The 57,671-nt window shown below is 34.8% G+C and carries 60 protein-coding genes and 5 pseudogenes (2 of these 65 cut by a window edge); 41 read left to right on the top strand and 24 right to left on the bottom strand.

The window, feature by feature from the left end:
• From holB to umoD, 10 genes are all read left to right on the top strand, one after another.
• Window positions 1-306, top strand: partial view of a DNA polymerase III subunit delta' gene (holB, locus tag GWI59_RS02365; RefSeq protein ID WP_006537240.1) — the end only. It extends 681 nt beyond the left edge of the window; 306 of the gene's 987 nt are visible here — the last part of the coding sequence; its start codon lies beyond the left edge, outside the window; its stop codon occupies window positions 304-306.
• A 71-nt stretch (window positions 307-377) separates the two neighbouring features.
• The gene (locus GWI59_RS02360; protein ID WP_006537239.1) at window positions 378-1,163 is read left to right on the top strand and encodes a metal-dependent hydrolase; all 786 of its coding nucleotides are present in this window, start codon (window positions 378-380) and stop codon (window positions 1,161-1,163) included.
• Window positions 1,164-1,204: 41 nt separating this feature from the next.
• On the top strand, window positions 1,205-1,555 hold the full coding sequence (hinT, locus tag GWI59_RS02355) for a purine nucleoside phosphoramidase (protein ID WP_036913377.1): 351 nt from the start codon (window positions 1,205-1,207) through the stop codon (window positions 1,553-1,555).
• Window positions 1,556-1,594: 39 nt separating this feature from the next.
• Window positions 1,595-1,996, top strand: a complete 402-nt coding sequence (locus GWI59_RS02350; protein ID WP_072062709.1) for a YcfL family protein — start codon at window positions 1,595-1,597, stop codon at window positions 1,994-1,996.
• A gap of 17 nt (window positions 1,997-2,013) precedes the next feature.
• Window positions 2,014-2,595, top strand: a complete 582-nt coding sequence (locus GWI59_RS02345) for a penicillin-binding protein activator LpoB (RefSeq protein WP_006537236.1) — start codon at window positions 2,014-2,016, stop codon at window positions 2,593-2,595.
• Window positions 2,573-3,472, top strand: coding sequence for a phosphotransferase (locus GWI59_RS02340; protein ID WP_006537235.1), 900 nt, complete (start codon window positions 2,573-2,575; stop codon window positions 3,470-3,472). Before GWI59_RS02345 ends, GWI59_RS02340 begins: the two co-directional genes overlap by 23 nt.
• A 38-nt stretch (window positions 3,473-3,510) precedes the next feature.
• Entirely contained in the window at window positions 3,511-4,530 is a 1,020-nt protein-coding gene (gene nagZ, locus GWI59_RS02335; protein WP_006537234.1) for a beta-N-acetylhexosaminidase, read from the top strand.
• The gene (gene ycfP / locus GWI59_RS02330; RefSeq protein WP_006537233.1) at window positions 4,527-5,066 is read left to right on the top strand and encodes an alpha/beta hydrolase YcfP; all 540 of its coding nucleotides are present in this window, start codon (window positions 4,527-4,529) and stop codon (window positions 5,064-5,066) included. The genes nagZ and ycfP overlap by 4 nt, the downstream gene beginning before the upstream one ends.
• Window positions 5,067-5,516: 450 nt before the next feature.
• On the top strand, window positions 5,517-6,824 hold the full coding sequence (locus GWI59_RS02325; RefSeq protein WP_161723892.1) for an NAD(P)/FAD-dependent oxidoreductase: 1,308 nt from the start codon (window positions 5,517-5,519) through the stop codon (window positions 6,822-6,824).
• Between the two features lie 848 nt (window positions 6,825-7,672).
• Window positions 7,673-8,173, top strand: a complete 501-nt coding sequence (gene umoD, locus GWI59_RS02320) for a flagellar biogenesis regulator UmoD (RefSeq protein WP_006537231.1) — start codon at window positions 7,673-7,675, stop codon at window positions 8,171-8,173.
• Between the two features lie 69 nt (window positions 8,174-8,242).
• Here umoD and mfd read toward each other — a convergent pair whose 3' ends face one another.
• On the bottom strand, window positions 8,243-11,692 hold the full coding sequence (mfd, locus tag GWI59_RS02315; protein WP_109847701.1) for a transcription-repair coupling factor: 3,450 nt from the start codon (window positions 11,690-11,692) through the stop codon (window positions 8,243-8,245).
• 193 nt (window positions 11,693-11,885) lie between these two features.
• Between mfd and lolC the strand changes: the two genes are divergently transcribed.
• The 6 genes from lolC (at window position 11,886) to GWI59_RS02285 (ending at window position 18,093) form a co-directional block, all read left to right on the top strand.
• Window positions 11,886-13,088 carry a lipoprotein-releasing ABC transporter permease subunit LolC gene (gene lolC, locus GWI59_RS02310; protein WP_161671335.1) on the top strand — a complete coding sequence of 401 codons (1,203 nt, stop codon included), beginning with the start codon at window positions 11,886-11,888 and terminating at the stop codon, window positions 13,086-13,088.
• Between the two features lie 40 nt (window positions 13,089-13,128).
• Window positions 13,129-13,839, top strand: coding sequence for a lipoprotein-releasing ABC transporter ATP-binding protein LolD (gene lolD, locus GWI59_RS02305; protein ID WP_202608118.1), 711 nt, complete (start codon window positions 13,129-13,131; stop codon window positions 13,837-13,839).
• Window positions 13,839-15,086 carry a lipoprotein-releasing ABC transporter permease subunit LolE gene (gene lolE / locus GWI59_RS02300; RefSeq protein ID WP_006537224.1) on the top strand — a complete coding sequence of 416 codons (1,248 nt, stop codon included), beginning with the start codon at window positions 13,839-13,841 and terminating at the stop codon, window positions 15,084-15,086. The genes lolD and lolE overlap by 1 nt, the downstream gene beginning before the upstream one ends.
• 88 nt (window positions 15,087-15,174) lie before the next feature.
• Entirely contained in the window at window positions 15,175-16,032 is an 858-nt protein-coding gene (cobB, locus tag GWI59_RS02295; protein ID WP_109400925.1) for a Sir2 family NAD+-dependent deacetylase, read from the top strand.
• Window positions 16,033-16,084: 52 nt separating this feature from the next.
• On the top strand, window positions 16,085-17,329 hold the full coding sequence (gene pepT, locus GWI59_RS02290) for a peptidase T (RefSeq protein ID WP_072062702.1): 1,245 nt from the start codon (window positions 16,085-16,087) through the stop codon (window positions 17,327-17,329).
• A gap of 485 nt (window positions 17,330-17,814) precedes the next feature.
• The gene (locus GWI59_RS02285; protein ID WP_109400926.1) at window positions 17,815-18,093 is read left to right on the top strand and encodes a hypothetical protein; all 279 of its coding nucleotides are present in this window, start codon (window positions 17,815-17,817) and stop codon (window positions 18,091-18,093) included.
• A 97-nt stretch (window positions 18,094-18,190) separates the two neighbouring features.
• Here GWI59_RS02285 and GWI59_RS02280 read toward each other — a convergent pair whose 3' ends face one another.
• The 8 genes from GWI59_RS02280 to rluE all read right to left on the bottom strand — a co-directional run bounded on the left by GWI59_RS02280 (window position 18,191) and on the right by rluE (window position 26,147).
• Window positions 18,191-19,312 carry a ribosomal protein uL16 3-hydroxylase gene (locus tag GWI59_RS02280; RefSeq protein WP_006537217.1) on the bottom strand — a complete coding sequence of 374 codons (1,122 nt, stop codon included), beginning with the start codon at window positions 19,310-19,312 and terminating at the stop codon, window positions 18,191-18,193.
• Window positions 19,313-19,478: 166 nt separating this feature from the next.
• Window positions 19,479-20,939 (bottom strand): two-component system sensor histidine kinase PhoQ, encoded by a 1,461-nt coding sequence (gene phoQ / locus GWI59_RS02275; protein WP_006537216.1) that lies wholly within the window; start codon window positions 20,937-20,939, stop codon window positions 19,479-19,481.
• A gap of 1 nt (window position 20,940) precedes the next feature.
• Window positions 20,941-21,615, bottom strand: a complete 675-nt coding sequence (gene phoP / locus GWI59_RS02270; protein ID WP_006537215.1) for a two-component system response regulator PhoP — start codon at window positions 21,613-21,615, stop codon at window positions 20,941-20,943.
• A gap of 213 nt (window positions 21,616-21,828) precedes the next feature.
• On the bottom strand, window positions 21,829-23,199 hold the full coding sequence (gene purB / locus GWI59_RS02265) for an adenylosuccinate lyase (protein WP_161723890.1): 1,371 nt from the start codon (window positions 23,197-23,199) through the stop codon (window positions 21,829-21,831).
• 31 nt (window positions 23,200-23,230) lie between these two features.
• Window positions 23,231-23,860, bottom strand: coding sequence for a high frequency lysogenization protein HflD (gene hflD, locus GWI59_RS02260; RefSeq protein ID WP_072062697.1), 630 nt, complete (start codon window positions 23,858-23,860; stop codon window positions 23,231-23,233).
• 2 nt (window positions 23,861-23,862) lie between these two features.
• Complete coding sequence (gene mnmA, locus GWI59_RS02255; RefSeq protein ID WP_109847697.1) at window positions 23,863-24,966, bottom strand: tRNA 2-thiouridine(34) synthase MnmA; 1,104 nt, start codon at window positions 24,964-24,966, stop codon at window positions 23,863-23,865.
• 109 nt (window positions 24,967-25,075) lie between these two features.
• On the bottom strand, window positions 25,076-25,525 hold the full coding sequence (locus GWI59_RS02250; protein WP_006537210.1) for an NUDIX hydrolase: 450 nt from the start codon (window positions 25,523-25,525) through the stop codon (window positions 25,076-25,078).
• Window positions 25,518-26,147: a 23S rRNA pseudouridine(2457) synthase RluE gene (gene rluE, locus GWI59_RS02245; protein ID WP_006537209.1), complete on the bottom strand. Its 630-nt coding sequence runs from the start codon at window positions 26,145-26,147 to the stop codon at window positions 25,518-25,520. Before rluE ends, GWI59_RS02250 begins: the two co-directional genes overlap by 8 nt.
• A 138-nt stretch (window positions 26,148-26,285) precedes the next feature.
• On the opposite strand from rluE, the gene icd reads away from it, so the two are divergent.
• Window positions 26,286-27,539, top strand: coding sequence for an NADP-dependent isocitrate dehydrogenase (icd, locus tag GWI59_RS02240; protein ID WP_006537208.1), 1,254 nt, complete (start codon window positions 26,286-26,288; stop codon window positions 27,537-27,539).
• Between the two features lie 109 nt (window positions 27,540-27,648).
• Here the strand turns inward: icd and GWI59_RS02235 are convergent.
• Both GWI59_RS02235 and GWI59_RS17500 read right to left on the bottom strand, forming a co-directional pair.
• Window positions 27,649-28,035, bottom strand: a pseudogene (locus tag GWI59_RS02235) (tyrosine-type recombinase/integrase); the annotation flags it as partial.
• Between the two features lie 2 nt (window positions 28,036-28,037).
• Window positions 28,038-28,355: pseudogene (locus tag GWI59_RS17500) on the bottom strand (HD family hydrolase); the annotation flags it as partial.
• Between the two features lies 1 nt (window position 28,356).
• Between GWI59_RS17500 and GWI59_RS02225 the strand changes: the two are divergent.
• From GWI59_RS02225 to GWI59_RS02210, 5 genes and pseudogenes are all read left to right on the top strand, one after another.
• Window positions 28,357-28,542, top strand: a pseudogene (locus GWI59_RS02225) (antiterminator Q family protein); the annotation flags it as partial.
• A 310-nt stretch (window positions 28,543-28,852) separates the two neighbouring features.
• The gene (locus GWI59_RS02220) at window positions 28,853-29,374 is read left to right on the top strand and encodes a YagU family protein (protein WP_072062621.1); all 522 of its coding nucleotides are present in this window, start codon (window positions 28,853-28,855) and stop codon (window positions 29,372-29,374) included.
• A gap of 324 nt (window positions 29,375-29,698) precedes the next feature.
• Window positions 29,699-29,911, top strand: a complete 213-nt coding sequence (gene cspE / locus GWI59_RS02215) for a transcription antiterminator/RNA stability regulator CspE (RefSeq protein ID WP_004244726.1) — start codon at window positions 29,699-29,701, stop codon at window positions 29,909-29,911.
• 7 nt (window positions 29,912-29,918) lie between these two features.
• The gene (ymcF, locus tag GWI59_RS17495) at window positions 29,919-30,059 is read left to right on the top strand and encodes a cold shock small protein YmcF (protein WP_374189502.1); all 141 of its coding nucleotides are present in this window, start codon (window positions 29,919-29,921) and stop codon (window positions 30,057-30,059) included.
• Between the two features lie 182 nt (window positions 30,060-30,241).
• Window positions 30,242-30,700: an Hsp20 family protein gene (locus tag GWI59_RS02210; RefSeq protein WP_161723888.1), complete on the top strand. Its 459-nt coding sequence runs from the start codon at window positions 30,242-30,244 to the stop codon at window positions 30,698-30,700.
• A 130-nt stretch (window positions 30,701-30,830) separates the two neighbouring features.
• On the opposite strand, the gene GWI59_RS02205 is transcribed toward GWI59_RS02210, so the two are convergent.
• Window positions 30,831-31,472, bottom strand: coding sequence for an IbrB-like domain-containing protein (locus GWI59_RS02205; protein WP_006537193.1), 642 nt, complete (start codon window positions 31,470-31,472; stop codon window positions 30,831-30,833).
• A 12-nt stretch (window positions 31,473-31,484) separates the two neighbouring features.
• Complete coding sequence (locus GWI59_RS02200) at window positions 31,485-32,711, bottom strand: phosphoadenosine phosphosulfate reductase (RefSeq protein ID WP_109847642.1); 1,227 nt, start codon at window positions 32,709-32,711, stop codon at window positions 31,485-31,487.
• Between the two features lie 300 nt (window positions 32,712-33,011).
• Here GWI59_RS02200 and GWI59_RS02195 point away from each other — a divergent pair, with 300 nt between their 5' ends.
• The 3 genes and pseudogenes from GWI59_RS02195 to GWI59_RS02185 all read left to right on the top strand — a co-directional run.
• Window positions 33,012-33,671: a class I SAM-dependent methyltransferase gene (locus tag GWI59_RS02195; protein WP_161723886.1), complete on the top strand. Its 660-nt coding sequence runs from the start codon at window positions 33,012-33,014 to the stop codon at window positions 33,669-33,671.
• Between the two features lie 62 nt (window positions 33,672-33,733).
• Window positions 33,734-34,129: a subtilase family AB5 toxin binding subunit gene (locus GWI59_RS02190; RefSeq protein ID WP_147280389.1), complete on the top strand. Its 396-nt coding sequence runs from the start codon at window positions 33,734-33,736 to the stop codon at window positions 34,127-34,129.
• A 125-nt stretch (window positions 34,130-34,254) separates the two neighbouring features.
• A pseudogene (locus GWI59_RS02185) lies at window positions 34,255-34,437 on the top strand (colicin E3-like toxin immunity protein); the annotation flags it as partial.
• A gap of 278 nt (window positions 34,438-34,715) precedes the next feature.
• Here the strand turns inward: GWI59_RS02185 and GWI59_RS17490 are convergent.
• Window positions 34,716-34,968: pseudogene (locus GWI59_RS17490) on the bottom strand (integrase); the annotation flags it as partial.
• 69 nt (window positions 34,969-35,037) lie between these two features.
• On the opposite strand from GWI59_RS17490, the gene GWI59_RS02175 reads away from it, so the two are divergent.
• The 3 genes from GWI59_RS02175 to GWI59_RS02165 all read left to right on the top strand — a co-directional run bounded on the left by GWI59_RS02175 (window position 35,038) and on the right by GWI59_RS02165 (window position 36,932).
• Window positions 35,038-36,033: a YbgA family protein gene (locus GWI59_RS02175; protein WP_161723884.1), complete on the top strand. Its 996-nt coding sequence runs from the start codon at window positions 35,038-35,040 to the stop codon at window positions 36,031-36,033.
• Between the two features lie 24 nt (window positions 36,034-36,057).
• Window positions 36,058-36,567, top strand: a complete 510-nt coding sequence (locus tag GWI59_RS02170; protein ID WP_161671587.1) for a lipocalin family protein — start codon at window positions 36,058-36,060, stop codon at window positions 36,565-36,567.
• Between the two features lie 215 nt (window positions 36,568-36,782).
• Window positions 36,783-36,932, top strand: a complete 150-nt coding sequence (locus GWI59_RS02165; RefSeq protein ID WP_006537186.1) for a bacteriocin immunity protein — start codon at window positions 36,783-36,785, stop codon at window positions 36,930-36,932.
• 184 nt (window positions 36,933-37,116) lie between these two features.
• Here the strand turns inward: GWI59_RS02165 and GWI59_RS02160 are convergent, their stop codons facing one another.
• Window positions 37,117-38,109 (bottom strand): acetyltransferase, encoded by a 993-nt coding sequence (locus GWI59_RS02160; RefSeq protein ID WP_174704108.1) that lies wholly within the window; start codon window positions 38,107-38,109, stop codon window positions 37,117-37,119.
• 622 nt (window positions 38,110-38,731) lie between these two features.
• Between GWI59_RS02160 and GWI59_RS02155 the strand changes: the two genes are divergently transcribed.
• The 5 genes from GWI59_RS02155 to GWI59_RS02145 all read left to right on the top strand — a co-directional run bounded on the left by GWI59_RS02155 (window position 38,732) and on the right by GWI59_RS02145 (window position 41,969).
• Window positions 38,732-39,067 carry a c-type lysozyme inhibitor gene (locus GWI59_RS02155; RefSeq protein WP_161723882.1) on the top strand — a complete coding sequence of 112 codons (336 nt, stop codon included), beginning with the start codon at window positions 38,732-38,734 and terminating at the stop codon, window positions 39,065-39,067.
• A gap of 523 nt (window positions 39,068-39,590) precedes the next feature.
• On the top strand, window positions 39,591-40,049 hold the full coding sequence (locus GWI59_RS02150) for an anti-virulence regulator CigR family protein (RefSeq protein ID WP_161723880.1): 459 nt from the start codon (window positions 39,591-39,593) through the stop codon (window positions 40,047-40,049).
• A 520-nt stretch (window positions 40,050-40,569) separates the two neighbouring features.
• Window positions 40,570-40,725 carry a hypothetical protein gene (locus GWI59_RS17365; protein ID WP_006537179.1) on the top strand — a complete coding sequence of 52 codons (156 nt, stop codon included), beginning with the start codon at window positions 40,570-40,572 and terminating at the stop codon, window positions 40,723-40,725.
• 665 nt (window positions 40,726-41,390) lie between these two features.
• Window positions 41,391-41,525: an immunity protein Imm33 domain-containing protein gene (locus GWI59_RS17650; RefSeq protein WP_420902342.1), complete on the top strand. Its 135-nt coding sequence runs from the start codon at window positions 41,391-41,393 to the stop codon at window positions 41,523-41,525.
• A 222-nt stretch (window positions 41,526-41,747) separates the two neighbouring features.
• Window positions 41,748-41,969, top strand: a complete 222-nt coding sequence (locus GWI59_RS02145) for a DUF465 domain-containing protein (protein ID WP_072062611.1) — start codon at window positions 41,748-41,750, stop codon at window positions 41,967-41,969.
• Window positions 41,970-42,133: 164 nt separating this feature from the next.
• Here GWI59_RS02145 and GWI59_RS02140 read toward each other — a convergent pair whose 3' ends face one another.
• A complete protein-coding gene (locus tag GWI59_RS02140; RefSeq protein ID WP_161707056.1) occupies window positions 42,134-42,673 on the bottom strand; it encodes an AAA family ATPase in 540 nt (179 codons plus the stop codon).
• A 396-nt stretch (window positions 42,674-43,069) separates the two neighbouring features.
• Here GWI59_RS02140 and GWI59_RS02135 point away from each other — a divergent pair, with 396 nt between their 5' ends.
• The 3 genes from GWI59_RS02135 (at window position 43,070) to GWI59_RS02125 (ending at window position 45,239) form a co-directional block, all read left to right on the top strand.
• Window positions 43,070-43,267, top strand: a complete 198-nt coding sequence (locus GWI59_RS02135; protein ID WP_036913277.1) for a ParD-like family protein — start codon at window positions 43,070-43,072, stop codon at window positions 43,265-43,267.
• Between the two features lie 13 nt (window positions 43,268-43,280).
• Window positions 43,281-44,057 (top strand): type I methionyl aminopeptidase, encoded by a 777-nt coding sequence (gene map, locus GWI59_RS02130; protein WP_109400290.1) that lies wholly within the window; start codon window positions 43,281-43,283, stop codon window positions 44,055-44,057.
• A 318-nt stretch (window positions 44,058-44,375) separates the two neighbouring features.
• Window positions 44,376-45,239 carry a lipase family alpha/beta hydrolase gene (locus GWI59_RS02125; RefSeq protein ID WP_109400289.1) on the top strand — a complete coding sequence of 288 codons (864 nt, stop codon included), beginning with the start codon at window positions 44,376-44,378 and terminating at the stop codon, window positions 45,237-45,239.
• A 76-nt stretch (window positions 45,240-45,315) separates the two neighbouring features.
• Here GWI59_RS02125 and GWI59_RS02120 read toward each other — a convergent pair whose 3' ends face one another.
• On the bottom strand, window positions 45,316-45,753 hold the full coding sequence (locus GWI59_RS02120) for a hypothetical protein (RefSeq protein ID WP_109400288.1): 438 nt from the start codon (window positions 45,751-45,753) through the stop codon (window positions 45,316-45,318).
• 314 nt (window positions 45,754-46,067) lie between these two features.
• On the opposite strand from GWI59_RS02120, the gene GWI59_RS02115 reads away from it, so the two are divergent.
• Window positions 46,068-46,805 (top strand): phosphatase, encoded by a 738-nt coding sequence (locus tag GWI59_RS02115; RefSeq protein ID WP_161723877.1) that lies wholly within the window; start codon window positions 46,068-46,070, stop codon window positions 46,803-46,805.
• A gap of 74 nt (window positions 46,806-46,879) precedes the next feature.
• Here the strand turns inward: GWI59_RS02115 and GWI59_RS02110 are convergent, their stop codons facing one another.
• The 4 genes from GWI59_RS02110 to GWI59_RS02095 all read right to left on the bottom strand — a co-directional run bounded on the left by GWI59_RS02110 (window position 46,880) and on the right by GWI59_RS02095 (window position 51,173).
• Entirely contained in the window at window positions 46,880-48,478 is a 1,599-nt protein-coding gene (locus GWI59_RS02110; RefSeq protein ID WP_115065303.1) for a methyl-accepting chemotaxis protein, read from the bottom strand.
• 781 nt (window positions 48,479-49,259) lie between these two features.
• The gene (locus GWI59_RS02105) at window positions 49,260-49,811 is read right to left on the bottom strand and encodes a class IV adenylate cyclase (RefSeq protein ID WP_109847635.1); all 552 of its coding nucleotides are present in this window, start codon (window positions 49,809-49,811) and stop codon (window positions 49,260-49,262) included.
• A 232-nt stretch (window positions 49,812-50,043) separates the two neighbouring features.
• Complete coding sequence (locus GWI59_RS02100; RefSeq protein ID WP_109400285.1) at window positions 50,044-50,424, bottom strand: DUF2628 domain-containing protein; 381 nt, start codon at window positions 50,422-50,424, stop codon at window positions 50,044-50,046.
• Between the two features lie 314 nt (window positions 50,425-50,738).
• On the bottom strand, window positions 50,739-51,173 hold the full coding sequence (locus GWI59_RS02095) for a universal stress protein (RefSeq protein WP_072062602.1): 435 nt from the start codon (window positions 51,171-51,173) through the stop codon (window positions 50,739-50,741).
• Between the two features lie 684 nt (window positions 51,174-51,857).
• On the opposite strand from GWI59_RS02095, the gene ftnA reads away from it, so the two are divergent.
• From ftnA to GWI59_RS02075, 4 genes are all read left to right on the top strand, one after another.
• Window positions 51,858-52,361, top strand: a complete 504-nt coding sequence (ftnA, locus tag GWI59_RS02090) for a non-heme ferritin (protein ID WP_006537159.1) — start codon at window positions 51,858-51,860, stop codon at window positions 52,359-52,361.
• A 437-nt stretch (window positions 52,362-52,798) separates the two neighbouring features.
• The gene (copC, locus tag GWI59_RS02085) at window positions 52,799-53,191 is read left to right on the top strand and encodes a copper homeostasis periplasmic binding protein CopC (RefSeq protein ID WP_006537158.1); all 393 of its coding nucleotides are present in this window, start codon (window positions 52,799-52,801) and stop codon (window positions 53,189-53,191) included.
• Window positions 53,191-54,087, top strand: a complete 897-nt coding sequence (copD, locus tag GWI59_RS02080; protein WP_072062601.1) for a copper homeostasis membrane protein CopD — start codon at window positions 53,191-53,193, stop codon at window positions 54,085-54,087. The genes copC and copD overlap by 1 nt, the downstream gene beginning before the upstream one ends.
• Before the next feature lie 47 nt (window positions 54,088-54,134).
• Window positions 54,135-54,479 (top strand): YebY family protein, encoded by a 345-nt coding sequence (locus GWI59_RS02075; protein ID WP_072062600.1) that lies wholly within the window; start codon window positions 54,135-54,137, stop codon window positions 54,477-54,479.
• 312 nt (window positions 54,480-54,791) lie between these two features.
• On the opposite strand, the gene GWI59_RS02070 is transcribed toward GWI59_RS02075, so the two are convergent.
• The 3 genes from GWI59_RS02070 to yebS all read right to left on the bottom strand — a co-directional run.
• Complete coding sequence (locus tag GWI59_RS02070; RefSeq protein ID WP_006537154.1) at window positions 54,792-55,034, bottom strand: DUF1480 family protein; 243 nt, start codon at window positions 55,032-55,034, stop codon at window positions 54,792-54,794.
• Window positions 55,035-55,240: 206 nt separating this feature from the next.
• The gene (locus GWI59_RS02065) at window positions 55,241-57,559 is read right to left on the bottom strand and encodes a PqiB family protein (protein WP_161671585.1); all 2,319 of its coding nucleotides are present in this window, start codon (window positions 57,557-57,559) and stop codon (window positions 55,241-55,243) included.
• Window positions 57,501-57,671 carry the end of a membrane integrity lipid transport subunit YebS gene (yebS, locus tag GWI59_RS02060; RefSeq protein ID WP_109847632.1) on the bottom strand. 1,086 nt of this gene lie beyond the right edge of the window, so the window shows 171 of its 1,257 coding nt (coding positions 1,087-1,257); its start codon lies beyond the right edge, outside the window; the stop codon is at window positions 57,501-57,503. The genes GWI59_RS02065 and yebS overlap by 59 nt, the downstream gene beginning before the upstream one ends.

The raw sequence follows: 57,671 nt of genomic DNA, 5'->3' as shown, positions 1-57,671 counted from the left end.
GATTTATATTCATTTTTACCACAATTAAATCAAGATAATGCCGAGCGTCGCTTATACTGGCTATTATCATTACTGCTTGATGCATTAAAATACCAAACCAATGCACAAGTGTATTGTGTTAATCAGGATCAGCAAGCATTGATTATGGCGTTATCACAATGGTCTTCGGATATTTTGTTATCCACTATTGATGGATGGAAACAGTGTCGTTATCAGTTAATGACCATCCCCGCGTTAAATAGAGAATTATTACTAGTAGAACAGCTACTAGATTGGGAAAATCAGCTAACCACAAAAATTAATTAACTATATATTAATTATAATTTAGCTGTAATAAAAAACACCTATAAGTCGTACCAGATAAATGAGAGTAAGTTATGTTTTTAGTTGATTCACACTGCCATCTCGACTGCTTAGATTATGAAAAATTACATGAAAATATTGATGATGTTGTCGAAAAAGCACAGCAGCGTGATGTTCAATATATGTTAGCAGTGGCAACCACATTACCGGGTTTTAATAGAATGCGTGAGCTAATCGGTAAACGTGACAACATCGCCTTTTCTTGTGGGATCCACCCTTTAAATTTAGATGAAGGTTATGATGTTGAAGAATTAGCACGTTTAGCTACCGCACCTGATGTTGTGGCTTTAGGTGAAACAGGGCTAGATTACTATTACCAACAAGAAAATGCGGCTCTGCAACGTGAAATTTTCCGTGAGCATATTCGAATTGGACGCCAAGTTAATAAACCCGTTATTGTGCATACACGCAGTGCTCGCGAAGATACCTTATCTATTTTAAAAGAAGAGAAAGTTCAAGATTGTGGCGGTGTTCTGCATTGCTTTACTGAAGATAAAGAGACAGCAACAACATTACTTGATCTTGGAATGTATATCTCTTTTTCTGGTATCGTGACATTTAGAAATGCGGAACAAATTAGAGAGGCTGCTCGTATTGTTCCTCTTGATCGAATTTTAATTGAAACAGACTCCCCTTATCTAGCGCCAGTACCTCATCGCGGAAAAGAAAACCAACCCGCTTATGTTCGTGATGTTGCAGAGTATATGGCTGTCTTAAAAGGGGTAAGTGTTGAAGAGTTAGCGCAACAAACAACGCGTAATTTTGCTAAGCTCTTTCATATTCAAAACTTGCCTGCTTAATAGATTAATCAGGAATTAAAATAAACAATAAGGTGATGGAAATGGCAGAAGAAACAATTTTCAGTAAAATTATTCGTGGTGAAATTCCAGCCAATATCGTTTTTCAAGATGATACAGTGACTGCATTTCGTGATATTTCACCTCAAGCACCCACTCATATTTTGATTATTCCTAATAAACTTATTCCTACTGTAAATGATGTTACTGCAGAAGATGAGCAAGTATTAGGACACCTTTTTGTTGTTGCGGCAAAAATAGCTCAACAAGAAGGTATTGCTGAAGACGGCTATCGCCTAGTGATGAACTGCAATAAACATGGTGGACAAGAAGTTTTCCATATTCATATGCATTTGCTTGGTGGAAAACCATTAGGGCCATTATTAAGTCAATGATCGGTATGATGCTAAAAGCGAGATAACAGGAAGTAATACATGATAAGACAAAGTAAGGCTATTTACTCATTACTTATCGCTATGTGTATGACGACATTGCTCTCTGGGTGTTTATCATCTCATTCAGATAATAAACTCTATTTTAATCGTCAGCAGGCTATTATTATGGAGCCATCGGTCTTAGCTGTGGGAATTGTGGCGGGACAACCCGCCCTTGAACACCATACTAACGGCACAAGAGCGACAGTTATGCTGTCAAATACACAATCTTACCCTGTTTCAATTCGCTATCGCTTTTATTGGTATAACGAGCAAGGGCTTGAAGTATCTCCTGCTGGACATGTAAATGATGTGACTATTCTTGGTGATGGTGATACCGAAATTAGCGGTGATATACCAGATAAAACCATTAGTTATGTCAGAGTTTATCTCTTTATTTAGGATAAGGTAACACGAGCATGAAAAGAGTTCTATTTGTGGCGATGTCTGTGTTTTTATTAGCAGGTTGTCCGTCTATGTTGCCACAACAACCGCCTGTACCTGTAGAGCCTGTGACACCTACAGAGCCAGTAGAGCCACCTAAACCGATAGAGCCACCAATTGAAGTTGTGCCGACACCACCTAAAATCACAAGTATTAATTGGAATGCAGCCGTCACTCCTTTAATTAGAGAAATGGCAGTTACTGGTGACTTAGAAGTGGGTAAGCTTATCGTTGTTGATAATGTTAAAAATAATTCAGGTGGGAACATCCAAGCAGTAAATGCAACCAATACAATTATTGAATCAGTTAATAGTATTAGTGCATTGCAAACTGTGCCTTATACGCAAATGATGTCTGCACGGAAGGCGCTTGGTTTATCTGGTGAAGATAGCCTAGGTCTTCGTAGTGCCGCTATTGGCTTAGCCCGCTATTTGAAAGCTGATTATATTTTATTCTCAACTGTTGATGGTAAAAAAGATAATCGTGTGATCAGTATGCAGTTAATGTCGGTTTCTTCTGGTGAAATTCTTTGGAATGGGCGCCATAAGGTTGAATGATCCGCATTACTCCAGTTTGCTTAATGCCTTGCAAGCACTTTTCCCTGCAACGGCATTAAGTAAATGGAAAATCATTGCATTAGAAGGATCTGGCGGTGGCGCTTTTCGTGTGCAATGTGCAGATATTGACTGGGTTGCCCGCTATTATGGTGATGAAAAAAAAGCGCTTTATGTACATGGAAGAAAAGAATACGCCATTTTAAAACAGCTATCAGGCTCTAATTTATCGCCAAAAGTTGCTACACGCTATAAAGAGTGGTTTTTTCTTTATTGGTTACAGGGTGAACATCTTACTCATCAATCACTTTTTAGTACTTATTTAAAGCCATTGGCTGAAAAAATAGCCATACTTCATCAATACACACCGTTAGGCTTCCCTCTTAACTTAAATCATGAATTATTAATTTATTGGCAGTGTATTGATAGAAAACGTTTATCTGCTAAATGGTTACGTTTACAACAACATTTTTTACGCCAACCGCGATGCAATCTCATAAAATACGCGCCTGCTCACATGGATTTACATGTTGAGAATATTCTTCTTAGTGATTCCGGTATAAAATTTATTGATTGGGAATATGCAGCCGATATTGATACAGCAGATTCGTTGATGACGTTTTTTGCGACAAATCAACTCAATGAAGTGCAACAAAATATGTTTTTGGATTATTACTGTTCGTATCATTGTCATTATACTCAATCCAAAGAAACAGACATTTATTCTGTGAAGGAGCTGAGAACGCGTATTTTTTCAAGAGAACCATTCATTTTTTATATGATGCTAATGTGGTATGAAGTCCGTTGGCAACAAACAAAAGATGAGTCATTTTTAATAATGTCTGAACCTTTACGTCGTTATTTTAGTCTGATGAATTAAAGACATTATCTTGTCACAATTACAAAGAGAGGAATGTTATGGGTCCAGTAATGCTTGATGTTGAAGGGTATGAACTCGATAGTGAAGAGCGTGAAATTTTAAAGCATCCTCTTGTCGGTGGATTAATCCTTTTTACCCGCAACTTCCACGATGCTGAACAATTAAATGAATTAGTCCGTCAAATTCGTGATGCATCTCATGAACGTCTAGTGATTGCAGTAGACCAAGAAGGGGGACGAGTACAACGTTTCCGTGATGGTTTTACTCGCATACCCGCGGCACAATCCTACGCAGCATTAAATGAAAGTTATCAAGCGAGTCATTTAGCACAAGAAGCAGGATGGTTAATGGCATCAGAAATGATTGCCATGGATATTGATATCAGTTTTGCTCCTGTGCTCGACTTAGGTCATAACTGTATTGCCATTGGTGAGCGTTCTTTCCATGATTCGCCTGAAATCGCCATGACAATGGCAGAGAGCTTTATTAAAGGTATGCGTTCTGCAGGTATGAAATCAACAGGTAAACATTTCCCAGGTCATGGTGCAGTCAGGGCTGATTCTCATAAAGAAACACCTCGTGATGACCGCTCTTTAAATGATATTCGCCAACGTGATATGTCTATTTTCAAAGACTTTATTCAACGCCAGCTATTAGATGCCATTATGCCGGCTCATGTTATTTATTCTCAGGTTGATGAGCGTCCTGCAAGCGGTTCATCATATTGGTTGAAATCGATTTTACGTGAACAACTAGGCTTCCAAGGCGTTATCTTTTCTGATGATTTATCGATGGAAGGTGCTGCCATTATGGGAAGTTATGCAGAAAGAGCACAACGTTCACTAGATGCTGGTTGTGATATGCTTTTAGTGTGTAATAACCGAAAAGGGGCAGTGAGTGTGTTAGATAACCTGTCCTCTGTCAAAGCAGAACGCATTGCCACATTGTACCATCACCGAGGTCGTTACACATTGAGTGAGCTACAAACCTCTGATCGTTGGAAAAAAGCGAATCAGTTGCTGACCCAATTACAGGAGCAATGGCAGGAGCGAGCATGATTATATATTTACATGGTTTTGATTCCACAAGTCCTGGAAATCATGAGAAAGTTTTACAGCTACAGTTTATTGATCCTGATGTCCGTTTTTTAAGCTACAGTACGTTGCATCCTCGTCATGACATGCAACACTTACTGAAAGAAACGGATAAAGTGATTAAATCCACAAAAGAGCCCGTATTAATTTGTGGCGTAGGATTAGGTGGATATTGGGCAGAGCGTATTGGTTTCTTATGTAATATTCGTCAGGTAATGATTAATCCTAATCTTTTTCCTTACGAAAACATGACTGACAAAATCGACAGACCTGAAGAATATTTAGATATTGCAACGAAATGTATTAAAGATTTTCGTTCTAAAAACAAAGATAGCGCTTTAGTGATTTTATCTCGTAATGATGAGATTTTAGATAACCAGCGTTCTGCTGATGAATTATCGCCTTATTACTCTGTCATTTGGGATGAAGTGCAAACGCATAAATTTAAGAGCCTTTCTGAGCATCTATTTAAAATTAAAGCGTTTTATAGTAAAAAGTAAGACTAAAGTAATGTGTTTAAAATGGATGGTGTTTGTTCCATCCATTTTTCTATCTAACATAGCTAAAATGTGCATACTCTTCTGCTATCTATCTCTTTTCAACATTTGTTTTGATCCTTTATTTTTATCATCTCAATATCGCGATTGATTTTAATGATCCTCTCTATGCTTATTTTCTAGTTGATTGTATTAATTGATTAAAAAATATCCTTATGTTTTTAATGGTGATTGATTTATCACTGAATAGCAAAAAATGACTCTTTTCTTCAAAAAAGAGATATGAATATTCAAATATTTTTGATATAAATCAACTTTGGTATGACCATCTTCCCAGCTAACTTATTTAAGAACAAAAATAACAGCCGAAACGATTTAACTGTCGTTATTTAAGTAGATTTCACTAAGGTTATTTAAATAACAACAGTAAATATCTTTATGGAGTGACGTTAAATGTCATTAAAAAAAATTGTTATTGTCGGTGGTGGCGCTGGTGGGTTAGAGCTGGCGACTAAATTAGGCAATAAATTAGGCCGCAGCAAAAAAGCAGAAATCACCTTAGTTGATCGTAATAATAGCCATTTATGGAAACCGTTATTACATGAAGTAGCGACAGGCTCTTTAGACGATGGAGTTGATGCACTAAGTTATTTAGCTCATGGTTATAATCATCACTTCAATTTCCAATTAGGCTCATTAATAGGGCTTGATCGTGAGCAAAAAAATATCACACTGTCTGCTATTTATAATGAAGAGCAAGAGCTACTCGTACCTGAACGCATATTAGACTACGATATTTTAGTGATGGCGTTAGGCAGTAAATCGAATGATTTTGGTACTCCAGGCATTAAAGAAAACTGCATTTTCTTAGATAGCCCACAGCAAGCCCATCGTTTCCATAACGAAATGTTGAATTTGTTTTTAAAATACTCAGCAGATGCCAATGCACAAGAAGAAAATCGTAAGGTAAATATTGCGATCGTGGGTGGTGGTGCAACGGGGGTTGAGCTTTCAGCTGAATTGCATAACGCAGTACGCCAATTAAATAGTTATGGATTAAAAAAATTAGCACCTTCAGCATTAAATATCACTTTGGTTGAAGCTGGAGAACGCATTTTACCTGCATTACCGGTACGTATTTCGAGTGCGGCACATCAAGAGTTAACAAAATTAGGTGTGCGAGTGATGACTAAAACTATGGTCACAAGTGCAGATGAAGGCGGATTAAACACCAAAGAAGGCGAGCATATCGATGCCGACTTAATGGTGTGGGCTGCAGGTATTAAAGCACCTGATTTTATGAAAGAGATTGCGGGTCTAGAGACTAACCGTATTAATCAGCTGGTTGTTAAACCGACCTTACAAACAACCTTAGATGAGTCTATCTTTGCTATTGGCGACTGTTCTTCTTGCCCAAGAAAAGATGGCGGTTTTGTTCCACCAAGAGCACAATCTGCACATCAAATGGCAAGTCGTTGTTATGGCAATATATTAGCAATGTTAAAAGACAAACCGCTCAAAGATTATGTGTTTACCGATCACGGCTCATTAGTTTCACTCTCAAAATTTAGTACTGTGGGGAGTTTGATGGGGAATTTAATGAAGGGTGATATGATGATAGAAGGGCGTATCGCGCGGATTGTTTATATCTCTTTATATCGAATGCATCAAATAGCTTTGCATGGTTATATCAAAACAGGGCTTATGATGTTAGTCGGATCAATCAACCGAGTGATTAGACCTAAACTAAAACTCCATTAATTTATCTTTTGCTTTACAGAGAAGACAAAAGTCACCTTTTAAAACCCTTATATTGTATGAGGGTTTTTTATCTATCTTTTCTTTTAAATTAAATAATTAAATGAGAATATCTAAATAAGATAAATAATCTCAGCATAAAGCACTAGAAGATTTATCTGTCGATACCAAAAATAACCAATAACTCTAAAACAAAATATAACAATGATAAATATAATTTTATTATCAAGATCAAACCGTAATATCAAAGATAACGTTAACTTTATTTATCATGTTAAATTATTTAAGACTTTTCTTAAATAAAAAATGATGTTTAATTCATTAATTCATCAAATAAAATGTTATGGTATTTCATAGGATTGTATTAGAAAGATAATAAGTGAAGATTATAAAGGTTAAGCTTAACTTGTTATTTTTATTCGTATTTAATTAGATGAAATGGTTTTACAAATCTTAAAATCAAACTTTATAATATAAGTTAAATATAGAAGACTCCCTATTTTTTGGCAACATTTGTTAATCTGGTGTTATCATAATGATGTATTATAAATAGCATAATGATTTCTATTTTTTCAGCTTAATAAATTAAGATCTATCTTAATATAATGTGTAAGTCTTGAGAATATAGTCAGTATTTAATTAAGTAATTAAAACAGAAATAAGTGGTGTATTTAACATGTCATAAATACGTAGTTTACTTATTATGTTAATCAGCATGGATGTTGAATTAAGCTATCAGATTAGAAAATTCATTTATTGAATACTAAATATATTAGCCAGTTAGAGTGAAACAGTGGCTTTTATTCTATATCTGTGGCAATTAAGGATAAAACAAATAAAAAGGGGTAAAAGTGGGTGTTAATGTCAGAAAGTACACACTAATAGGACTAATCATTGCATTAGCTATTCTTTCATTTATTGCATGGAGGTGGGTCTTTCCTCAACCTCAATATGCTCATGTCGTTTCGGCTACACCTATTAAATCAACCGTTTTTGTGACAGAAGAGTATTGTCATCGAATTGGCTTACCAACACCTTTTACACCAGAAAATTTGTCACGATTTCATCCCGCAGAGCAAGAGTGTCGAGTGTTCTATATGATTGAAGCACTCAATAACAGCAATATTGCTAATTTCCCTTATCCTCAATTTAAAGAGTGCATCCCGATTTATCGTCAAGAGCGTAGAATTGTTGGTTATGATGTGCTCTATACTATTGATGGAACACCCGGCAAAGTACGTACCACGTTTAAACCCGGTGAAGTTATTGCATTAGATTCTGATGGTAGGCTGATTTTAGAACAAGAACCTTATTGTTCTATGAATGAAAAAGTACCTTGTCGTAAAGAGTAAACCTAACAATATAAAAGAGAGGCGTAATGAAATTATTTCAATTACGCCTTTTTGTCGATTCGATAACCGCTAAAGTGAGGTTATTTTGTGTTCATTAAATGCACTTAACATATCATCAATAAAAGTGAGTCGTTTTTCACGCTCAGTTAAATCTGTAATAAACTTCAGTTTTGATGGGCCATCTAAACGGAAAATAGCAGGTTGCTCTTGAAGTAAGCTGATTAAATATCCCGGATCAACCTTGTTCTTTTCACCAAACTCAACAAATCCACCTTTATCATGGGCTTCAATTCGAGTAATCCCCAAGTTCACTGCACTTAAGCGAATAGCTGCATTACGTAGTAGATAACGCCCTGCATCAGGTAGTTTACCAAATCTATCGATTAACTCTGCTCTTAGATCATTAAGCTCTGTTAAGTTGATCGCACTGGCAATTCGTTTATAGAATGAAAGTCTGACATTTACATCAGGGATGTAATCATCAGGCAATAAAACAGGCATTCTTAATTCAATTTCAGTTTGTTGATTGGTGAGATCTTCAAGTGATGGTTCTCTCCCCTCTTTAAGCGCTTCTACTGCACTTTCTAGCAATTCCATATAAAGCGAGAAACCGACGGTATTCATTTGACCGCTCTGTTCTTCACCTAATAATTCACCGGCGCCTCGAATTTCTAGATCATGAGTTGCTAATGCAAAACCTGCACCTAGATCTTCCAGTGAAGCAATCGCTTCTAAACGCTTATGAGCATCCTTTGTCATCGCTTTAGGATGTGGTGTCAACAAATAAGCATAAGCTTGATGATGAGAACGGCCTACACGACCACGTAACTGATGTAATTGCGCTAAACCAAAGTGATCTGCACGTTCAATAATAATGGTGTTTGCGCTGGGTATATCGATACCTGTTTCAATAATTGTGGTGCAAAGTAACACATTAAAACGTTGATGGTGGAAATCATTCATCACACGCTCAAGTTCTCGTTCACGCATTTGTCCGTGACCAATACCAATACGCGCTTCAGGAACGAGCGCAGCCAATCTCTCTCGGGCTTTTTCGATATTCTCAACATCGTTATACAAGTAATAAACTTGTCCGCCACGCAATGTTTCACGCAAGATAGCTTCACGTACCACTAAGTCATCATATTCCCGTACAAAGGTTTTTACGGATAAGCGACGTGCTGGTGGTGTTGCAATGATAGAAAGATCACGCATACCACTCATTGCCATATTTAACGTACGAGGAATAGGTGTTGCTGTTAGCGTTAAAATATCGACATTTGCGCGCATGGCTTTTATTCGTTCTTTGTGACGAACACCAAAACGGTGTTCTTCATCGACAATTAATAGCCCTAAATCTTTCCATTGAATATTAGGCTGAAGGAGTTTATGTGTACCAATGACAATATCAATCGTTCCTTCAGCCAGTTTTTCTGTGATTTGCTGTTGCTCTTTTGCACTACGAAAGCGTGAGATCATCTCAATGTTAACGGGCCAATTAGCAAAACGATCACGGAAATTATCAAAATGTTGCTGAGCCAATAAGGTGGTCGGCACTAAAATGGCGACTTGTTTATTGTTGTTAACTGCAAGAAATGCAGCACGCATTGCCACTTCTGTTTTACCAAATCCGACATCGCCACAGACGAGTCTATCCATTGAAATAGCTTGGCACATATCGCTAAGGACAGCATTGATCGCCATTTCTTGATCAGGTGTTGTTTCAAAAGGAAAGCTTTGGCGGAATGTTTGGTACTGCTCTTTATCCATTTTAAAGGCAAAGCCTGTTTTTACTTCACGCTGAGCATAAACATCTAATAACTCTGCTGCGACATCACGCACTTTTTCAGCGGCTTTTTGGCGCGCTCTTACCCATGCATCGCCACCCAATTTGTGTAGTGGCGCATTTTCATCTGCGCCACCAGAATAACGACTGATTAAATGCAAGGATGAAACAGGGACATAAAGCTTGTCATTACCTGCGTAACTTAACATCAAGTATTCAGCTTTAACGCCACCGGCTTCTAGTGTTGTCATGCCTTGATAGCGACCAACACCATGCTGAAGATGAACAACCGGTTGACCTATGCTTAATTCAGCAAGGTTGCGAATTAAGGTATCAGTATTAATTGTTCGGCGATTGTCTTGACGACGACGATTAATTCGCTCGCCTAACATATCGCTTTCACAGATCATAGCTAATTGACGATGACTATCAATAAAACCGTGCTCAGCTGCACCAATAATAAAATAGGCTCCTTTTTCTTGGGCATCTGATAACTCAATGATCTGTTTAGGGGCAATTTTTATCCGTGATAACAGTTCTTGTACGGTTTCGCGTCGTCCTTCACTTTCAACAGAGAAAATAATACTGCCAGAAAATTGTTCTTGGAATCGACGTAGATTGTCTAAAGGGGATTTGCTTTGCGCGTTGATCGATAAATCAGGAAGTGGTTGATAACCTAAATTAGTTTGTCCTGCTTTTTCTGGCAATGTTTCTGTTTTAAGTTGAATTCGTGGCCACTGTTTAAGTTCTTTATTAAATTTATCAACACTGAGCCAAATATCATCAGGCGGTAACAGCGGTCGCATAGGATCAACGCGACGGCTTTCAAAACGCTGGTTGATGTCTTGCCAAAACTTTTCTGCAAAATCTTGTAGATCTTGCGTCACTATCAATGTGTTTTTAGGGAAATAAGCAAATAAGTTAGATAAAGGCTGTTCAAAAAACAGCGATTGCCAATATTCAATTCCCGTTGGCAATATGTGTTTACTGACTTGCTGATAAATATGTTCAGGATCACGTCTTACATCAAATCGTTCACGCCATTGGCTACGGAAAAGTTCTATCGCATTTGCATCTGTTGGGAATTCATGGGCAGGCAGTAAATTAATTTGATCAACTTCTGCTAATGTCCGCTGTGTATCGACATCAAAAGTGCGCAGGCTATCTATTTCGTCATCGAAAAAATCAATACGATAAGGAAATTCACTTCCCATAGGAAATAAGTCTAATAATGCACCGCGTGTTGCATATTCACCGTGTTCTAATACTTGCTCTACATGGCGATATCCTGCTTCATCTAATGTTTTACGTAAATTATCACGAGAAAGTATCTCTCCTTTTTGCATTATCAACGCATGACTTGCGAGATAATCTGTAGGGCAGACTTTCTGCATTAACGTATTGACGGGTAAGATTAAAATTCCCTTGAGAAGTGATGGAATACGGTATAGCGTAGAAAGGCGGTTTGAGATAATTTCTTGGTGAGGTGAAAAACTGTCGTATGGCAGCGTTTCCCAATCCGATAATGTCTCTACTGGAAAATCACAAAACTGACGGATTTCATCTTGTAAACGCAATGCATTTTGCATATCACGAGTAACAAGAACGACTAATCCAGAGTGACGTTTGATGATCTCTGCACATTCTAGAGCGCAAGCGGCACCAGTCAGTTGACCTAGCTGACGAGTATCCCCTTGTTTTATAGGAAGTTGATAACGATATTCTGAGGACATAAGCGTGTAATGTGAACTCTTTGTTGTAGTTAACTCCCAACACATCTTTAGCTTAATGGCTAAAGCTTAAACTGGCGGGCAGGTTAAGATAAAAGAAAAACCACAGTTTGGGAATAGAGTGGTTCCATTCAGTAAGACTACCCTTTATTATCCCTGAACACTTCGCATTAGCAACAGGAACAGCACAGATTTCATGTACAATTCTGTCTCATTTTATATAGGGCTCCGTTATATGCGGGGTCGTGCGGTCGATAAATTCGGTCGCTTCGTCTCATGGCTATCCGCTTTAGGGATTATGTTAGGTGTAGCTGCACTGATCACAGTAACTTCTGTCATGAATGGTTTCGAACGTTCATTGCAAGAAAGTATTCTTGCTTATATTCCACAAGCAATCGTGACATCACCTAACGGACAATTACCCCGAGATTCAAATATAGCTGAAAGATTACTGACGCGTGAAGGTATCATAAACGTTACCCCTTTAGTAGAAGGCGATGTCGTTTTACAGAGTAAAGACAATATCAGCGTTGGTGTCATGCTAGGTATAGAAAAAGAGCAAGATGAGCCTTTAACGAAATATATTCGTTATGGCGATTTTTCTATGCTGAAAGCAGGTGACTATGGCGTGATCTTAGGAAGTGGCCTTGCTAAACAGTTAAAAGTAAAAGAGGGGGATAACATTCGCCTTATTGTGCCAAGTGTAAGCCAATTAACACCAATGGGAAGATTACCTAGCCAACGTTTATTTACCGTTAAAGGTATTTTCCAAAGTGGTGGCGATGCAGATGTCTCACAAATCTTAGTTAATCAGCAAGATGCAGCACGTTTAATGCGTTATCAGCCGGGTAATATTACAGGATGGCGTCTTTTCTTTACTGATCCTCTCAATATTGAAAAATACAGTGCACAATCTTTAGATAAAAATCTTAGTTGGAGAGATTGGCGCGAACGTAAAGGTGAATTTTTCCAGGCTGTTAAAATGGAAAAAAACATGATGGGATTATTATTAAGCTTAATTATAGCTGTGGCGGCTTTTAATATCATTACCTCACTTTCTTTGTTGGTGATGGAAAAACAAGGTGAAGTTGCTATTTTGCAAACTATGGGTTTAAAACGCTCTCAGATTATGTCCATCTTTATGCTACAAGGTGCTGGTGCAGGTATTTTAGGTGCTGTTGCTGGTGGTCTGTTGGGGGCATTACTCTCAAGTCAATTAAACGTCATCATGCCAGCGGTAGGACTTATTCCTCAAGGTGTGGAATTGCCTGCAACACTTGATTGGGGACGCGTCTTTATGATCGGTTTCTCCGCTATTGTCATTTCACTTTTATCCACTTTATACCCGTCTTGGCGGGCCGCGGCTATTCAGCCAGCAGAGGCGCTACGTTATGAGTAATTCTTCTTTGAATAAACAATCAATGGCATCAGAAAAACAAATGCAAATTAACAAAGAGGGTTTATTGGATTGCCACGCCCTATGTAAACAATACCAAGATGGTTCGATTTCTACTCAAGTGCTGAAATCCGTCTCTTTTAAAATGGATAAGGGGGATTTTCTTGCCATAGTAGGCAGTTCCGGCTCAGGAAAAAGTACTTTATTACATTTACTGGGGGGATTGGATTCTCCAACATCAGGCGAAGTCTTTTTTAAAGGGCAATCACTTAATAAGTTATCTTCGTCTGAAAAGGCTGATTTACGTAATAGCCAATTGGGATTTATCTATCAATTTCACCATCTATTACCTGATTTTACAGCACTTGAAAATGTGGCTATGCCGCTGATGATTGGTGGGGCTAGTGTTGTAAAGGCGAAAGAAAAAGCGATGTCTTTACTTGAAGCGGTGGGGTTAAAAGATCGCGCTCATCATCGTCCTTCAGAGCTTTCTGGTGGTGAGAGACAACGTGTTGCGATTGCGAGAGCATTAGTGAACGATCCTTCATTAGTCCTTGCTGATGAGCCAACAGGTAATCTTGATCAGAAAAATGCTGAAGGGATTTTCGAATTGTTGATTAAGTTAAACAAAGAAAAACAAACTGCTTTTCTAGTGGTGACGCATGATTTGTCATTGGCTGCTCGTTTTCAGCGCCAACTTGAAATGAAAGATGGTCAACTACAGTCACAAAACGCAATTTCAGGAGTGAAATAATGGCACAATTGCCACTTGCATTAGTGACCGCTTTACGTTTTTCAAGAGGGCGAAAACGTGCGGGAATGGTTTCTTTAATTTCAGTTATTTCAACACTGGGCATTATGCTTGGTGTTGCTGTCTTGATTATTGGTCTAAGTGCCATGAATGGGTTTGAACGTGAATTAAAAAATCGCATTTTATCAGTGGTGCCTCACGGACAAATTTATTCAGTAGAACAGCCATTTGTACAATGGCAATCAGCATTACCTCGTATTGAAAATACCCAAGGTGTTGTCGCTGCTGCGCCATATATCTTATTAACAGGATTGTTAGAGAAAGGAACTGAACTAAAAGCAGTGCAAGTTATGGGTGTATCACCTGAAAAACAGAGTGATATCAGCTTATTACCTCGCTATGTACAAAATAATGCATGGCAAGATTTTCGGGCGGGTAAGCAACAAATTATTATTGGGCAAGGTGTTGCAGACGCATTGAAAATTAAACAAGGTGATTGGCTCACCGTATTAATTCCTAATAATGATGATCCAACTAAGCTTTTACAGCCTAAGCGTATTCGCTTACAAGTAAGTGGTATTTTTAAACTTAGTGGTATGCTTGATCATCAATTAGCGTTAATTCCTTTAGCCGATGCTCAACAATATATGGATTATGGACAAGGAATAACTGGGATTGAAGTGAAAACGGTAGATCCTTTTTTCGCGAATGAAATTATTCATGATGCCGGTTTAAACAGCAAAGAATATGTTTATGCCAAAAGTTGGATAAGCGATTATGGCTATATGTATAGTGATATTCAAATGATCCGTAGCATTATGTATTTATCGATGATCCTAGTGATTGGTGTCGCTTGTTTTAATATTGTCTCAACGCTGATTATGGCAGTAAGAGATAAAAGTAGTGATATTGCTATCTTACGAACATTAGGCGCACGAGATAGTCATATTCGTAATATCTTTTTATGGTACGGCTTATTATCAGGCATGATTGGCTGTGTTGCTGGTGTGATATTGGGTGTATTGATTGCTTATAATTTAACACCATTAGTGTCTGTTATTGAATCATTAACGGGACATAGTGTGTTGTCTGGTGATGTTTATTTCGTCGATTTTTTACCTTCAGAAGTTCATTTAATTGACGTTTTCTCTGTATTTATTACCACTGTAATTTTAAGCCTAGTTGCAAGTTGGTATCCTGCACGTCGAGCGACTAAACTAGATCCTGCTAGAATTTTAAGTGGACAATAAGGTTATTATTGACAGACAAAGAAGAAAAAACGCTTAAACTAGTAAAGATAAGAAACGCGCTATTTAAATTTGAAAACCAAGGATTGTCATGATGAAACTTAAACTTCGTCATCGTCGGCTTAGGAAGTTTCGTAAGATCAAAAGTTTACGCAGACAACATTCACGTTGTCGTTATTTTCATCTAACCCATAAAACGGAACATGAAATGAATTTACCCAAAGTTGTCGTATTAACAGGGGCTGGCATTTCGGCTGAATCAGGAATTAAAACATTCCGATCAGAAGATGGATTGTGGGAAGAACATCGTGTTGAAGATGTTGCTACACCTGAAGGTTATCAACGCAACCCACAATTGGTTCAGCAGTTTTATAATGAACGCCGTCGTCAATTGCAACATCCCTCTATTCAACCGAATGAAGCGCATTATGCATTAGCGAAACTTGAGCAACGCTTAGGTAAAGATAACTTCCTTCTTGTAACGCAAAATATTGATAATTTACATGAAAAAGCAGGTAGTAAACATATTTTGCATATGCATGGTGAATTGCTAAAAGTACGTTGCCCACAATCTCGCCAAGTTTTTGAATGGAAAGGGGACTTAGAAACAACCGATCGCTGTCATTGTTGCCAATTCCCATCGCCACTACGACCACATATTGTCTGGTTTGGTGAAATGCCCATTGGTATGGAAGAGATTTATCGCGCCTTGGCTGAGGCTGATATTTTTATCTCTATCGGTACATCTGGAAATGTCTACCCTGCTGCGGGTTTTGTCCATGAAGCTCGATTAACAGGTGCTCATACCGTTGAGTTAAATCTTGAACCCAGTTTGGTTGAAAGCCAGTTTGAAGAGAAACATTATGGTCAAGCAAGTCAGATAGTTGATGAATATGTTCATAAATTGTTTGAATTAATTAATGATCCTAAAGCTGATTTGACGCAATAATTATTTTATAGAGTTCCCTATTATTGTTCTTAGAGAGATCTTAGGGGGCAAAATGGATAAATTATTAGAACGTTTTTTTGAATATATTAATTTTGATACACAATCAAAACCATCTTCAAAAATGTCACCAAGCAGTGATGGACAATTAAAACTTGCCAAGGCATTGACTCACGAATTAAAAAAACTGGGTTTTTCCGATGTAACGCTCAGTGACAAGGGATGTGTGATGGCAAGTTTACCATCCAATGTCTCTTGGCCAGTGCCTGTGATTGGTTTTATTTCGCATCTTGATACAGCGCCGGATTTTTCTGGTAAGCATGTCAAACCACAAGTGCTTGAAGATTATCGTGGCGGTGATATTGCATTGGGTATTGGTGATGAAGTGTTATCACCAGTTATGTTTCCAATCTTACACTCCATGATTGGTAAAACATTAATTACCACAGACGGTAAAACCTTATTAGGTGCTGATGATAAAGCAGGCATTGCTGAAATTATTACCGCCATGGTACGTTTAAAAGAAACCAATCGACCTCATGGTGATATTCGTATTGCGTTCACACCTGACGAAGAAATTGGTCGTGGTGCGCATTATGTCGATTTAAATGCATTCGGTGCAAGTTGGGCTTATACCGTTGATGGTGGTGGTGTTGGCGAATTGGAATATGAAAACTTCAACGCAGCATCAGTGAATATCAAAATTGTTGGTAACAATGTTCACCCTGGTAGTGCAAAAGGGGTGATGGTAAACGCATTAGGATTAGCAACGCGCATTCATCAAGAGTTACCTATTGAAGAAACACCAGAAAATACCGATGGTTATGAAGGTTTCTACCATCTGCAAAGTATTAAAGGCACGGTAGAAAGGGCGGAAATGCATTATATTATCCGTGATTTTAATCGTAACTTATTTGAAAAACGCAAACAGAATATGATTGCGATTGCAGAAAAAGTAGGTAAAGGCTTACATCCAGATTGTTATATTGAACTGACTATTGATGATAGTTATTACAATATGCATGATAAAGTTGTTCAATTCCCGCACATTATTGAAATAGCAAAACAAGCAATGATTGATTGTGATATTGAGCCTAATATCAAGCCTATTCGTGGTGGTACAGATGGTGCTCAGCTTTCTTATCGTGGATTACCTTGCCCTAATATTTTTACTGGTGGTTATAATTTCCATGGTAAGCACGAATTTATCTCTTTAGAAGGTATGGAAGCGGCGGTGAGTGTAATTATGCGTATCGCTGAAATTACGGCTGAAAGAGAGAAAGCTAACGTGATTAGCTAATCACTAATTGAACCTTGAAAATAAAAATAATAGCCGATATTTCGGCTATTATTTTTTTAACCAGTTTAATTCTACTAAGTAATTAATGATTTCACTTTTTCTTGCTTTATTTAACATAAACTGATATCCGTTTGTGCTGGTGGAGTTTTCATATTTGCTATTTTATTATTTCTGCAAATATTATAGTTGGTAAAATAAAAGTAATGATTAACACAATAAATTTTTTATAGACGATTTTATTGTTGAAAAAAGAAGTAAAATCTAATTTTCTCCTAGGTAAAATAGGAGAAACAGCAAGGTATTGATAGGGTATTAATAGGGATGTTTACTTAATTAAAAATAGAATAATTTTATAATAATGGGCTTACATATTATTTACTATTAAACTTTTAATATAGGCACAATAGTCATCACTCTTTGCTAAATTGGGTTCAATAAATTTATCTTATAATTACAGAAAACTGAATGCAATATAAGGATATTGAATGGAAAACATGACAGGAAGATCATTAAAACCTGTAATAGAAGAGCAACTAAGCTTTCATAAAGAGAAAATAATTAAAAAATCTGAGCAGCAATCATTTTTTATTATTTTAAGCTATTTTTTGATAACTTATTTTATCTCCTTTTCTCTGTATGCAACAAATAGCAAACATACATTATTGCTTTTTTTCTTACAAAGTACTTTTTTTGTTGTTATTCCTTTTTTCTTTCATAATACGAGAGTACTTTTAAAAGAATCAATAAATTATTTAATTCGTTAGATTTTTAAATATAATATATTTATTAAATAGCTAATGATAAAAAGCCCTGCAATAATATGACAGGGCTTTATAACTTATAGTTGAAAATTAGTGATAATTAATCTTCAAAATACCAATAACCTTGGTTAACTAAGTGTGTTAATAAACGCACAAATTTCGGATCAGCTAACGCATCACCTAAGTGTTGTTTATCAATATAATCATATTGGCAAAGCGCATCCACAGCTTCTATATGATCAGTATCCATCAATTCACCATTTACGAAACAATTATCGCCAACACGTAGTGCACGAAGACCATTTAAACGATGAAGTTGCTCGCCTTGTTGCAGCAGATCATGAATTTCCGCATTTTCATATAAAGGTTCTGGAACCGCGAGATCAAGCTCATGACGAGATTGAGAAATAAATTCACCAAACCAATGCCGGAATACTTCTGGTTGAGCAAGTAAATCCTCCATCATGGCATGAAGTTTATTTAACTCTTGGTGTTGCACTAATGCTGGGTTTTCACGCTGTGTTAGATCAGGATCGCTATAACGATAGCTACCTAAATCATTTGCTAATACATAGTCAGCGAACCCACTGAAAAGTTCACGAGCATTAGGCGATCTGAAACCAACAGAGTAGTTTAGTGACTCTTCAATCGCATAGCCTTCATGCGGGAATCCAGGTGGGATATAAAGAATATCTCCCGGCTCTAATTCTTCATCAATAATTGCTTCAAAAGGATCTACTTGAAGTAGATCCGGGTGAGGGCAATGTTGTTTCATTGGGAATTTTTCACCCACCCGCCAACGGCGACGGCCTTGTCCCTGAATGATAAAGACATCATATTGATCAAGATGTGGGCCAACACCACCCCCAGGAACAGAATAAGAGATCATTAAATCATCAATGCGCCAATCGGGTAACACACGAAATGGTTTCATTAATGCCGCACTAGGAAAATGCCAGTGATCGACGGCTTGTACAAGTAAAGACCAATCTTTATCACCAAGTCCTTCAAAGTGCTCAAAAGGCCCGTGTTTGACTCCCCACTGTCCGTCTTGACAACTAACAAGACGGCTATCTACTTCATCTTCCATTGCAAGACCAGCAAGTTCATCAGGAGATAAAGGATCAACAAAACGAGAGAAGCCGTTTTTAATTAATAAAGGGCGTTTTTGCCAATGGCTTTCGAGGAATGATTGCCAATCTAAATTAAGTTTATAGTCCATTGTGTATATCCTGAGTTCGGGAAGCCTAGAGCCATAGTATAATGAATTCTAACTTCCTGCTAAACATTCCTTTGAGCAATGTGAGTAACACGATAATAAGTGAACAGATATCATACATAACGTCGTAGACTTAACGGTAATTTAAAAGTACCTTAATCAACAATGATTATTCACGCTCAGCCGTAAGTTGCTGCTCAGCAAAGATTACAGTAATACGAGCACCACCTAAAGGACTATCGGTAATAGTAATTTCACCACTGTATTGTTCAATAATATCTACTGCAATAGATAATCCTAAACCTTGCCCTGGACGAAGCGTGTCTGCTCTTGTTCCTCGCTGGAAAATAGCTTCTCTTTTTTCCGGGCTGACGCCTGGCCCGTCATCATCAATAATAATAATGACACTACTTTCATTATTGCTAACATTGATTTCAACAAATTCTAAGCAGTATTTACAAGCGTTATCCAGGATATTGCCCATCACTTCCATAAAATCATTTTTCTCACCTAACCACATGATTTCAGGTGAAATATTGAGTGTTAAATCAACGCCTTTTGACTGATAAACTTTACTTAATGCACTACAAAGATTATCTAATAACCCTGACAGTGAATGGAGTTTTCGTGTGGTAATATCGTGATCACCATGAATAGATGCTCGATGCAGATAATAACCGACTTGTTGTGAAATTCGTTCTATCTGATCGAGCATGATAGGTTCAGCTTGCTCTATCGTCATTTGCTTACCTGATCGTAAAGAGCGTAATGTTGATTGTAATACGGCAAGTGGCGTTTTTAAGCTATGAGTCAGATCTGATAAGCTTGTGCGATATTTACTATAACGGTTTCGTTCATTACGCAATAATACATTTAAGTTTCGGACTAAGCCTTTTAACTCGGTTGGTGGGTTTTCATCCAAATCATTGCGTGTCCCTTTTTCTAATGCACTGATTTGTTCTATCACTTGTTTTATAGGCCGTAAACTCCAGTGTGCAGCTAACCAAATTAAAGGCACAACTAAGAACAAATTAGCGAGAATGATATATAAGAACCAGTCCCAAACCTGACTGACTTTTTGCATTCGCTGAGGAATAGGATCGATAACTGCAATCGCCATATAAGGCATATTATCAGCCGCAGGATAATGATTAATTACCACTGAGTGAGTTAAAAATTCGTTACTTGAATATTCTTCGAGTCGCTTGAGATAAACACGGTATTGAGGTAACTGTTGTAGCATTAAACGCGTTGTTTTGACATCAACCGAAATTTCAAATAACCCTTCTTCATGGCGCCATTTATGCTTAATGCTATCTGGAATGGCTTTAGGTAAATCGGGAGTTGTCCATAATACACTGCCTTTATCATCAAAAATGATCACCAAAGAGGTGTTATTATTAAGGCTTGTAGGAAACTCAATATTCAGCTTGCCCTTATCCCACTGCGCTAAGCTGTAGTAAAGATTGCTTTGACTACGCATTAGCATAAAAGTGGTTTTATCCACACTGACAATCGAACCGACAATGGCAACTAATCCATAAGAAAGCACAAGAGCTAAAATTATGGCACTAGTTGCAAGTAAAAAACGAGTTCGTAATGAGAGTGGGGAGCGCTGTTTTTTTTGCATATTAAGGTTTCATATCAAAACGGTAGCCTTGTCCACGTACTGTCACGACAACATCATCAGGATATTTTTCTAAGATTTTTTTACGTAATCGCCCCATTAGTACATCAATAGTATGACTTTCTTTTAATTCAGCATCTGGATACAACTGGCGCATTAATGCATCTTTGCTAACAACTTTGTTTTGATTGCGCATCAAAGTTTCTAAAATTGTATATTCAAATGCAGTTAACTTAATTTGTTCACCCGAAATCATGAACTCTTTACGTGACAAATCCAATTCAAAAGGTTCGATAGCGAGGGTTTGTGATGCAATTCCCATGTTTCTTCGCATTAATGCCTGAATACGTGCAATAATTTCCTCAAAATGAAAGGGCTTTGTCACATAGTCATCAGCGCCTGCATTTAACGCTGACACTTTTTCTTGCCAACTTTCTCGTGCTGTTAAGACCATTATTGGTAGAGTAATATTATTTTCTCGCCATCTACGAATAAGGCTAATGCCATCTTCATCTGGTAATCCTAAGTCCACAATAGCTACATCAGGTGTACCTTCTGCAATAAAACTATCTGCTTCTTTGGCATCTTCAGCTGCATCAACCTGATGGCCAGCATCACGAAATTGCACAGATAAGTGATGGCGAAGTAAGATATTATCTTCAATAATTAAGATCCGCATTATTCCACCTTGAGTACAATCAGCAAAAATTTACTGTCATAAAATAAATATATGAATGATAGTTAATCTATCAGATAAAAATATGGGCTCATCATAGACAATCTATCGCTTAAAAAACACTGTATCTAGCAAAGTGTTTAAGTTATAGATAGTTTTCTTTGTGTTTTGGCTATAAAAAAAGGCAGAAATTATCTGCCTTTTTAGAGAGGTAAATTAGTTTAATTTATCAACGAGTTGAGTTGCAAAACCAATATAACTTTCAGGTTTCATTGCTTTTAAACGTGTTTTTTCATTTTCTGGTAATTCTAAACCATCGATGAAAACGACCATGTCTTGTTCTGTGATGCGTTTACCACGAGTAAGCTCTTTTAATTTTTCGTAAGGTTTTTCAATGCCATAACGACGCATTACAGTTTGAATTGGCTCGGCTAATACTTCCCAATTGCAGTCTAATTCTTCACGAAGGTGGTTTTCATTCACTTCAAGTTTATTAAGACCTTTCATGGTTGATTGGTAAGCAATTAATGCATAACCCATACCCACACCTAAATTACGCAGTACAGTTGAATCAGTTAAATCACGTTGCCAGCGAGAAACAGGTAATTTGCTAGCAAGATGTCCCATTACTGCATTTGCTAACCCTAAGTTTCCTTCAGAGTTTTCAAAATCAATTGGGTTTACTTTATGAGGCATGGTGGATGAACCAATTTCACCTGCAATGGTTTTTTGTTTAAAGTGGTTCAGTGCAATGTAACCCCAAATATCACGGTCGAAATCAATCAAGATAGTATTGAAGCGACTAATACAATCAAAAAGCTCCGCAATATAATCATGTGGTTCAATTTGAGTTGTGTATGGGTTCCATGTAATACCAAGTGAAGTGACAAATTCTTCACTAAATTGATGCCAGTTTACATCAGGGTATGCAGCTAAGTGAGCATTGTAGTTACCTACTGCACCATTGATTTTACCTAAGATCTCAACTTGTGTAAGTTGGCGATATTGGCGCTCCATGCGGTAAGCAACGTTAGCAAACTCTTTGCCAATTGTAGAGGGTGTCGCAGGTTGACCATGAGTGCGAGAAAGTAATGGTAAATCACGGTATTCTTGAGCCATTTTGCTAATGGTATCAATAAGTTCACGCCATGCAGGTAATAAGATCTCTTGGCGTGCCGTTTCCAGCATAATGGCATGAGACAGGTTATTAATATCTTCAGAAGTACAAGCAAAGTGAATAAATTCAGAAATCTGATGTAAAGCAGGGATGTTCGCCACTTTTTCTTTTAAGAAATATTCTACGGCTTTTACATCATGATTAGTGGTGCGTTCGATCGTTTTAATGCGAGCTGCATCTTCTTCATTGAAGTTAGCAACAATTGCATCAAGGTAATCGTTTGCGTTTTTTTCAAAGGCGGGAACTTCTTTAATGTCGGCGCAAGATGCCAGCTTTTGTAGCCAGCGAACTTCTACCTGTACACGGAATTTCAGAAGACCGAATTCACTAAAAATAGAACGTAACGACGAGGTTTTACTACCGTAACGACCGTCAATCGGTGAAATCGCTGTCAGCGAAGATAATTCCATTGTTGGCAACTCCCAGGTTGAATTTAAAGTATTAACATTGAGCGAGAAAATCATCAGCTTGTCGCAGGATAGTCTTTTGATGAAGTAAAAAATCAAAACGACGGCCACCTACTTGACGCCAGAGCACAGCACTACGAATGCCAGTTAATAACAACGCTCTAACTTTAGCTTGAATAATAGGGTTCTTTAACAGATCAATTGCGCCATGAACCTGAATGCGTGGGCCAACAGGGCTAACGGCATCAACATAAACGCCGGCAAGTGCATTAAATACACCTTCAGACATGGGTTCAAAGTAACTTTTTTGGCGATCTAATTGAGAAATTTTTTGCGATAAACGAGAACTGTAATCATCATTTCTATTGATAAGACGTTCTAGATTGATTAAGCCCTGTTGGTAAGTCATCAATTCAAGCGTTAATTTTTCTCTTCTTACCGCCTGATGAATAGCTTTCAGTGTTTGAAAGCCTAATTTTAAATGACTGATTTGATTGCCATAAACATCAAGTGTTGAGGTTGGATTGAGATTAAAAATACTGTTAACCATCACTTCAACATCATTCTCGTTCGCACTACCTTGGTAAGCAATTTGCTGAACAAGACGACTTGCTTGGCAGATGCCTGCCAATGCAAGTGTAATATCACGAAAATCTTTAGCCACGTCTACTCCTGAATACGGGTTTCAATGATACCGCCACCTAAACAGACTTCGTCTTGATAAAAGACGGCTGATTGTCCTGGCGTTACAGCAGCAACAGGATAATCAAAGCGGACTTCAATTTTATCTTCACTTAATGGCGTTACTGTACACGCAATATCAGGTTGGCGGTATCGTGTTTTAACAGTACAGCGGAAAGCTTCAGTAATTGGCTCTCTCGATACCCAATGCAATTGTTGAGCAATTAAGCCGACAGACATTAATCTTGGATGTTCATGACCTTGTGCCACAATAAGAATGTTGTTTTCAACATCTTTATCAACGACATACCAAGGGGAGTCTCCACCGTCTTTTGTTCCACCGATACCTAAACCTTTACGTTGACCTAATGTGTGATACATCAATCCTTGGTGTTCACCAATAGTTTCACCATCAACTGTGATGATAGGGCCAGGTTTAGCAGGGAGGTAACGTGATAAGAAATCGGTAAATTTACGCTCACCAATAAAACAAATACCTGTTGAGTCTTTTTTCTTTGCTGTTGCTAAATCAAGTTTTTCAGCGATTTTTCTAACTTCAGGCTTTTCCATTTCACCAACAGGAAAAAGGCTTTGTGCGATTTGCTCGTGACTTAACGTGTATAAGAAATAGCTCTGGTCTTTGTTATTATCGACGCCACGAAGTAATTGGCTTTTGCCATTGATATCACGACGGCGAACATAGTGACCTGTTGCGATGTAATCAGCACCTAAGTCTTCTGCCGCATATTCTAAAAATGCTTTAAATTTTATTTCTTTATTGCACAGAATATCGGGGTTTGGGGTGCGGCCTGCTTTATATTCAGATAAAAAATGTTCAAAAACATTATCCCAATATTCAGCGGCAAAATTGATAGTATAAAGCTCAATGCCAAGTTTATCGCACACGGCTTGCGCATCGGCAAGATCCGTTGAAGCTGAGCAATATTCTGTATCGTCGTCTTCTTCCCAGTTCTTCATAAACAGACCAACGACCTGATATCCCTGTTCCTTAAGAAGATAGGCTGAGACGGATGAATCTACGCCACCGGACATTCCTACGATGACTTTTTTTTGGCTGTTATCTGACATGACTGGATCTCACTGCGGAAAAATAAGCGCCATACTTTACCATATCACTGACACAGGTGCATCAAGTGTTGCTCTGTTTTTGATGCTTTGTTTTTCTATTCTCTACCATTTAGTTAAAGGGCGCACCAAAGCTAGTTAAAATAGAAAGAGGGTAGCGTTCACCTTGTTGATAACATAATAGGCTTTCTCTTACCAACGGTGAGCGCAATTGCTGGCTATGAATAATTTCATCAGCGCTAACCCAGTGACAACAATCAATATCACTATCTTGGGGCTGAGTTTTAAATTGTTCTTGTGCTTCAATAAGAAAAAGAAAACGTAGAAAAGGCGTTTTATCTGGGGCAATCCATTGATGTAACTTAAGAAAATGTTGAACGGGAAGTGTTAAGCCCGTTTCTTCCCATAATTCACGTTGAACAGCCTGAATAAGAGTTTCATTGGCTTCAAGGTGCCCTGCAGGTTGATTCCACGTTGCTTTTCCATTGACAGTTTCTTCAACAACGAGAAACTTATTTTGCGCATGAACGATACACGCGACAGTCACATGAGGTTTAAACAAAATTAATCTCCTTCCATTCACCGGGTAATAAATTATCCAATGTAATATTTCCCATACTAAAGCGGATCAAACGCAATGTAGGATAACCAATATGAGCCGTCATTCGTCTCACTTGACGGTTTTTGCCTTCAAATAAGGTGATTCTTAACCAAGTGGTCGGGATAGTTTGGCGTTCTCTAATCGGCGGGTTTCTCTCCCATAACCATTCGGGTTGCTCAACTATTTCGACTTGTGCTGGCAATGTTTTGCCATCTTTAAGCGCTAATCCATCTCGAAATTGTTGTAATGCGGCTGTACAAGGAACACCCTCTACTTGAGCATAGTAGATTTTTCCTGTGTTTTTACTCGGTTGTGTTAATTTTGCTTGTAGCTTCCCATCATTTGTTAAGACTAAAAGTCCTTCACTGTCTCTATCTAAACGTCCTGCTGCATAAATATCACGAATAGGAATAAAATCTTTTAGTGTTTTTCTGCCATTCTCGTCTGTAAATTGTACAAGAACATCGAAGGGCTTGTTGAAGATAACGACTTTACGCTCACCTCTTGGGCGCACTGGTTTTCTTTGTGCTAATGAAGTGTGGTGTTTTCTCGGTTTAGCGCTATTTTTAAGTTGATTTGCCATAGTTAATTTTTGTAAAAAATGGGAGATTGATTATACCTTAAAAGAGAAGCGATTGGCGTTAGCTGAATAATCAAGTAGTATTGACAGGTCTCTTACAAAAAATTAACAAAGCGTGCGCTTACATGAAAGGAGAGGTAAATGGAAAGCAAAGTAGTTGTTCCGGCTAATGGCGCTAAAATTACACTAGATGCTAAAGGTAAGCTTGTTGTTCCAAATAATCCGGTTATCCCTTATATCGAAGGGGACGGTATCGGTATCGATGTTACGCCAGCAATGTTAAAAGTTGTTGATGCTGCAGTTGAGAAAGCTTACGGCAAAGAACGTAAAATTGAGTGGATGGAAGTCTATACTGGTGAGAAATCAACGCAGGTATATGGCAAAGATGTTTGGTTACCAGAAGAAACATTAGATCTTATCCGTGAATATCGTGTTTCTATCAAAGGACCTCTTACTACCCCAGTTGGCGGTGGTATCCGTTCATTAAACGTTGCACTACGCCAACAACTTGACCTCTATATTTGCCTACGTCCAGTACGTTACTACAAAGGCACACCAAGCCCAGTTAAACAACCTGAACTAACTGATATGGTTATCTTCCGTGAAAATTCAGAAGATATCTATGCAGGTATTGAATGGAAAGCGGGCTCAGCAGAAGCCGATAAAGTCATTAAATTCCTGCAAAATGAAATGGGTGTTACCAAAATCCGCTTCCCACAAGATTGCGGTATTGGCATCAAACCTTGTTCAGAAGAAGGAACTAAGCGCTTAGTTCGTGCGGCAATTGAATACGCTATCGATAACGACCGTGATTCAGTTACATTGGTACATAAAGGTAATATTATGAAATTTACCGAAGGTGCCTTTAAAGACTGGGGTTATGAATTAGCTCGCGAAGAGTTTGGTGGTGAATTATTAGATGGTGGTCCTTGGGTTAAAATCAAAAATCCAAAATCGGGTAAAGAGATCATCGTTAAAGACGTCATCGCTGACGCATTCTTGCAACAGATTCTGTTACGTCCAGCAGAGTACGATGTTATCGCATGTATGAACCTAAATGGTGACTACATTTCTGATGCATTAGCGGCTCAAGTAGGTGGTATTGGCATCGCACCTGGCGCAAATATTGGTGATGAATGTGCTTTATTTGAAGCAACACACGGTACTGCACCAAAATATGCAGGCCAAGATAAAGTTAACCCTGGTTCTATTATTCTTTCCGCAGAGATGATGCTACGCCACATGGGTTGGACAGAGGCCGCTGACTTAATCATTAAAGGTATGGAAGGTGCGATTGCCGCTAAGACTGTCACTTATGATTTCGAACGTCAGTTAGAAGGTGCTAAACTGCTGAAATGTAGCGAGTTTGGTGACGCGATTATCAAACATATGTAATTGTTGATTTGATAAATAGTTAACGGGAGCTTATTAGTTCCCGTTTATTTTTTGTACTATAAAATTCTTCCCCAAAATATCCCCAAAACTCTTCCCCAAAACTGTTCAATTAAACAGCAATAATTTGCCATTCTTTGCCTCTATCATCGTGGTATTTATCAGTCATATTTTGTGTTTTATGACCCAATAATTTTTGTGTATTAATTCCTTGTTCTCGATAAAGTCGCTCAGATAAAGATCGCTGTTCATGGAAAGTAGGTGCCGTACCTTTTTCCCAAGTTAACCCACATTTATCTCGCGCTTTTTTAAATGTTGTGGTTAACGTATTTGGCGTGACTTGCTCACCGCGTTTCGCTTGTGCGGTGGTATGTCGATAATGCACGAGGTATTTACTCACAACCGCGTCACGACATTGAGCAACGACATCCCTTAAGGAGAGATTGATAGCTTCACATTTTAGCGAGAGAGGGATGGCTAACTTACTGCCTGTCTTCTCTTATCAATTTCTAAATCTCGTTTTTCGGTTGCTAACATCATTAAGTCGGCTAAATGAACGGCGGCCGATATAACGGGTGGCAAGTTATATTTTTGACGAATAACAGCATCAATTCTTTTTTCTATTTCCTTATATTCAGGTAATAGCTTTTTAAGTGATGATGGCAGATCTTTTACATAAGCTTCACTGGCATCATGAAGTAAGGCTTCTAAAGCATATTCAGGAACAACTAAATAGCTGACATATACCGAGTGTTGAGCAACAGAATAGAAATTATCAATCTGCCCATTAAATCGGCATTCATTAGCTAAACCTGTCGCATTAAATAAAAAGAATAGTGATATGCATGACCTATTGCTTGATTACTATTTATTCGGAATGACATTTATGCAACTTACTAACAAGCACAATTGCTCTGATGGGCATATAGGTAAAAAATTACAAAAGGCAGAAGGAATAATAGAAGATATGTTAAAGATGCCAAATGTTCCATTAGAGATGGTTTGATATGTGGAAAAAATCATATAAAAACTTTACGTACGTAAAAATAATGAGGTTGAGATAAGAGTGGCATCAAGGTCAATTAGCTTATTAGCTTGGCTTTTTGCAGGGTTTTATTTTTAGATATATGATTATTAATCAAAAAATTTGTTGAGAGTTTTTTGTTTTCATTGATTATTTGTTTATATTTAAGATGAAATTTATTGTTATGCTATAAGAATAAATCTGTAGTGTTTAACTAATAATTAAAATAATAAACAGGTATTCTTATCTCTACTATACTCATAATATTCAATTTATAGAGCGAGTATATATAATGATTGATTTGTTTAAATTAACGAAAAAAAGTTCTAGGCATATTGGTATAGCAATATACGTAGGTATTATAGCGGGTATCTTTTCAGCTTTAGTAAAGTCTGGTTTTGAAGACCTAATTCCACCGAGAACACTTGAAACGACACCTCCTCCAGTTGTCTTATTAGAAAAGCTAGGATTAAATATAGATACTATGACTTATCATTGGATGGGATATAGTATTAATTGGGGCGGTAATGGTGTTCATATATTATTCTCAATAGTTATCGCTGTGATATATTGTGTTATTGCTGAATACTTACCAAAGGTTAAATTATTACACGGTATTTGTTTTGGTATTGGTGTTTCTGTTTTTGCTCATGGTTTAGTTGTACCATTATTAGGGCTATCTAGCTGGCTTTGGACAGCAGGTTATCAAGCATTAGTTTCTGAGTTTGTCGGAACCGCTTTTTGGATCTGGTCAATTGAAGCGATTAGACAAAATTTGCGTTATTGTTTAACTAAAGAAAAAGATGCTGAGTAGATAAGAAAGTTCAGCCTTAATCTGTTATAAATCTCTTAAAGATCGCCTAGGCGGTCTTTTTTATTAAGCTTTTATTTTTGATAGTACACACAGGTGATTTACCGCTAAAAATAAAGTTTGCTATCTGAATTTTTCTATGGCTTAATAGCGTCACTGGTTTGGAAGTACAGACCTATTTATGTTAGTAAGTTTAAAGTTGTTCCCGTTTAGCGTTATCCTCGATACCTCTTCATTGTGAATTCCTTCTAATTAATTCCCATAAGTAAAAATACAAAACAAACCACATATGCCTTATGGCAAATTAAATAAATTAAAGGAAATTCTATGTCTAATACAATGACTGGTACAGTAAAATGGTTCGATGAAGGTAAAGGTTTTGGTTTTATTACTCCAGCTGATGGTAGCAAAGATGTCTTCGTACATTTCTCTGCAATCCAAAGTGATAGCTTCAAAACATTAGCTGAAGGCCAACAAGTTTCATTCACCATGGAAAATGGTATGAAAGGCCCCGCAGCAGGCAACGTGGTGGCTCTCTAAAGGCGCTATTACTATTCGCCTCTATTTTAAATGCCCAAGTTGTTGCGGTTCACAATATAGAACATCACAATTTGATGTCACAGTGAACAATCCACACGGCGCAAAATGTATCTTTTGCAAAAGTGTGATGACAGCTCAAATGAGTTAAGCATTAAATAGTTGAATATATAAAACCTCGCTTCGGCGGGGTTTTTGCTATCTGCAATCCCATATTAATTAAAGATAAAAAATTTAGGTTTTAGGGCTTGAAAAATGTTTATTAGTTCATATTTATATTTTGGGTAAATAAGATACCGCCCATAATTCACGAAATACTGAAGGAGGAGTTATATGCCTAACATTAAACCTTTTTCATTATTCCCAACATTATCTGACAACTTACTTTCAAACCGTTTTGATCAGATAGATCGCCTGTTTAGTCAGTTAACAGGCAGTAAGCCCATTGCATCACCAATTCAGACTTATAACCTGAAACAGATTGATGATAACCATTATGAACTGACAGTGAGTGTGCCTGGATATCAAGAAGATGACTTATCAGTTTCATTGAAAGGAAGCCGTTTATTGATTGAAGGGAAAAAAGAAGAAAAATCAGAAGAAGACAATGATAAATGGATCCACCGGGGCATATCTCAAGGACAATTTACGTTGCAGTTTGACCTCGGTAAAAATGTTAAAATAGAAAAAGCCGATTTATCAAGTGGGCTTCTGACCATCGCTATTGAGTATGAGTTACCTGAAGAAGAAAAACGGCAAACAATAGCGATAGAAAATAAAGATAAAAGCTAATTGAGTTAGATAATGTGAATAAGATTAAGGCTACACATAATGTGTAGCCTTAATTGTTTTTGTCAGGGCTTTAAATTGGATTAATTCAAACTTGAGTTGATTAGTTTTATAGATAGAAAATAATTATTTCTTATTTTACTGTCCAAGCCTCTGAGAAAAGGCGCTTTGAAAATAATTCAGCTAACCCACAGATTTGTTTTAAGCGTAATACTTCATCTTGTGACATACCTAGTTCATCACCAATCCGTTTATCGCTCCATCCTAATCGGGATAGATCTCTAACTATATCTGACATAGCTGCGACTTGATGTTGTCCTCTTGCTCGATTATGACGAATAGTTGTTGCTATTTGATCTGACATTGTGTTGTTTTTAACATCAAGGATGGTGACTGGTAAATAATTATTAATTCGTTTTTTTAAGGCGTTTTCTTTACTTAATAAATAACGATGATAGCCATCAACGATTTGCCATTGCAATTGTTTAGTTTTATTTTGTGGTGCAGATACTACAACAACGGGTTGAGTATAACCGTCTTTTATCAATGAGGTTTTGAGTAATCTCTTTTCTGTAGGAGACATGACATTAGGATTGTAGTCATTTGCTATGACTTGATTTTGCTTTATCCAAAGAACACAGTCTATAGGTTCATTTTTGAATGGACTAATTTGATGAACAAATAGTTTGATTTTATTGATAGCTTCGATTTTTTGCTCATCATTTAGTTTTAGTAGATAATCTTTTAGCGAAGAAAACACTGTTTCAATAGTCATATTTACCTCTTGTTAAATCAACTGCCAATTTTTACGTTTTTCCTGTATCCGTTTGCAATATCGGTCATAACAGTGTGATTTAGTAGGACTAAATGCTAATGTTCTACACCAAAAATCATTACGTAAAATAGTTTTACAGATCCGTCGCCAAGACGGGATTTGTTTACTGCTAGTATCACCATCTTGTTCATCGGGTATACCATTTGGGTAATCTCGCTCAACATACCAATGAAGGTAAACTGCGATTTTATTTCGGTAATGTTCGGCTGTTTGTTCCGGTAAGCTCGCTAGTAAAAAGTGGGCGTAAGATTTCCATGTATGATGGGCTGGTTTACTAATTTTACGTTGCCCAAAAAAACCTGATTTATTATGAGGGTGAGTGTATAACATACCTGCATCAGCACCACTCACTCGTTCACAGGCGAGACTCCACGTCTCAGGTTCTAAAACATGGTATAACCATAGCCCTTTACGTTGTTCAGGGCCAAATGGCTCACAAATACGCATTTGACTTAAACTAACCCCAGCTTGGTGCATTAGATCATAAATAGAATTATAGGGTAGGTTAAAACGTGAAATGTATGTCCAAATATCTTTTACATGCCAGTCATAAATAGGATAGGCCATATAATAAAAACCTTCGGGTGATGCCGTTGTCCATGGGATATCATCGGCATAACGTAGTTTTTGGTTGTTATTGATAGCAATAAAGCGATTTAATGATTCATCGGCTCTGATCCCTAATAAAATAACTGAACTACGATGATTTCCCGTGATCCACTGATTAAATGCAGGTGTGAAGTCTTCAAAAATCATATTTGGATGATAAAAAGGGAAAAAGTCTGGATCAATTATTGCGTCTTCTGGCGGTTGCCTTACCCATTTTTTTCCTGGTTCCCAAGCTGTCCAAGTCGGTTCATATTGTGAGATACCGCTTTCCGTCGTTATAGGTAATGCTATCCAGTAAAATCGCTCCGTACAGTCTTCATACAAAAATTTCATTTTTGCAACATGGTTAATGGTAGCGGAATATTGCACTTCCCAGTCAAGAAACATGACATTGAGTTTTCGATGCCGCTTTTTTGCTTCTGCAGCAACAAGATGAAACAGAACAGTAGAATCTTTACCTCCAGAAAAGGAGAGAGAGATTTGTTCAAAAGTATCAAACAACCATTCAATTCGTGTTCGAGTAGCATCTAGCACATTTATTCCAAGAGGAATTTTGTGTTTGCAAGACATAACTATCACCAGAATAAGTTAGTTAATAGTATTATTACTTAATCATATTTAGACCATAAGGGTAAGTGATGGTTACTGATTGTTACTGAGATTTACTTGAAAAATAGAATAATAAATCATATGTCATTGTTATTATTGATAGTCTCTAGTAATGAAAGATTTTTATAATGAAGGGAAATAAAGAAAGTGATTTAGTTAGTAGATAATATTTTAAAGATATTTCCTGATTTATTATTCGGTATTTTCAACTATTCATACAATAAATAAAAAATAAAATAGTCATTTTATGATAGGTATTGTATGACATTAAGTACACATGATGGAGTTAAAGTATATACACCAGTGTCATTGAAGCTATATGATTGGTGGGTGCTTAATATTTCTAATAGCTATGCATGGCAGTGTGATACGAATAAATATTTAATTCCACATTTTAAAAATCATCTCGGTGATCGCCATATGGATATTGGTGTTGGAACGGGATTTTATTTGAAAAAATCAATAAGTTATATAAAAGAAATCTCATTAACTGATCTTAATTTGCACAGTCTGGAACATACTAAAAAGTATTTATCTGATGATAAATTAATAAATTGCCTCCAGCATGATGTTTTTCAGCCTTTTTCTAATAAATTAAATGGATCTTATAATTCTATCTCCTTGTTTTATTTACTACATTGCTTACCAGGAACAATGGATGATAAGAAAAAAGCAATAGAAAATATAAGCTATTTACTGACAGAAAAAGGGGTTTTATATGGCGCAACGATTTTAGGGCAGGGAGTTAAACATAATTTCTTTGGTAAAAAATTAATGTCTATTTATAACAAAAAAGGTATTTTTTGTAATTATTCTGATTCGGTAGGCTCTTTGGAAGAAATGCTTTCCTCTTTATTTCATGACATCTCTATACATGTACAAGGTACTGTAGCTTTGTTCATAGCGAAGAATAAAAAATAATAAGAAATATTATTCTGGATTAGAGGTCTTTTATCTTTATTTTCTTAAGGAATGATATGTTAATGCGTAGCCTGTTTTTTGCCTTTTTATTCTTAACACCAGCGGCATTTGCCACAGATACATTAAGTCATAATATTGAATATTATTCTAATGTTACGTTAACGGATTTTAATTCGGGCAAAATTGAAGATGGTCGGTATTTTTGTGTTAAGGCCATGAATCATGGTGGTCAATTTATCGCCTGTGCTGTATCTAATAAGTCAGATTGGGCTTCTTCTTATGAGCACTTTTTTCAGCAAGCACATTATTACTACACAACAGGTAAAAGCTTTAGGTTATATGTTCAACCTAATGTTTGGACTCATCCCAAATTTACTCGAGTATATTCAAATAAAGCGATAGCAGGGTTCGCTAGTTGTCATAATAGTCGTTGCATGGGACCAACAAAAGATAACTAATTGAATAATAGTATATTTTATAACTTGCATTATCCTTTCCTAATACGCAGACCACAGTACTCATCATACCCTAATCACTTTACACAAGAGCTGTGTGTCTGCTCCTATAACTAAAATATTCGGTCGATCTGGGAGATGACGACACGGTTATTGAACAGACTGTTAATCCGACAGAAAATATCATAAATGCAGGTAGCTTCGATGTTATTTCCGCATGGGTTCCTTACCTACAGAAATATATCAAACATAAAATTGAACTAAATAAATACGATTATCAGGTAGCTTTTGATTATCGTGATAAGTGGTAATGAACAAACGTATATAATATTTATTCGTATCGTTTTAAAAGCCTCTTAACGAAGGCTTTTTTGTTCCAAATGACGATCTAGAAAAAATCAGTAAGTTAATCAATCTTAACACACTCACCTTCAATAAAGTCCTCTCCGTCATTTTCGCATTTTACAATATGGCACCTCCCAGGCAGACCATACCGACTAACGACACAGCGAACATCAGGAGAACTACTTAAGCCTTCGGGTTTGTTTTATCGTCTCTCATAGCTAGATACCTTTTCTAATAATCCATCATCACCGATCCGTTGACCTGTGGTTAAGGCCAATAACATGCCACATTGCAGGTAAGGAGGGGGATTTTTAGCTTGCTGATAAATAGTGCGCCATTTTTGAATATCCTAATACTTTGACAGAATCGATTATTTCAGCGATATCTAATGCGGTTATCTCTTTTTATATTTTCGTACCACAATACTGACGGAATAAATTAATAGGTTTCATTTTTTTTCGATAAGAATTAATTTTTAATTCACTGATATCTAATCTTACTAATATGAATACAGTTATGATCTACTATAATCAGATTATATGAATGTTTCATATGAGGTAGTAAGAATGCTTAACTCTGTTACAGATATTCACAAAAATAAATTTGTTAGTAAAAAAATTATTGTAGGGATTAGCACTTGTTTATTAGGCAATAATGTTAGATTTGATGGTGGTCATAAGTGCTTTCATCTTGCCGTAGATGAATTATCTAATTATTTTGAATATCAATCGGCTTGTCCTGAGATGGCTATTGGTTTACCTACACCAAGACCCGCACTAAGATTAGTTAAATCAAATTCAGGAGAAATTGCATTAAAATTTAGTAACGGGAGTGAAGGTGATTTAACTGAAAAGATGAATCGGTATTCTGTTGAGTATTTAGAGAAATTTAATCAGTTTAGTGGGTATATTGTTTGTGCAAAATCACCAAGTTGTGGATTAGAGCGTGTTCGTGTATACGATCCTATTGGTAATGGTAATCGGAAGGCAGGGACGGGTATTTTTACAGAAAATCTGAAAAAAAAGATGCCTTGGTTACCAGTAGAAGAAGATGGACGATTGAATGATCCTCATATAAGAGAAAATTTTGTTATACGTGTATTTGCACTGGATGAGTTGAATGAATTGAGAATGAACGCATTTACTCGTCAGTCTTTAATCGATTTCCATACAAGATATAAATTGCTCTTATTGGCTCATTCACAACCTCTTTATAGAGAGTTAGGTCGCTTTGTTGCTAATAATAAAGAATGGCATTCATTGGAAGCTTTTTTTGATGAATATCGAAATAGATTTATGACATTATTACAGCACCAAGCAACACGACGTAATCATACTAATGTTCTTATGCATGTACAGGGGTATTTTAAGCGTTATTTAACACCAAATCAGCGACAAACATTAAGTCAATTAATTTTAGAATATCGTCAAGGAATACAGCCTTTATTAGCACCTTTAACATTAATTAATTATTATCTATCAGAGTATCCTGATAATTATTTGAGTAAACAGAGATATTTTCATCCTTATCCCCAATCCTTAAGATTACGTTATGGATTATAATAAACTTATTGATAGGAGGAAAATATGATACGTTCTTTTGTCACTTTTTTAAGCTCATTGATTCTTACTGGATGTAATGTTATTCCTCCGAGTGACATTGAGCCTGTTAATAATTTTGATCTATCACGTTATCTTGGGCTGTGGTATGAGGTCGCTAGAATAGATAATCGTTTTGAAAAAGGCTTAACGAAAGTTACCGCAAATTATTCATTACGAAATGATGGTGGTGTTAAGGTTATTAATCGAGGTTGGAGTCAAAATAAACATCGCTGGAAAGAAAGTATCGGTAAGGCTTATTTTGTTGATTCATCTAATAAAGGTGCATTAAAAGTATCATTTTTTGGTCCATTCTATGGTGGATATAATATCATCAAATTGGATAAGTATTATCAATATTCTTTGGTTGTAGGGCCAGATAAAGATTATTTATGGATTTTATCACGTACACCGACCATGCCATCAAATTTGTTGAATGAATATATTAATTTTGCAACATCATATGGATTTGATAGTAGCAGGATCATAATATTTTAACAAAAGGTATATAGCTGAATTTAAATACTATCTAATTTGGTAGTATTTAATTATGACTTGAAGGTGTCTATTCGTAATATGAATGGGGATTTGTTATCGGGATGGCGTTAACATGCTCGGGCTTAAAAAGCTATTGCAGTGTCCGTAAACGGTGACTTTATGCAGGTTCTGAGCAATCCTAAGCGGCTCATTGATATTCATAGAGAGAAATAATAATGAGTCAAAAGCAAAATATTAGTGATTATACGGAAGCTGAATTTTTATCATTTGTTAAACAAATTTTTAATGTAGAAAACACTACAAAAGAAGATGTTAAGCATATTTTAGAGTTCAAGAATGTAGATAAAGTGTTGCTCATCTTCTAGTAACAAAAGTGTTTCACTCCACACATTAAGTGATCCCCATTTTTTCTTAAAAAATCATATCTGTCATAATGCTTTTGAAAAACACCAAGTCTTTTATGGTTTGCACAGAAGTTACCGATTTAATCATTAAAGATATGGAGAGGCAATTGCTGCTAAGACCGTTACTTATGATTTTTAAGCAGTTTTAATGTGGCGACTTGTTAAAGTTTAATTTAGGCTCAATAAACCAGTGAATAGTTGAGTTAAAAGCTAATAAAAGAGAGAGGCTAATCGTTGATAGTGTTAGTAATATTATGACTAAAAAAGTATATTCCACATGGAAATAAGTTAATATTTGTAAGAAAATAAAACAAATAATAGGATGGATTAAATAAACACCTAAAGCATTGTTTGATACTCTAGCATATTTATCAGTTGATAAAGCGAAATAAATTATACTGGAACCTAAAACAACACTTATCAAGAACTTTAAAATATACATAACAAAAAAAGATGATAAAAAATCAGTTTTAGTAAAGTTTATAATTACGCTATTGATACTGTCCTCATGATAGAGTGTAGCTATAGCTAAAGTTGTAGTGATTACAATTATCAAAAAAGGTTTTTTTCTTAATGAGGATATATTTTCATTATTAATAAAATAAGCCATTATAAAGAATGGGAAATATATAATAATAGAGAAGAATTGGGATGAATTAATTAAATAATTTTTGGCTAAATAAGAAAGCACCAATGATGCTATCAAAATAGAAAATAATATTAATTTATTAGATTTTAATTTTTTTGGTAATAATAAAAAAAAAGTTTGCCAAACAGGTGTAGCTAAAAAAAACCATACTCCATTTTGAGGTTCAAAGATATAAGTATTTAAACTTAATTCGCCTGAGAAGTATAGTGGGATTGCATCAACTGTTTGAAATGTTAAGTAAATGATAATAGATGAAAGTAAACTAAGCTTTAAAGACTTCCACGTGATATTTTTCGTTACAAATGCAACTATAAATACAAACATAGGAATTAGTGTTAAGTTAAAAATATCAATAAGAAGTAAGATCTTGTTTTTATCAGCTAAATTTAAGTAGAAATTAAAAACAATAAAAGAACTCAATATGAGTTTCAAGGTAGGCCAATATGGTTGGGCCATATTATTTGACTCAGGCTTAATTTGTTGTTTCATATGAGCGCCCTATATAGAAATTACTTTATTGTACTGTATTGATACACTTATTTGAAATAAATTTATTAGTCAAGGTAGAGCGGTTTATGATATAGATAATATTTGAGTCGCTACCCCGAAACGTAACATCGATATTCACAATGAAAAAGCTGAATTTGAAAAGCTAACTACTGTCCTTGTTAAATTAATAAAGGCCTCTTAACGGAAGTTTTTTATGTGTTCAAAGCTCATTATATTGGGTATAGATAAAATGTTACAAATCTTTAAGTGAGAATGGCTTTTTACTCTATTTATTAGGCGAACTTCGCTTTTTCTTAAAAAATTATATTTGTCATAATATTTTTGAGGAACTCCTAGTTTTTTGTGATTTTGTACAATATGCCTTAATTCAGAGCTAACTTTCATTTCGAAAGCTAATGTTTTGAATGCTTACCTAATCATGTTTATATCTCTAATAATAAATTAAGAAAAGATTAAAATAAGCTCCTTATTATTCAATAAGTCAATGTTACCTTTTTATAATTAGATAAATCTCATAGAAAATAATATAGGATTCGATTAACTATAAGGAATTAGTTAGTGATGTATTAGAAGTGTGTGTCAAATAGTATTAGGAGATTATATGAAACTATTATTAAAAAGTATTGCTTTTACGGTTAGCTTTTTATCTGCAGGTTTTGCTATGGCAGATAATGCAGATGATATAACGAAAGTATCTTATACATGTGAAAACAATCAAACAATGGAAGTTATTTATATAAATACGGAAAAGGATAGCTATGCAATTATTAATCAAATGAACGAAATGATACCAATGAAGATTATGAAAATGGCTTCAGGAGCAAACTATGAGGCAATAAATAAAAATTACACCTATAAGCTTTATACTAAAGGTGATAATGCCGATTTAGTTGAAGGAAAAGATAAACCAGTATTAAGTGGTTGCAAAGCTAGCTAATAATCACGAGTTTTGGTGAAAATTATTTGGCATTTTTATAAAGGTCACTTTGGTGGCCTTTATTGTATTCTCAAGAGAAATTTACGTTGCAATTTGAGCTTGGCAAAACTGTTAACTAAATAAATAACTTAGAACCTATAACTCTACGGCGTTAATGACATTATTAATAAACAAAATAAAATAAAAACTCAATAGCTATATCGTAATAAAGATTTTTTGTAATATAAAAATATCAATATATTTTATCTTAAGTGTTGTGAATCAGTTTATTACTCATTCAACATGCTTGGAATAATCTAACAGCAGAATATATCGCTTAAAAGTTCTGGTAGTGTAGAGCAATCAAGTTTAATTAAATCAATTACTTATTATAATAAGTTATTTAGTGAGACTTTTTTGTCTGCGCTGACTACGGAATCAACACCCATTATATTGTCAATTATTTTTTTTCTAGGAGTATTACTTATGGTAGTTGTGTAGCTTGAAGGATACTCTGTAAAAATTAATTTTTGAGGTCATAGATATGAGAATTCTTTCTAGAATAAGTAACTTGTTATTGATAATTATAGGATTGTCGGTGATATCAGTCTCTTCTTATGCTGATCCAAATAATGGGCACGGAAGAGGTCAAAATAAAGGATATCAAGGAGAAAAACCAAATAAATGGCATAATAAATCACAAAATAACCACTTTGATAATGAAACATCTTTCTCAATTTCGTTATCTTATAATGAGGCTAGAGCAATTGCGCTAAATGGTGGATTTACTGGATACTCATCGTTACCACCTGGTATTGCTAAAAATTTAGTAAGAGGAAAACCATTGCCGCCTGGTATTGCGAAGAAAATGGTTCCTGAAAAAATGCTTAACCAATTGCCTTACTATCCTGGCTATGAATGGCGTATTGTCGGAAATGATTTGGTGTTAATTGCATTAAGCACAGCAATAGTGACTTCAATCATTAATAATGTTTTTGATTAAAATATAACGAATTAAATATATTTGATACAGTGGCTGAGATTTATAATCTATAACACATAGTCTTGTGAGTTTAGCAACCTTCAGAGCTTTAGGCCTGTTGAGACTTCCTTTTTTCTTACGAGAAAGGACTTTCTGCTTCCGGAGCAGATTGGTTGCGGACATTGATTAAATATCTAGTGTGATTTGATGTTGGTGCTGGTTTCGTTGGTGTTTCCATTCTATCGTCATAGATCATATTTGCTGGTCACGCAACGACTTAACGTAATATTTTTCAGCATATTAGCAATTTCTTTTAACTTTTTTACCTTTATTTATATTTGTATGGATCTCATTATGAAGATGAGCAATCTTAAATAAAGCGTTTACATAAAAAATAGAATGATTAAGCCAAGTTAAATAAATACCACACATAATGTATTGCTAGTCATCGTTAAATGATCATTTTGTAAAACCGTGTAAGTCAGACCGTTCTGTTACTATTTTGTGTCAATATTTTCTTTTTTACAAATGGGGAAATATTATGTCTACAATGAAAACAGAAGTTATTGTTATTCGTTTAACAAAAAAAGAACGTGCTTTATTGGATTCAATAAAAACAGTACCATTACTTGCAGATTGGATGAAAGAATTAGCTCTTTCTAAATTACAAGAGCAAGATATTTTATCTAATAAATAATTACTAATGCCGACAAGAGGGAATTGAGTCGGCATTGCTATTTTATGGTTTTTGTTGCTGGAGTTTATCGTTTTATCTGTTTTTATTTTTGTAGGATTACTATCTAAATATTGTTATTTAGATGACGAAAGTTGTACTGTTACTGTCAGTTATTTATTATATTCTTATATCTTAAAAAAGAGAGAGTAAGATATATAAATGAAATCAAAAAATTGCTTAATGCAGTAGTTGATATTGATTAAGCTACATAAAATCAAATGATTTAATTGTTTAAAAAAGTATTAGAGTAAAGTGAAAGAGATATAAGCTAGTTATAATGAGGCATGATATTAATAAACATTGCTAATAAAAAAGCCCAATGTGGCGGCATTGGGCTTAGTGACTCGAATAGATGGGTATAAAAAACTATTAGAGATCAATATAAATGTAGTGAATTTTCATTTTATAAATTAACAATAAATGCTTTTTTTAGTAAAAAAGTGTTTTTATGCTTTATCTTGTCTAGTTTTAAGGCAAATTGATGTTTTTTCATTCCCTGTGGGCATATGATGTTACGTGGATTTACTTATTTTTATTTTTTTGCTATGTGAATAGATGGCTCTATGTTCTCTTTTGGCAATACTTAGTAGATAACGATAAGTTGATTTTCCTATTGTGAGGAATATCTGGAAAAATGGCTACTTGAAGTAATAAATTATCTTTATTTAACAGAGGGATATCATTTTATTATTAATAGAGACGGATATGATGATGTTTGGCTTGAAGAGATAAATAAACACGTGTTTTTCATTATGTTATAATTTTTAGCTTAGTTATATTTATATTTTTTATGTGCTTTTATGCGTTGAATTTTATAACTATGTTTAAAAATGTAAAATATAAGAATAATGAGTTATTTCAAAAAATAAAAATATTAATTGATGTTGGTCTTATTTTTAACATAAAGCCAATGACAGCCTAATCAGTTTGAGTAAATATTATAAGAGTATTTAATTCACAATTAATAAGGAAGGTAACTTTTTATGTTTCCAGAATATCGTGATTTAATTTCAAAACTTCGTCAGACTGATCCTGATTTTCGTGCTCTATTTGAACAACATAACGAACTTGACCATAGAATTGTTAGATTAGAGCATAAAGATAGAAGAGGTTATGGTGAAGAAGTTGTTGAGCTAAAAAAACAAAAATTGAAACTGAAAGAAAAAATTCATCAGATCCTCAAAAATCCACCAAAAGAAGAGTAAGTAGTAAAAATAATTTATTCTTGATTAAGAAATCATATAAATTACACAATTTATTTATAAAGAAAAGGCTACTGATGTAGCCTTTTTACTACCTAGGATCTAAAAATGATTAATTAGTTATGTACTATGTCAAAATTCACCTTTCCAAAGTACATCGAGATAAATTATATTTTATTAATAATAAAATTAGCTCTATCAGTTATACCTATTTTAGGTAGCTCTATTAAATTATAATTATATCTTTTATAAACAGCTATCATAGCTAAATAGGTTTCTTCTGCTTCTTTTTTTGTTTGTTTTCTTTCTTGATCTTGAGTATAAATTTCGGCCCATGGTGGTGCTATAAACACATTTGTGGAATAACGAAATAAGTTAATTGCCTTATTAAGGTGTTTTGGGATAGCTAAACCACATAGTAGTAAATACCCTGCAATATCTGGGAGGCCTCTATCATAGAAATAAAGCCTTTTATTGTTGTTTGCTTCATGCCATGACCGTAACTCCCAAATTAACATTGCTTGTGCAAAAGCGTTCGGATCTTCCCATGGTAATGCATTTCCTTCAATTACAATTTGGTCTTGAATGATGGCTCTTCCTGCTTCTAAAGAACAAAGATAACCTCTATTTTCAAGTTCATTTATTAGTGTGGTTTTTCCAGAGCCGGGGCCTCCAGTTAATATAATACGATGTGATTTTACAGGCATGATAACTCCTATAAGTTTATATAATTAATTAAGAGAATGGTGATGATGTATAGAAGGCGTTAAGATGGAGTTGTTAGAGATTAAGTATACTTAAAAAGGGAATTAGAAAAAGTGTGCTAGCATTAAATGCTAATATAAATTTTAAGTAACTTTTATTTTGATAAGAACCGATAGTTTGAAGTCAAATATTATGAACTTATGAGCATAGATAATTAATTATATGGAAATAAAAAAGACAATATTATCATTTTGGGTTCTATTTTTTCCTGTTTCTCCTTTTTTCTTAATTTAGGCATTTTATGCCTATGATGGTATCGAATAGCAATTGAAAGAAGAAGAATTTGATTTTATTATAGAACGCATATGTTTTATTATGATCTGTATATAAGGATTGGTGTGGGTATTGTAAAAATTTCTGATGAGTTACATGAGTACTTGCGAAAAGCAAGTAATGTGATGTCACGCTCTGTTAATGCTCAAGCCGAGTTTTGGATAAAAATTGGCATTCAAGCAGAATTAAATCCAGATAAAACGTTTCCAATGATTATCAATGAAATGCTAGAAAAAGAAGCCATCAAGCAAGAAGTAGAATAAAGAGGGAAGAAGAGTGGAAAAAATAACGATTAAAACAGCTGACGAAATTGAATTAATGCGTGAGTCAGGACGTTTATTGGCAAAAGTTTTTACAATGCTTGATGATTTTATTGTACCTGGTGTTTCTACACTAGAGATTAACGATAAAGTTGATGATTTTATTGTCAATGAACTCCAATCGAGACCAGCAAGTAAAGGTCAATATGGTTATGAGTATGTGCTAAATACATCTATCAATGAAGTTGTTTGCCATGGTGTGCCAAAAGCAGATGAACGCCTTAAAAGCAAAGATATTGTTAATGTTGATATTACACTAGAAAAAAATGGATTTATTGCTGACTCTAGTAAAATGTATATTATGCCAGATGCATCCCCTATTGCGCGCAAATTAGCAAAAATAACGTATCAAGCAATGTGGGAAGGTATTAAGGAAGTAAAACCAGGTGCGACATTAGGCGATATTGGTCATGCTATTCAAAGTTTTGCGCAGAGTCATGGATATAGTGTAGTGAGAGAATACTGTGGGCATGGAATAGGAAGAGAGATGCATGAAGCACCACAAGTACTACATTATGGTATTAAAGGACAAGGTGTTGAATTAAAAGAAGGTATGACTTTTACTATTGAGCCAATGATAAATCAAGGCGGTGCTAAAATAAAAACCAAAAAAGATGGTTGGACAGTTGTGACAAGAGATAAAAAATTATCTGCTCAATCAGAACATACTATTTTAGTAACAGCAACAGGGTATGAAGTACTCACTTTGCGTCCTGAAGAAGTATTACCATAATTGTTACTCTTTTATATTTATAGCCATTTTAAGAGAAAATATTCTTTATAGTTTCAAAATGATTTAGTTTTTAATTAAAGTGGCTACTAATAAATAATAAATAATAAATAATAAATTAAAATAGTGCGTTACAACCGTAAAATAGAGATTATACTAATAATACTTAAAACAATTAAGGCATTAAAAATCGATATTTACTATAATCTTGCACTTCAAATATTATGTTTTAAATTTTGTACTCTGAATATTGTTCTAGAAATTGCTAATAGGATGTTTAGCAAATTAAATAAATTAATTTAAGCCCAAGGAATGGAAAATATGTCAACTACATATCCAATTGTTTTAGTTCATGGTTTATCTGGTTTTGATGATGTCGTCGGTTATCCTTATTTTTATGGTATTGCGGATGCCTTAGAAAAGAATGGCCATAAAGTTTTCACTGCATCTCTTTCGGCATTTAACGCAAATGAAGTTCGTGGTGAACAACTTTGGGAATTTGTGCAAAAAGTTCTCAAAGAAACGAAAGCAAAAAAAGTAAATTTAATTGGCCATAGCCAAGGTCCATTAGCTTGCCGTTATGTTGCTGCAAAACATGCAAAGAGTATTGCTTCTGTTACTTCTATTAATGGTGTAAACCATGGGTCAGAGATTGCAGATTTGGTACGACGTATTGTGCGTAAGGATAGCGTGCCAGAATATATTGCTGATGCAGTAATGAAAGCCATTGGTACTATAATCTCTACCTTTTCAGGTAATCGCAGTAACCCACAAGATGCCGTTGCCGCATTGGAAGCATTAACAACTGAAAATGTAACTGAGTTTAATAAAAAGTACCCACAAGGATTACCTGCCGTTCGTGGTGGTGAAGGGAAAGAAGTTGTAAATGGCGTCTACTATTATTCATTTGGTAGTTATATCCAAGGTTCGATTGTTGGTGAAAAAGGCAATTTACTGGATCCTACTCATGCAGCAATGCGAATATTAAATGCATTCTTTACTGAGCGTGAAAATGATGGTTTGGTAGGTCGTACAAGTATGCGGTTAGGTAAATTGGTTAAAGATGATTACGCCGAAGATCATCTAGATATGGTAAATCAGGTTGCTGGGTTAGTGGGGCGTGGTGAAGATATTGTTGCTATTTATACAAACCATGCAGAGTTTTTGGCAAGTAAAAGGCTTTAATATCCTGCATACTTGTTGTGAAATAATCTAGCACGAATGGCTCTAATCGATTTAGAGCCATTTTTATTTTTAATTACTATTGTTTAATATCTTTGTTAACGCTGATTGAAATAGCATAACCTAATAAATAAAGTGCTTGCTCCAAGCTATCTACTTTTGAGGTTTGATTAATTTCAAGTAAACGTTCTATTTGTGCGCTCGTTAAATTCATTTTTCTTGCAAGATCGGATTTTTTTGTTTTTGTTTCTAACATCGCATTATGTAATGCAATTTTTAAACAGCTGATAAGAGGTAAGTAGACAATAAAATCACCAGATTGCGCTTTAGATGGAGCAGGAATAGGCAATTTACTCGCAATAAATTCTTCAAGACCTACATGTAAAATATCAGAGGCTTCTAGTTCAATATCATCTTCTGTATAAGCAACAGCGTGTATATTATCAAAATCACGGTAGGTAATTTCGTAAGTTTCACTTTCTTCATCAAAATGAGCGATTGCTGGATAGTTGAACATAAATAACCTTTTATATAGTTGAAAGTCGGATTTAAAACGAAATTACATAATATAATGTGCTTTCAAAATTCTTGTGTATAGTACTAAAGTGAAATTTATCTATTTGATATTAAATAGTATGTTAAAGATTAAAGCATATTTATCAAAATTTATCTTCATTTCTTTCTAATGTGAGAAAGAATGAAGTAGATAGTATCTTGTTTGTTGGTTATTACATACTTTACTGGAATTGATAATTAATTTTAGGTAGATCTTATAGTTAAGAAAAACTATCTTATTGATATTCATAAGGTGTTTTTAGGAAGGAGTTGTTTATGTATCCCGTTGATTTACATGCTCATACTATTGCTAGTACACATGCTTACAGTACAGTTAGTGAATATTTCCAACAAGCTAAAAAACAGGGAATTCAATTATTTGCAATTACTGATCATGGCCCAGATATGGATGATGCTCCTCATGAATGGCATTTTTCTAACTTACCGGTGATCCCTCGTATTATTGATGGTGTGGGTATTCTTTACGGTATAGAAGCGAATATTAAAAATATTAAAGGTGAAACAGATTGTAGTGAGAAAATGAGCAAGAAATTAGATATTGTGCTTGCTGGTTTTCACGATCCTGTCATGGGTTCATTAGGGCTAGTTGATAATACAAATGCATTAATTGCAACAATAGCAAGTGGTTGTGTTCAAATGATTACGCATCCTGGAAATCCAAAATATCCAATAGAAATTGCTGAAGTTGCAAAAGCCGCTGCCACTTACAACGTTGCTTTAGAAATGAATAATTCATCATTTATTCATTCTAGAGTAGGAAGTGAGAAAAACTGTATAGAAATTGCGAAAGCAGTACGTGATGCGGGAGGATTAATTGCATTAGGCTCTGACTCACACATAGCTTCTTCGTTGGGAAAATTTGATCGAGTATTAAAAGTATTAGCTCAAATAGACTTTCCACAAGAGCGCATATTAAATGTAACCCCAAGAAGAGTGTTAGATTTTCTAAAATCACACGGTAAAAAAGAGATCCCTGAATTTAGCCATTTTTAATGTTGGGTTAAATAAGTAATAAGAAAGCTATCCTAAGATTAAGATAGCTTTTATGATGTGGGTTGACTTAGCACTTACTGATGAAAAACAGTCAGTTCTTGCTTCAGTCTATCTGACTGTGTTTGCAATGAATCTAATGAACTGACTAATTCTCGGGTCATTGTTGCGTTAGCTTGTGTGGTTTGATCTAATTGATTAATTGCATCTTCAATTTGAGCAATACCATTACTTTGTTCATTTGTAGAAATAGAAATATCGTGGATCATTTCATTAATATTTTCAGTGTGCTTAGAAATATCTACCATATTGTCGTTAGCGTCAGCAGCTAGTTGAAAGCACTGATTTATTTTTTTACTTGAATTAGCGACAAGTATCTTTATCTCTTTTGATGCTAAATTACAGCTAATGGATAATTCTCTTACTTCTTTAGCAACAACAGCAAAACCTTTTCCGTGTTCACCCACTCTTGCCGCTTCTACGGCAGCATTTAAAGCCAATAGGTTTGTTTGAAAGGCGATATTGTCGATCGTAGAAGTAATATCATTAATTTGCTCGGAAAACGTGACAACCTCATGCATATTTTCAACAACGTTAGCGAGCATTTCATTGCTTTGGTGGATCATCGTATCTGTTTTTGTGACTAGTTCACATGATGTTTGTGTATTTTCTGCATGCTGTTTTGATGTAACACTTAATTGTCGTATTCCTGCAGAAGTTTCGAGCACGGCTGCTGATTGTTGTTCAACACGAATAGCAAGATTATTATTCATAACAGCAATATCACTTAATTCTGAATTAATAAGGCCTGAGCTGTGATTGATATTATTGACGATCCGTTTTATCTGATCTCGCATTTTTTGAATATTGGTAGTGAGAATATTTATTTCATATAGACCTTTTGTGGTGACGTCGGTTGTTAATTCTCCATTACTAATATCTTCGATATTTTTCATTATTACGTTTAAAGGTGAAATAAAGTTTTTTCGTAGTACAACTTGGACTAAGAAAGAAAAAATAACTATTAAAACTGAAATAACGATTAAGCTATAAATAATTTTCTGGTACAAAAACTCACCTTCATCCAATGAAGCTGTGTAGTAGTTTTCTAATTGTTGATGATAGGTAGTATAGGCTTGCTCAAAATTGTCTTGATAGGTTTGTGTTGGTTGATTTAAATACTCGTATGTTTTGCCTTGTTCTAGGAAGGCTAAAAATTCAATGAGTGCTGCATTAAGTTCAGTATATTTTTGCTCTAATTGTTGCACATAACTTTGATCTTTAACGTTATGAGGCAAATTCTTGAAACTTTTCCATCCATTCTCAACGTGCTGAAGTTTTTCTTTAGTTTGTTGTAATAATGAAGAGATGTCAGTATTGGCTGTAGCCATTTTATTTATAATTAATAAGTGGCGAGAGCTGGCTCTATTTAAAGTATTACGTGTTTGTAGTAAATTTTCCCAAGTATTATTTAATAGTGATTGTTCATGATAGATATTATTTAGTGTGTTTAAATTTCTCTTATAATCATTAACTGAAGAGAGGAATAAAACACAAGCTAGAGCAAGAAGTAAGATTAAAGAGCCTGTAATAAGCCAAACTAATGTGGTTGTTTTTAAACGTGACATATTAAAAGAGACGTTTGGCAAATAACGTTGTTTTAAGTTCTTAAACATGTAATGTTATTTCCTTTTTCATAAAAATATAACCGTGTAATCTATTGATTTTTTAAGTTTTATTTTTACTTCCTGTAACTGACATAAACAAAGAGTTAAAAAATACATAAAAATATGTTTTTAGGTCACTCTTTGATTTAATGCCATATATCCTTTTGATTTTTTCAAATACTAAAAAATAGTATCGGCATTTTATAAATATTCTTTATGATTATTTATTGTTCTAATTGATAAATTTATCAAATGTATTTTCTCTCTTTGTAATGCTTTGATTTTTAATTAATTTTTCTTAAATATTAAAAATTAAAGATAAAAATAAAAATGATATAAAAGATATTTCCTTAGGAGATAGTGGTTAACTTGTTGATCTATTATTAATTTTATGTGATTAACTCATTTATTTTTAAACAATTAGATTTAAATAGTGTCAGTGTTTCTATTTATAAAATAAAAAAGTAATAATGATTTAAACAGCAATAAATTAAATTATTTTTTGTTTATTTAATAGAACAAATAAGAGTGGCTAACGTTATAAATGAGATAAAAACAAAAAGATAGCAGTAGAAAAGTAAGAAAGTAGATTAAATCGCTATAAACGAAAGGTATATAACCCTTCCATTTGTGAATAAGGATCACATTAATAATGATCCTAATAATGTACGAAAATTTCACATAAAATAAAAACAAGATATTAAAGCGATGCTAGAGAATGACATAAAACCAAGTTACATTAATCTTATTGTGATCCCTAAAGGATGATAATGTGAAAGGATAAATTTATTTATAATTTTAGAGTATTTAACATTAGTGTTTTATAGTTATTTTCCTCAAGATCTTTATCTGTAAAGCCAAAATTTGCGGCTAAATGCCTTAGTTGGTCAATATAGAGTGGGAGTTTACTTTGGTCGTCCGTCATGATAGCAAATTCAGCAAATGAGCCTAATTTATCTAACTTATCAATAGTAATATGAAACTTATCTAGAAAATAAATTTCTCTTGATTTTGTATAATTGAGAATACAATGGTAGCCAAGAGTCGTAAACATGGAGACTGTTTTTCCTGCATCTTCGATACGAACAGCTTCACATTGCGATAAATCAGGGCCTTTAACGATAAGAAGATTTATTCCTGCGGGAAGCATTTTTCTTACACATAAACTGATAGTTGGAGCTGAAAATTCAGTATTTTTATGTTCCATATACCAATCTGTTTCTTTATTCTCAGGCGTAAATAATGTGGCACCTGCTTTTTTTAACTCATTAATAAATTTTTGTGGATTTTGAAGGTGATATTTTAGTTCAGCTTCAAATTTTCCTTGAAAATGTTCAGACATACGTTTTCCCCAAATTAGCGTTAATGAATTATAGCATTAACAATGTATCCTTTTGGGATAAAAAAGAACTTTTAATGTTATTTCATTATTGTATTTATATTTTTTGTAAATTAGATAAAAATATTTAAATAGAACAATAGATAACATTACTATCAAATAAGAGGTAGGGGATATAGTGTTTTTAATAAAAAAAGAGTAAGAGAAAATAAAAGGGGCATTGCCCCCTTTATTATTACAGAACACCTTCAAATGGGTTCCAACTTTGATCATTTTTAGTTTCTTTTAAATAATAGGCATAGTTGGCTGTTATGGCCCATAAAATGTTAACTGCAATACCCACCGCATTGATAACACCATTATTTACAGGTAAAAAGCCAATAATTGTGAAAATAGCAATATTAATAGCAAATAATGTTAATGCTTTGCGCCATAAACCTAAAATAAGAAAATAAATAAAACCAAAGAAAAATGCCCAGATATTCATTCCAATAAGAATACGTTTACCAAAGGTAAGCTCTTTATACGCAGCTTTAAATTCTGGTGTTTTAGGTGAACCATATTTATCAAAAAATGAAAAACGTTCTTGCCATTTTTCAGAAAGTTCTTTATTCATTTTAATTCCTTTTACCCTGTTGATTAAAATTAGCTTTAATAGAAAAAGTATCTTTACATAATTTAACATTATGAACAATATAAATTTATTATGAGATGATGAATTTATTGGTTTATATAAAAAGCATTAAAGTGAATGTGTTTTGGTTTTTTTTAATAATTATCTTATTGCTTCAGAATATATTTTTAATCATTACTCTTAAAGATAATAACGATAAAATAAAATACCATTTTGAATTGATTTTATGGTGAAAAGAATAAGAAATCTGGCTTATGAGAAATACCAGATTTCTTATGGAAGATGGAAGTGGGCGATTAGCGCACGACTAATACAGATGATTCTGCGTAACTGACCACAGAAGATGCGGTAGAACCTAGAAGATAAGTTTTCATACCAGGGTTACGAGAACCAATGACAATCAGCTCTGCTTGAATTTTTTTTGCGGTTTCTAAAATTTTATCGCGAGGATTACCTATAGACACATAAAATTGAGTTGTACTATTTGGAATATCAATGTGCGATAAATTTTCTTTTAGTGTGGATAATGCAATTTCAATCCGTTGTTTATCACTTGCTAGTCTGTCTTGTCCTGCGAATGCAAATCCGACAAAAGACTCATAACTTGGGATGACTGATAAAAAATGAATATTCAATTTGTCAGCGACAGACAATGCTTTTAGATGAGACACAACCTTGTCTAATAAACCAAGCTCTGTAAAATCAACGGGTACTAACACTGTTTTTGTCATAGTGGCTCCTAATTAACCTTTTATTATGATTAGGGCTTTAATATTAATTTTTTGTACATACAAATATGAGTTACCTACTAATCTTATCAGTCAAAACGAAAAACTGCACAAAAATTGAAATTATTTTTATTTTTTGAGAGATATGTATTTTTTCATATGAAAAAAAATGAAAAAGAATTGCTGTCTGAAAAAATAAATGTGTCGCAATATCAAATAGAAATTATAAAAAATAGAGAATAATAATAGCTAATGGGTGAATGTTTTATTTTTTTAATAACGATTGTTGTAGATATTGTTTTATATATACTTGTTGATATATGACAAAGCTTATTTTTATATTTTTCATGGGTAAAATATAATTTTTATTTAATATTAATTTGAATTTCTTGGGTTATAAAAAATTCAATAAATATAAAAAATCAAAGCCAAAAAATAATACTTATATATTTCAATTGGTTGCTATATTTACCTTGACAGTTAAATACAAGTTTACTCTTAATGATAATAAGTGTTATTTAGCTTTATAAGAGTATTTAAAACATATTACAAATGAGATTGGTTTTTATTTTTATTACAGGTAATTAATTGAAAAAAACAAATAAATCACACCTAAATCGCTATATTTTTATTTTTAACCGTGCATAATACCCATAATGTTAATTTTCATCGCAAAGGACGTAAAATATGTTACATCAAGATATGATCAATAAATTGAATGAACAGCTAAATTTAGAGTTTTACTCGGCAAATCTGTATTTGCAAATGAGTGCTTGGTGCGACGATAAAGGATTTGATGGCGCTGCTAAATTTTTAAAAGCTCACTCTCGTGAAGAAATGGAACATATGCACCGTTTATTTGATTACTTAAGTGATACAGGTGCAATGCCTTTACTTGGAGCGATTGAAGCTCCACCTGCTGAGTTTTCATCATTAGCTGAGTTGTTCGATAAAACTTACAAACATGAAAAACATATTACATCTGAGATTAATAAATTAGCACATGTTGCAATGACAACTCAGGATTATTCAACATTTAACTTCTTACAATGGTATGTTGCAGAGCAGCATGAAGAAGAAAAATTATTCAAATCAATCCTAGATAAATTAGCAATGGTCGGTGATAGTGGCAAAGCTTTATTCTTATTAGATAAAGATCTGAACACATTATCAGCATCTGCACATGTTTAATTATTAGTAAAGCTTTTAGATAGCTTAAATTACTAAATAACTTATTACGCTCTGCTGTGAATGAATAGCAGGGCGTTTTTTATTCTTTTGTATTGCCTTCTTTACGATTCTTATCTTTTATTTTTTTCCTTACTTATATTGTTTGTTCTTGCCCCTAAAAAAATACTTATTGAATGCTATTTATACAGGGGGATTATTTTACTTTTAGTTTTATTTGGTTATGTATTGAACTGTTTAGACTGTCAATATGGGTATTATATTTTTTCAAAGTGTAAAAATGGGTGATATTTGAAACAGAAACTGCTCTAAATAACATATATTTTGAGTGCTAGTTCACAACCTTTTATTTCTAATATCAAGAAGCAAAGATCTTGACGTAAAATTGCTATAAAATATTTTCATAAATAAAAAAATCACCTGTAATTTAAGAGGTTATTATGTCATTAAATACACTTAAGACATCTTGGGGTAAATTATCGGCTATTGCTGTTTTATTCCTTGGTATGTCATACCAACAAGCATTAGCACATGCACACTTAAAATCACAGTTACCTGCTGAAGGTGCTGCGATTGAACAAGCGCAAGCGCCTAAAGTTATCACGCTAGACTTCTCTGAAGGTATTGAATTAGCCTTTAGTAAAATCAAAGTCACTAATAGTGATGGTAAAGAAATCACCGTAGGAAAGCTGAGTTTAGATCCTGTTAACAATACGAAATTATTATTGCCTTTAGAAAGTGATTTATCAGAAGGTGATTATTTAGTTAATTGGAACGTTGTTTCTGTTGATGGGCACAAGACAAAAGGTTCTTATCAATTTAGTGTAAAATAATGACACCTGAAGACGTTTATATTTTATGTCGTTTTTCCCATTTCGTGGCAGTCATGTTTATGTTCGGACTGAGCTTCTCGGCTGCCATTCTTGCTAAAGATAAGTTCATTCCTCTTATTCAGGTTCGTTTGCGCCCCGCATTAGCTATTAGCACAGTTATCGTCTTTATTACGACTTATTTATGGATGATTGTGCAATCTGGTATTATGGGAGAGGGTTGGGAAGACGCCTGGTCAATTATAATATGGCGAGCGATCTTAGATACTTCATTTGGTCAAGTTTGGCAATGGCAATTGGTATTAGCAACCGTTGCATTGGCTATTTTATTTATACACCAACGCTATATTCGCAACTTTTCTTTATTAATTATTTCTTCAGTTATGTTGATCTTACATGCATCAATTGGTCATGGTGCCATGTTTACAGGATCAGAAGCCGTATTCTATAAAGTTAATCAAAGTGTTCATCTTATTAGTGCTGCGTATTGGTTTGGTGGTCTATGGCCATTTGTCGCTTGTTTGCAGTTTTTACGGAATAAAGATGAGCTTGCAGATGGGATGATCAAGCCTATCATTGGTACAATGAAGAAGTTTTCACTTTTTGGTCATCTTGCTGTTTTATTGGTGACAATTACCGGTATTATCAGTGCTATTATGTTAATTCCTGGATGGCCGGCAGTACAATTATCATCTGAATACCAAAGCATGTTATGGCTTAAAATTAGTTTAGTGTTGTTAATGCTTGGTTTAGCTGTAATCAATCGTTATGTCTTAGTTCCTCATATTCGTAAGAAAAATAACTTTCAATGGCTGCTAGTAAATAGTTGGCTTGAACTATTATTTGGAACAATGGTTATTTTTACCGTAGCCATCTTTGCGATTAACTCACCTGTATAGATTGCGATATAATTTAAAAAACCTAATTTCTTAAGTGAGATATCTACATGAAACGTTTCTTATTCGCAGGAATGTTAATGCTCTTTACTTTTCAAGCATTCTCGGCGGCACCTATTTCAACGGTCAGTAAGCTTCAATTTGGTGACGATTGGCCATTTACACGTGAAGAAGTGATGCTTAATTGTCGTGCTGATGGAGCTTGGTTTGTGATTAATCCAGCAACACTGATGCAGTATCCTCTTAATGAAATTGCAATGAAACAAATGGAAAGTGGCAAAGTAAAAGCGCAGCTAATTGATGTTATTTTGCTACCAGATCCTCATTCACCTGAAAAGAAAAAATCAGTAGAAGTGATACAGAACGCGATTAAGTCGCTTTGTGAGAACAATTAATCAATTGATTGATAATATAGATAAGAATTTTTTATTTTATCATGTTGATTTAAATAATAAAAATAAATAACAACGATTTTTTGAGTAGAAAATAGTGTGCTACTAAGTTGTTTACTGGATTTTTACATATTGTTAGCTAATATTTAACAGTAGGTTGTGAGATAGAAAAGTCTGAGAAAGTCTGAGTGAGTTCTCGATTTTTGTTTATGCCGTAAGCAACATTTTACTTTTTAGCGCACGGCTCAAAATGAGCCATTTCCCTAAGCCAGATAAATGATTTATCTGGCTTTTTTTATTTCGCTTTAGCATCTCTTATGCCACTTTTAAGATCCAATGGTGGTTTTCTTTGTCATAAGCATGACGATAAAGCAGAATATTTTGATCTTTCAATTGGGCTGGAATGCTGGTGTTTTCATCCCATCCATCTAATTGCATGCAAAATTCTTTGTCATAATCACATGGTATATGAATATAAGCTAATTGATTATCGACAGAGTGTTTTAAAGTAATATCTTCAATTTCATAGCAAGCAATTTTCAACGTTATCTTTTTCATAATAAAACTCCGGTTTAAGCGATGTTGTGTTCTGTTATGTTTTGTTAGAGGCATTTATTTCAAAGAATGCTTTTTGACCAAACAGAATTAAGCATAGTATAAATGGAATTGATTTCCAAAATGTTTTTTGAAAATAAAAAAAGCGGATCATTTTTTGTGATCCGCTTTAAATAAATCTTCTGAAATAGGGTAGAATTATCTAATTTTTAAGGTTTAGGTATTGCCGTTCCCCATTCATTCCAATCTTTAGGCTCTTTTGCATTTAAAATGAAATTCTGTTCCTGTTTCGCTTTTGATTGTAATGGCGTGGAAGGTGGTGTTGCAAATGTAATGCCTCCACGTATAAATTGTTTAAATGTTCCACTTCGTATAACACCACCCGTTAAACCAAAGGAAAAGTTATATCCAGAGGAAAGCCAGAATTCGGTATTATTTCTAACAAGATATTGATATTTTTTACTGATTCGAATGTGAATTAAGACTCTATCAGACATGTTTCCTAATTCAAGGCCTGTCACAGCACCAACTTCAAGACCTCGATAATAAATAGGCGTACCAATTTGTACTGAGCCGGCTTCTGTAGCATTTAAAACAAGATTTAATCCATCAAGATAGCGAGAGTCTGTAATATTGGATGTTTGTAATTCAAATTTACGATATACGCCCCCATTGCCGGGCTCTGCTTTAATATAAGGTTGAATAAGTGAATCTAAGTTATCTAATCCCGATGCTGTTAACTCAGGAGTAACAACAGCGAAGCGACTGCCTGATCTCGCAAAGGTTTTGACATAATCAGGGTAGAGTACTGCTGAAACAGTCACGGCTTTTCTATCAGGTGAAAGGGTTAATGATTCGACTTGTCCAATATCAATGCCTAAATAACGAATAGGCATTCCTTCAGAAAGCTTACTCGCATCGTAAGTTTTTAAAGTGATTTGAGCACCAATAGCCCTAGCACTGGTTTCTGATGAATAGAGTTTGTAACGTGAGGCGTTATTATTGATATTTTCAAAGTTATCGAAGCTAATTGCTCCTTTTAAGGCTCGATTTAATGGTGTCGCTTCAACGGTTAATCCTGAACCATTGACGGAAACTTTTGCCGCACCTTCAGTCCAGAAAACACTTTTTTCAGTAAGAAGGTGGCGATATTGTTTGGAAATATAAATATCAATATCAAACTCATCAATTAATGGCCTGACATCAGTGATTTCACCAACTTGAAATTGATGGTAAAGCACAACAGAGCCTTTTTGAATACCTGGAAGGCTGGAGGCTTTTAACGTTAATGTCACTGGTAATTCATTACCATTGATGCTTGCTTTAGCAAAAAAATCATTGCGATACAGACGGTACTGCTCTTTAGGGGTACCTTTGTTACCTTGAATAAGATGAATACCGCCTTCAAGCCATTCTTGAGGAGAAGCACCTTGAATATCAATACCATTTAAACCCATATTGACGTTTATTCGGCTATTGGCAACAAACTTGCTGTTTTCATAAATATAATGTTTATATTCAGGGGCGATAATAGCATCGAAGATAACACCATCATCACTTATATTACGTTGTATGACTTGGCCAATAGTTATGCCTCTAAAGAGAATAGGTTGTCCTGCATCGACGCCCCAACTTTCTTCACTGGTTAAAGAAATAATTAACCCATCTTCACCATATATTGCTTTACCCGCCTCAACAGAGGTAGCCGATTGTAAAACAAACTGCTGGTTTTCTTGTGCGGGTTGACTGTTTTCTGGGGAGTCAAAGGCTATCGCACCGTTAATTAAAGCAGAAACACTTTCCATTTTAATGGATACACCACTTTTTAAATTAAAATTACCTTGGAATCCAGATACATTCCAAAAATGGCTGTCTTGACGAATTAAGTGCGCATATTGTTTATCAATACTTAATTCAATAAAAACGCCTTGGTTGTCAGGACGAATTGCGTAGCTATAAACTTTCCCTACGGGAACTTGGCGGTAATAAACTTGAGAGTCAACATTGAGTGATCCTAGTTTATCTGCTGTTAAGGTAATTAATTGCTGGTTTTTATCAATATTTGCTTGAGGGCGAACTTCTTGAGCAATAAATTTAAACTGCTTTTCACCATCACCGGGTAGCATATTGATGTAGTTACCACCTACTAAAGCATCTAGCCCTGATACACCTGATAGGCTCGCTTTAGGTGTAACAAGCCAAAATTGTGTATTTTTCCGTAATGCGGTGGCAAGGTTTTTTCGTACATCAGCTGTAACAATAACTCTGCGTAAGTCATCGCTTAGAGTGACATCTTTAACTATTCCTACATCAACGCCTTGATAGCGGATTGGTGTTCTACCAGAGACAATCCCTGAAGCAGATTGAAAATCAATCGTGATTTGTATACCTTTATCTTGCCAATGTTGGAAAAGCAACCAACTAGCAATAAACATGGCGATAACAGGGAGCAGCCAAAATGTCGAAATTTTACGCTTGCGGCGTATTTGGGCTTGTGTGTCCTGAATGTCGTTTTCTTCTTGTTGCATAAGTATCCCATAATAAACGACTATCCAACCATTCAACGGCAAGGATAGTAAGAATAACCGCAGTACCAAAATAAAAAGCCGCTGGCCCCATTGTAAAAGTCATCAATTGATC

It is taken from the genome of Proteus sp. G2673 (assembly GCF_009915125.1).
GTDB lineage: Bacteria > Pseudomonadota > Gammaproteobacteria > Enterobacterales > Enterobacteriaceae > Proteus > Proteus penneri.
This window is presented reverse-complemented; position numbering and strand designations above follow the sequence as displayed.

Coding starts and splice junctions, on each gene's coding strand:
- GWI59_RS02115 (WP_161723877.1), top strand. CDS start 46,068: ATGTATCCCGTTGATTTACATGCTCATACTATTGCTAGTACACATGCT.
- cobB (WP_109400925.1), top strand. CDS start 15,175: ATGATGAAACTTAAACTTCGTCATCGTCGGCTTAGGAAGTTTCGTAAG.
- GWI59_RS17365 (WP_006537179.1), top strand. CDS start 40,570: ATGTCTACAATGAAAACAGAAGTTATTGTTATTCGTTTAACAAAAAAA.
- lolD (WP_202608118.1), top strand. CDS start 13,129: ATGCAAATTAACAAAGAGGGTTTATTGGATTGCCACGCCCTATGTAAA.
- GWI59_RS02125 (WP_109400289.1), top strand. CDS start 44,376: ATGTCAACTACATATCCAATTGTTTTAGTTCATGGTTTATCTGGTTTT.
- purB (WP_161723890.1), bottom strand. CDS start 23,199: ATGGAATTATCTTCGCTGACAGCGATTTCACCGATTGACGGTCGTTAC.
- GWI59_RS02190 (WP_147280389.1), top strand. CDS start 33,734: ATGCGTAGCCTGTTTTTTGCCTTTTTATTCTTAACACCAGCGGCATTT.
- GWI59_RS02165 (WP_006537186.1), top strand. CDS start 36,783: ATGAGTCAAAAGCAAAATATTAGTGATTATACGGAAGCTGAATTTTTA.
- GWI59_RS02145 (WP_072062611.1), top strand. CDS start 41,748: ATGTTTCCAGAATATCGTGATTTAATTTCAAAACTTCGTCAGACTGAT.
- GWI59_RS02110 (WP_115065303.1), bottom strand. CDS start 48,478: ATGTTTAAGAACTTAAAACAACGTTATTTGCCAAACGTCTCTTTTAAT.
- GWI59_RS02345 (WP_006537236.1), top strand. CDS start 2,014: ATGAAAAGAGTTCTATTTGTGGCGATGTCTGTGTTTTTATTAGCAGGT.
- GWI59_RS02070 (WP_006537154.1), bottom strand. CDS start 55,034: ATGAAAAAGATAACGTTGAAAATTGCTTGCTATGAAATTGAAGATATT.
- GWI59_RS02160 (WP_174704108.1), bottom strand. CDS start 38,109: ATGAAACAACAAATTAAGCCTGAGTCAAATAATATGGCCCAACCATAT.
- GWI59_RS02205 (WP_006537193.1), bottom strand. CDS start 31,472: ATGACTATTGAAACAGTGTTTTCTTCGCTAAAAGATTATCTACTAAAA.
- GWI59_RS02075 (WP_072062600.1), top strand. CDS start 54,135: ATGAAACGTTTCTTATTCGCAGGAATGTTAATGCTCTTTACTTTTCAA.
- copC (WP_006537158.1), top strand. CDS start 52,799: ATGTCATTAAATACACTTAAGACATCTTGGGGTAAATTATCGGCTATT.
- GWI59_RS02065 (WP_161671585.1), bottom strand. CDS start 57,559: ATGCAACAAGAAGAAAACGACATTCAGGACACACAAGCCCAAATACGC.
- mfd (WP_109847701.1), bottom strand. CDS start 11,692: ATGTCCTCAGAATATCGTTATCAACTTCCTATAAAACAAGGGGATACT.
- nagZ (WP_006537234.1), top strand. CDS start 3,511: ATGGGTCCAGTAATGCTTGATGTTGAAGGGTATGAACTCGATAGTGAA.
- GWI59_RS02195 (WP_161723886.1), top strand. CDS start 33,012: ATGACATTAAGTACACATGATGGAGTTAAAGTATATACACCAGTGTCA.
- GWI59_RS02340 (WP_006537235.1), top strand. CDS start 2,573: ATGGGCGCCATAAGGTTGAATGATCCGCATTACTCCAGTTTGCTTAAT.
- GWI59_RS02220 (WP_072062621.1), top strand. CDS start 28,853: ATGATTGATTTGTTTAAATTAACGAAAAAAAGTTCTAGGCATATTGGT.
- GWI59_RS02105 (WP_109847635.1), bottom strand. CDS start 49,811: ATGTCTGAACATTTTCAAGGAAAATTTGAAGCTGAACTAAAATATCAC.
- GWI59_RS02325 (WP_161723892.1), top strand. CDS start 5,517: ATGTCATTAAAAAAAATTGTTATTGTCGGTGGTGGCGCTGGTGGGTTA.
- GWI59_RS02210 (WP_161723888.1), top strand. CDS start 30,242: ATGCCTAACATTAAACCTTTTTCATTATTCCCAACATTATCTGACAAC.
- GWI59_RS02280 (WP_006537217.1), bottom strand. CDS start 19,312: ATGGACTATAAACTTAATTTAGATTGGCAATCATTCCTCGAAAGCCAT.
- GWI59_RS02360 (WP_006537239.1), top strand. CDS start 378: ATGTTTTTAGTTGATTCACACTGCCATCTCGACTGCTTAGATTATGAA.
- GWI59_RS02285 (WP_109400926.1), top strand. CDS start 17,815: ATGGAAAACATGACAGGAAGATCATTAAAACCTGTAATAGAAGAGCAA.
- pepT (WP_072062702.1), top strand. CDS start 16,085: ATGGATAAATTATTAGAACGTTTTTTTGAATATATTAATTTTGATACA.
- GWI59_RS02140 (WP_161707056.1), bottom strand. CDS start 42,673: ATGCCTGTAAAATCACATCGTATTATATTAACTGGAGGCCCCGGCTCT.
- mnmA (WP_109847697.1), bottom strand. CDS start 24,966: ATGTCAGATAACAGCCAAAAAAAAGTCATCGTAGGAATGTCCGGTGGC.
- GWI59_RS02120 (WP_109400288.1), bottom strand. CDS start 45,753: ATGTTCAACTATCCAGCAATCGCTCATTTTGATGAAGAAAGTGAAACT.
- GWI59_RS02200 (WP_109847642.1), bottom strand. CDS start 32,711: ATGTCTTGCAAACACAAAATTCCTCTTGGAATAAATGTGCTAGATGCT.
- icd (WP_006537208.1), top strand. CDS start 26,286: ATGGAAAGCAAAGTAGTTGTTCCGGCTAATGGCGCTAAAATTACACTA.
- GWI59_RS02350 (WP_072062709.1), top strand. CDS start 1,595: ATGATAAGACAAAGTAAGGCTATTTACTCATTACTTATCGCTATGTGT.
- GWI59_RS02100 (WP_109400285.1), bottom strand. CDS start 50,424: ATGAATAAAGAACTTTCTGAAAAATGGCAAGAACGTTTTTCATTTTTT.
- hinT (WP_036913377.1), top strand. CDS start 1,205: ATGGCAGAAGAAACAATTTTCAGTAAAATTATTCGTGGTGAAATTCCA.
- GWI59_RS02150 (WP_161723880.1), top strand. CDS start 39,591: ATGAGAATTCTTTCTAGAATAAGTAACTTGTTATTGATAATTATAGGA.
- cspE (WP_004244726.1), top strand. CDS start 29,699: ATGTCTAATACAATGACTGGTACAGTAAAATGGTTCGATGAAGGTAAA.
- GWI59_RS02170 (WP_161671587.1), top strand. CDS start 36,058: ATGATACGTTCTTTTGTCACTTTTTTAAGCTCATTGATTCTTACTGGA.
- GWI59_RS02175 (WP_161723884.1), top strand. CDS start 35,038: ATGCTTAACTCTGTTACAGATATTCACAAAAATAAATTTGTTAGTAAA.
- lolE (WP_006537224.1), top strand. CDS start 13,839: ATGGCACAATTGCCACTTGCATTAGTGACCGCTTTACGTTTTTCAAGA.
- rluE (WP_006537209.1), bottom strand. CDS start 26,147: ATGGCAAATCAACTTAAAAATAGCGCTAAACCGAGAAAACACCACACT.
- GWI59_RS02095 (WP_072062602.1), bottom strand. CDS start 51,173: ATGACAAAAACAGTGTTAGTACCCGTTGATTTTACAGAGCTTGGTTTA.
- copD (WP_072062601.1), top strand. CDS start 53,191: ATGACACCTGAAGACGTTTATATTTTATGTCGTTTTTCCCATTTCGTG.
- ftnA (WP_006537159.1), top strand. CDS start 51,858: ATGTTACATCAAGATATGATCAATAAATTGAATGAACAGCTAAATTTA.
- GWI59_RS02155 (WP_161723882.1), top strand. CDS start 38,732: ATGAAACTATTATTAAAAAGTATTGCTTTTACGGTTAGCTTTTTATCT.
- phoQ (WP_006537216.1), bottom strand. CDS start 20,939: ATGCAAAAAAAACAGCGCTCCCCACTCTCATTACGAACTCGTTTTTTA.
- phoP (WP_006537215.1), bottom strand. CDS start 21,615: ATGCGGATCTTAATTATTGAAGATAATATCTTACTTCGCCATCACTTA.
- lolC (WP_161671335.1), top strand. CDS start 11,886: ATGTACAATTCTGTCTCATTTTATATAGGGCTCCGTTATATGCGGGGT.
- ycfP (WP_006537233.1), top strand. CDS start 4,527: ATGATTATATATTTACATGGTTTTGATTCCACAAGTCCTGGAAATCAT.